Consider the following 56,215-nt stretch of genomic DNA (forward strand, 5'->3'; position numbering starts at 1 on the left):
TGCCGCGCACGCCCGAGGCCGAGTTGCCGGTGAGGTTCACGCCCGGCTGCCTGCGGATGATGTCCGACAGATCGTTGACCGGCGGCCGATGGTCGATATCGGTGGCGCTGATGATCGAAACGCCTGGCGCCTGCTTGAGCTGCTCATCTGCGGACAACACCAGCACCTCGTCCAGCGCGACGGCCTCGCCCGCCGGAAGCACGCTTTCGCCCTCTTCGATCTGCTCCTGCGCGACGGCGCCTTCCTGGGCAACGGCGTGGCCGACCGGCACGGAAAGGGCGACGAGCAGCCCGATGGCGGTACCGGAACGGAGGATGGCTCGGTTGGAAGGAGTGCGCGACAAGGTGGAATCTCCAAAGGCAGGCCGTTTCCCGGCTTTTGGGAGAAACCGGAAATCGGATGAGGAACTGGAATGGAAAACCGTGGCGCTGGCGGCGGCTACTGCCCGGACTTTCAGGTTCATCTTCATGTGACACAGGACTCCGAAACCGAAAAGTGGAATCGGCGAGTCAACTATTGCAACTCACAGTGAGTGATGCCAAAAGGCAACATTGTCGGTTGCGCATCGTTGGCCGGCAGGGGTTCGGACGGGATTGGAGGGCGTTGCAATGTTGCCCCACACGCAAGCCTATATCGACACCGCCTGGCGCGAGACGTCGCCCGGATGGCTTCTGGCGGTCGTCGCCATGCTTGGGTTCCGCCGCCCGGCCCCGGGGCCGATCGCCATTTGCGATCTCGCTTGCGGCACAGGCTATTCGGCTGCGCTGACGGCGGCATCGATGCCGTCGGCGCGTGTCGACGGCTTCGATGCCGATGCGGGCCATATCGCAGCGGCCGGACGCCTGGCGAAAAGCGCCGGCATCAACAATATCCGCTTCGAAACCGCCGATATCCGGGTGCTCGCGGCAGATCCGCCCCGGACCTACGATCTCGTCATCGTGCATGGCGTCTTGTCCTGGGTACGACCGGATGTCCGGGAGGCTATTTTCCGGTTCGCCGGTACGGCGCTCAAGGATGGGGGCATCGCCTATCTGCATTATGCCTGCCAGCCGGGCGCCTCCACCTTCTCTGTCCTCAATGCCGCCATGCGGGCCGCCGCGCCCGGTGGCACGCCGATGGAGCGCCTCGAAAAGGCCAGGCCGGTGCTGGAGCGCATGCGCCACGGAGCGGGCCTGTTCATCGCCCATCCGCAAGCCGGGACATCGTGGGACAGCCTGACGAAGCAGCCGGACGCCTATGTCGCGCACGAACTGGCGGGCGACACGTTCGAGCCGCTGTCGAGCGGCGACGTGATTGCGGCGATGGCGGCGCGCGGATGTACCTTCGCGGGCAGCGCCACAGCCATCGAGAACGTCGACCGCATGTCCCTGCCGGAGGATTGCGTCGCCGCACTGGACGGCGTCGACGAGCCCCACTTCCGTGAGGTGTTGAAAGACATCGCCCGGGACCAGGCTTTGCGCCGCGATATCTACGTGAAGAACGGCCGGCCCCTGACGCCGCAGGCGCATGTGGATGCGCTGCGCGGCCTGCGCTTCCGTCGCATGGCGGATGTCGCCGGCGGCGCCGTCACGATCCAGACCCGGATGGGGCCGGTGGAGGGCGCCGCCGCGATCTTCGCCCCGCTTCTCGACGCCTTTTCGGCAGGCGACCGCGCCTTCGACGAGCTGGAGAAAATCCCGCCATTTTCCGGCAGGCCCGGCCTTCTCAACCAATCGCTGGTGCTGCTGATGGAAGGAGGCCTGGTGCGGCCGGTCTGGACCGGCGCGGACAAGGCAGGCGCCGAAGCCTTCAACCGCGCCGTTTCCGGCTCCGCGACCGCTCCGGCAGAGGCCGATGCGGAACTGATGGGGCCACGCCCGCTTTAGAGCGCCGTGCGTCCGTTCGGACGCACAAAGGTCGCTCCAAAGCTTTTCGTCGGGCCTCCGGCGATCGGGTACGACTGGACCTTGGAGGGCCGCGTCGGTACCGCCCTTATGCAGGCCGGGCTTCCCGATCTAGCACCGGATCGTCGCCTACGAACCCTGTCGGGAGGTGAGCAAACGCGTGTCGGCATCGCTCGTCTCGTCATCGAGGCACCGGACCTCCTGCTTCTGGACGAGCCAGCGAACAATCTCGACGCTGCCGGTCGTGCCGCGATCCGATCCCTCGTGCGGGACTGGCGTGGCGGCGTTCTCCAGCACGTTGGGTTGCTGGATCCCGAGGGCAGCATTCTGGACAACATCCGCCGAATGCACCCGGATGCCAAGGATGAGGAAACCTATGCCCTTTATGCCAGGTTCGGCTTTCGCAACCGTGATGCGACGCGCGTCGTCGGCACGCTTTCCGGCGGCGAGCGCCTTAGAGCGGGTCGGATTCGATCGGGTCTTCGCGGTTTGATGCTCAGGCAGCGCGCGAGCGCCCCGTCGGGCTGTATCGATGGGCCATCTGGGAAAGGCCGTGCCAGTTGTGGCGCGATACGATGGACAGGACGATCGGCTCGAGCCAGCCTCGACGGGCGAATTCGCCCAGCAGCGCCGCCGGAAGGGCGTTCAATGCGCCCTCGTCGACTGCCAGGAGATCGTCGCGGAGCGCCTGTCCGGCATCTCCCACGCCCGGAGCAGTGCAAGGCGTCAGAACGCCCGCCTCGGCAAGCGCCTGCCCCAGCTCGGCGGAATCCGCAAGGCTCCGCTCCGCGAGCTGGCTGCGGATGACCGACGATTTTCCGAAGGATGACAATCCGCCGGATGGGTCGAAGATGGGGTCGATGTCCTCGTCCACGCCGGGCCGCATCTGGACGAGGCGTCCGCTGGAGAAGTCGGCGTAAAGCCGGATCTTGCCGTTATTCCCCGCCAACGCGGCCAAGGGGTATCGGCTGAGGCAAGCCGGCACATGATGGTCTCGCCGCCATCCGCCAAGCGCATCGACGAACAGGTTGCGCCCCTTTTCGAGCGCCAGGACCGCAACGGGCGCGGGATTATTACCCGTGGTGAAGCAGATGGGATAGCAGCGCATCGCCGCACCGAACTCGCCCAGAGCCAGTGGCGCCGTCGCAATGGTCGCGGCGAAGCGCAGATTGCCGCTCCGGCGCACGCCAAGGGTGGAATGCCGATCCAGGCTCAGAACCCGCGGCTCGGCGAACCATGCGGGCAATGTCGGCGCCCGGTCGGGAAATGACAGAAAATCCGCATATGCCATCGGCTCACCCCTTGCCCGGCGTTGCTCCGCCGTGGAAGGGCGGATCATATAAACGTCATCATGCAGAATTTTTCGTTTATGCGCCATTCCACCGAAAGACTCAAGCTTCGGCGTTACCGGCGGCAACACCATCCTGCCGCAGCCGGCTTGCCACAAGCTTGCTCATCGGCAATCCGGGTTGCTCCTCATAGGCCAGCCGGATCAGCTCGATGGTCCTCTCCTCGATCTCGTCCGTCAGGCGCGCCAGGAAGTCCGCGCGGTCCAGGCCCGGCTCGATGGGCGGTAGGAACTGTGCGCGGATGGTGCCCGGCCGGCGATAGAAGGCCTGGCGCGGCCAGAACAATCCGGAATTGAGCGCAACCGGCGTTACCGGGACATGCGTCGCATTGTAGAGGAAGTGGATGCCTGGCCGGTAGTTCGGCGCGGCGCCGGGGGCACTGCGCGTACCTTCCGGAAAGATGACGATCTGCCGCCCCGCGGCCATCGCCGCCCGTACATCCTCCAGCATGCTGGCCAGGACGGCGCCGCGACGGCTGCGGTCCACCGGGATCATGCCCATGCGCCGGCAATAGGCCCCGAAGACGGGAATGGCCATCAGTTCCTTCTTCAGGATGAAGGTCGGGCGGTCGAGCTGGGGGACCAGTGCAAAGGTTTCCCAAAAGGACTGGTGCTTGGAGGCGATGATGGTTGCGCCGGCCGGCAGATGCTCCTGCCCGGTGATCTCCGATCTCGTGCCGGCAACCCGGTGCAGAAGCCAGAGCGAGGACCGCGCCCAGTTCTTGACGATCCGCCAGCAGGTCCGCTCTGGCAGGAAGAAGAAGACCGGGGAGAAGAGCAGAAGCTGGCCGATCAGGTTGGCGTAGAACAGGAACTGGAACGCAAGGGAGCGCAGGGCGATCATCTATGTGGCAGTCCCGCTTGTATCTCGAATGGCCGGCGCTTCAACCGTGGCCGGAATGGGCCTGCGACGTCACGCGCTGCCCCAGCGTATCGACGATGTCGAACCCCGTTGCAAGACGCGCGCGCGCCGCAAGCACCTTGACGTATTCGCGCAGAAGCAGCCTGAAGCCCAGCCTGGTCGGGAAACCGTCGGCGCGCCACAACTTCTGCGGCGAGACGGGATAGGGTACGATCTCCGGCGCGCCGGAGACGCCGCCAAGTTCGGTCAACGCCCTCGGAATATGATAGTCGCTCGTCACCAGCGCGATCCGATCGATATCGTGCGACCTTGCCCATTCCACCGTCATTCGGGCGTTGCCGATCGTGTCGAGCGCGGCATAGTCGAGGTCGACGCAGCACTGGAACAACTCCTGGTCGCCGCCGGTGATGCGCGCGAGCGTCGACAGGCTGGTTCCCGGATTGACGCCGCTGATCAGCAACCGCTGGCCGCTGTCCTTCGTCAGGAGGTCCACCGCCTGCTGAAGCCGCATCTCGCCCCCGGTCAGCACAACGATGCCGCCGACATCGGCGATCGACGCCGGCGCCCGCAGGCTTGCCACGTCGTTGGCGAAGCGCAGGAAGCCGCCGGCCAGATAGGAGGCAAGGCCGAGGATCGCCAGCAGCAGAAGCAGGCCGAGGCGCATCCCGGGCCGTAAACCGCCCATGCGCCCTGCCCTGTCTCTTTCTGCCTGCATCTGCTTGCCTGCGTGCACTGTCCGATCCGTACATATGAGCAAGGAACTATGCCCGAGCCTTGCGGTTTCCAAGCCGCTTACGCCGTGCCGGCGGGTGACAATATGTCCATCTCCGAAAGTTGCGCACGCACGGTGAAGCGCGACGTGAGCGCCGTCAACAGCGCGGCGGCGAACGCCAGGAGCGCGATGGCGACGTAACCCCATGGCCCCAGGCTGAAGGTTCCGAACAGGGCTCGAAGCTGGTCGCCCTCGGCCGAGACCGAGCCCGGGGCCGCATACCAGCCTGCCAGCGCGAAGATGCCCAACGCCGTCAGCCCCCCGATGGCGCCCCCGATCAGTCCGAGCCGCAGGAAGTGACGCTGGAACTCGGCCGCGATGAAGCCATGCCGGGCTCCCACGAAATGCAGCACCTCTATGATGTGGCGGTTGCCGGCCATGGCCCCCCGCGTGGCGAACACCACCGTCAGGACGGCCGCGACGACGACCAGCGCCAGTATGGCGATGCCGGCCAGCACGGTGGCCTCCGCCATGGCGACGAGACGCGACATCCACATGCGATGATCGTCCAGCGTCGCCTGCGGCACCGCACGCTCCACCGCCTCGCGCAGCGCGTCGAAATCCGGCGGCGATGCGGGGTCTATTTCCACCGCGATCATGCGCGGCATGGGCAGGCCGGCCACGTCCAGTCCGCCCAGCCAGGGCCGCAGCATCGCCGCGGCCTCGTCCTCTCCGACAGGTATGGCGGCCGTCACGCCGGGCGTCGAGAGCGCCAGCAGCTGCAACTCGCCGATCGCGGCCTGCATGTCGAGGCCGGGCTCCGGCTCGATCTGGATCGTCGCCTCGCGCGCGATGTCGTCGCGCCATGCCCGCGCCGTGTCCGAGATCATCAGGACGCCGCCGAGCGTCAGGCTGGCAAGGAAGGTCATGATGGCGATGACGGCCATCAGCGCCGTGCTCGTCACGTTGCGCGCCGGTACGATCGGTACCGGGCGCCTTGCGGCCGATCGCCGCGCAAGTGCGGACAACCGCCGCGACAGCGTCCCGATGCCGAGCACGAGGCGTTCGCGCAGCTCAGTCATGGATGCTCATCCGTCCGTCCGCCAGCACCAGCCGACGGGCCGGCGCCTGCTCCATCAGGCTCACATCGTGCGTGGCGATGACGACCGAGGTACCCAGCCTGTGCATCTCCTGAAACAGGCGCAACAGCCGGCGCGCCAGCGGCGGATCGACATTGCCGGTCGGTTCGTCCGCCAACAGGAGGTCCGGCCGGTCGATCAGCGCGCGAGCGATCGCGGCCCGCTGCTTCTCGCCACCGGACAGGACGATGGGCGGTGCGTCCATGCGGTCGCCGAGGCCGACCCAGCGCAGTAGCTCCACGACGTCCTGCCGGTAGGAGGCCTCCTCCCGCCCGCGTACGCGCAGCGGAAGCGCCACGTTTTCGTAGGTGGTCAGATGGTCGAGAAGCCGGAAATCCTGGAAGACGATGCCGATCCGCCGCCGCAGCTCCGGCAACTCGTCGCGGCGCATGGTGGCCGCGTCGCGCCCCATCACCTTCACCATGCCGCGCGTCGGCCGCAGGGCCAGGAACAGCATGCGCATCAGGCTCGTCTTGCCGGCGCCGGATGGGCCGCACAGGAACTGGAACGACTGGGCGTCGATCCGGAAGCTGAGGTCGCGCAGAACCTCCGGCCCCATGTCGTATCTGAGCCCAACATTCTCGAACCTGATCAAGAGTCCTGTCCCTCCGCCGCCGATGCCGTGGTGACGGCCGGGCATGACGCTACCGGGAGTGTGACGTCAATTCCTTTACCGTTCATTAACCACACCTCGTCAACCTTTTGGCAATCGTCTTTTGAAGCCGGAGAGGGTCGATGGCACAGACGTCTCGCAGCAGCGCCACCCGCCTGCCGGAATGGCGCATCATCGAAGCCGAATCCTGGACCGTTCGCAGGCCCTCGGGGCCGGAACTTCGGCGCGCCGCGCCACTGAAACGTGGCTTTGCCGCGGCGTTCGGCGAAGCGGTCCGCAAGCTCGGCCTCCTCGGCAGGGGTTGAGCATGCGGGGGCTCGCATTCCATGGCCCGGCGATGTAGGCAGGCATCCTGTCAATCCAGGATGCAAACGGCTGTTCCATGATCGAAGTTCGCGGCAAGCAGATCGACACTCTCTATTCCGAAACCGAGGTCGCCTCGGCGGTGGAGCGCGTCGCAGGCGAGGTGGCCGCCAGCTTCGGCGACAATCTGCTCGTCGTTTCCGTGCTGAAAGGGTCTTTCGTCTTTGCGGCCGATCTCATCCGCGCCTTGCACAGGGCCGGTGTTGCACCGGAAGTCGAGTTCATAACCCTGTCCAGCTACGGTGCCGGCACCGTCGCCGGCGAGGTTCGCATCCTGCGCGACATCGACAGCGACGTGCGCGGTCGGCAGGTGTTGCTTGTCGACGATATCCTCGAATCCGGCCGCACGCTGAAATACGCCCGTGACCTTATGCTCGAGCGTGGTGCGGCACGCGCCGGGATCGCCGTCCTTCTGGACAAGCGCATGCGCCGGAAGGCCGACATCGAGGCAGACCATGTCGGCTTCGATTGCCCCGATTACTTCGTCGTCGGTTATGGCATGGATGTCGGCCACGCCTTCCGCGAGCTGCCTTTCGTCGGCCGCGTCGTGGAATAGGGCTCAATCCGAGGAAATATTTCGTCAGGGTTGCATTTGAGCAACGGCTGAAAGTTCTGGGAAAGAATTTTCTGCATAATGGGGGAACGGACCCGTTGGTCCGTGCGTCTTATGCAGTGCGGAATCTCTCATGTCGATCAATGGGATGAGGGCCGATTTGCCGGAGTGACCGATGGCCAGGATCCTGATCGCCGAAGATGAAGCGGGAATTCGCCTTCTCGTTGCGCGCGCCCTCAGCCTCGAAGGCCACGACGTGGTTACGGTCGAGGATGGCGAGGAAGCATTGGAAGTCATCGCGGGTGACAATGACGGGTTCGATGCCGTCCTGTCCGACATCCGCATGCCCGCCTTGACGGGAATCGAGCTTGCGCATGCCGTGAAGGCCGTATTCCCGGATATGCCGATCATGCTGATGACCGGCTATGCGGAACAGAAGGAAGCGGCCGAAAGCCTGACACGCATCGTTTTCGGCGTGGTCGAGAAGCCGTTCACCCTGACGCAGATCCGCCGCGCCATGGGCGACCTCTTCGCCGCGCATCCGCCTCGCACGCGCGCCGAGCCCATCCGCCGCGCCGGCTGAAAGCGCTCACTGCGCCCTCAGGAGCCTTTCGAGATAATCGCGCTCCTGCTGTGGTGACAGCCTGTCTCCCAGTTTCTCGCGGATCTGGTCCAGAATGCGCCTGGCGCGCTGGATGTCGATCTCGTCCGGTATATCCACGTCCTGTCCGAAATCCGGCCCTTGCGTCTGGCGTTGCCTGCCCAGCGGATCACGGCCGGAACGTTGCTCGCCGGGTGTCGCACCCTGCCCCATCGTGCCGCCCTGCTGCTGGCCCGCCTGGCCGGGCTGGCCAGGCTGTCCCTGCATGGCCTCCTGCATCTGCCGCATCATGTCCTGTGCGCCCTCGCGCAGCGCCTGCAGGGCCTCTCCCTGCCGATCCACAGCCTCGCCATCACTGCCTCGGCCCAGCGCGCCTTCCGCGTGCCCCATGGCCTCGCCGGCACGCCCCATGCCTTCGCCCGGCTCGAGCCCGAACTCCTCCATCTGCTGCCGGAGTGCTTCAAGCCTTTCCTGCAACTGGCCTTGCCGCCTCTGCAGGTCTTCCATCTGCTGGCGCAGCTCTTCGGCCGATGGCGGTTCGCCGCCCTCGGCCCGCTCGCCTCCGGGCGGCTGCGGCATTCCCTCCATGCCTTCCTGCATCTGCCGGCGGAGGTCTTCGCGTCCCAGTTCGAATGTCTGGTCCATCAACTGCTGCTGCTGCTGCAGCAACTCGCCCATCTCGTTCATCTGCTGCTGCATCGGGCTGTCGCCCTGCTGCTGCTGTCCCGGCTGTGCCATCTGCAGGTTGTTCATCATCTCCTGCAGCTCGGACAGAAGCTGCTGCGCCGCCTCGCGCGATCCCGAGCGGGCCAGATCTTCGATCCGGTCCATCATGCGTTGCAGGTCTTGCGGGCTGATCTCCTGCGCATTGTCCATCTGGCTTAGATTCTGCGGCGGCTGGTTGCGCATGGCCTCCGCCATGGCTTGCATGAATTCCTGCATCGCCTCTCGCAGTTCCTGCATCAACTCGGCGATCTCCTCTTCCGAGGCGCCGTTCTGCAAGGCTTCCGACAGGGCCTGCTGCGCATCGCGCAGGCGACGCTCCGCAAAGGACAGATTGCCGTCCTCGATGCCGAGCGCGATCTCCCACAGGAAATCGACCGCCGAGCGCAGGTCGTCGTCGCCGGCCGCATGGGCGATACGCTCGCGCGCCGCCCGCAGGGCCAGATAATCGGCCGTGCGGGGTATGAAACTGTCGGCATGCAGCGTCACGGCATCAAGAAGATCCACCACGCGCCTCGCCGCATTCGCGTCCAGCGCCAGTATACGACGCTGCTCCACGACGGCACGTGCCAGCGGGTTATTGAAGGGGCGTTCCGGCAGCGCGATCTCGAGCGGGTCGGAGCGGCCTTCCTGGCCGGCGTCGTCTCGGGCGGCCAAAGTCATGCGCACGATTGCCCCGGCATAGGGGCTGTCCATCAGGTTGGCCGACGTTCGCCCCTTGGCGACGCCCTTCGTGCGCCGCGGCATGGCGAGGTTGATGGATGGCGGCGCGATCAGCGGACGCGCGTCTGCAGCCACGTCCACAGGCTCGATCGTCGCCTGCCCCTGCGGCGCCCCATAATCGTCTTCCACGGTAAAGCCGATCTCCAGGGCGCCGTTGCGCGCCGAACGCGGCTCGCCGTCGAAGGCGATGACGGGCACGGTATCGGGAACCACGTCGAAGCTCCACGACCCGAGGGTCCGGAACCGGGTTTCCACCGCCACCGCACCGGAGCGATCCAGCGCAAGCTCGTACTCGGCCGGCCCGGAGGACGGCGCCGGCGGCGTTGCATCGCCATCCGCGCTCACGTCGACGGCGCGCGGGACGATCTCGGCTTGCGCGGCGTCGGCCGCCTGGAAACTCATGTCAACGCCGTCGCCATCGGATATGCGGACCGACAAAACGCTGCCCGCCGGCACGCCCAGCGGGCCGGAAGCCTGCGCCTCCGTCAGGAAGATCGGCGCTCGGCCCGTGTAGCCGGGCGGTGTCACCCAGGCATCGACGCGCGCCGCTGCCAGCACGGTGCCCTCCAGCGGCGTCGCCGCATCGGAGATACGGCCGCCGCCGGGCCCGAATGAGTAGGCGAAAGCCGTCGCGACACCGAGGGCCACGAGGACGCGCAGGCCATAGGGATCCAGCCGTTCCGTCCGCGTGTTGGGAAGCCCGCCGGTCAGCCCCGTCAGCCGCTCGGCCATGCGCCGCTGGTGGATCCGCCACAGCGCCATGGCGACCGGGTCGTCGCCCAGCGCGCGCTCTTCCTGGGCGCGCAGCGGCTGGTTGGCGAGGCGGCTTGCCTCTTCCACCCGCGCCGTCACGGCGCCTGCCCCGGGCAGACGAAGGCGACGGCAGCGCCATGCAACGCCGAGCGCGGCGATACACAGGGCAGCAAGGACGGCAACGCGCGCCGGCGCCGGCATGGCGGCGAAGGAGCCCGTCCAGGCCAGGATGAGGAACAGGCCGACAAGGCCGGACAGGCCGAGGACGAGCGGCCAGAACCGCTCGACCGCGATCGAGAACCATGCCGAGAGGCGGGCGGGCAGGAAGCCCGGTCGGCCGCCCTGTCCGCGGTTCTGGTCGTGGCTGTCGGCAGGTGCCATGGCGCGGGCCTTCGTTCCGGCGGCTGGATCGGGCGGCATGCCACCCTCCCGAAAGCTTACCAGCTTTTGCGGCGAAGGCGAGGCGCGCGCCGCACTTGCCTTCAAAGCCAGGGCGGAAGGCGGTCGAGTCCGATCAATTCTTCGAGCGTCTGTCGCGGCCGCACCGCGTGGAAGGCATCGTCCTTGACGAGAACCTCGGCGATCAGGGGCCGCGTATTGTACGTTCCGGACTGGACGGCCCCATAAGCGCCGGCCGTGGAGACATAGACGAGGTCGCCCTCCTTCAATTCCGGCAGGTCCCTGTCCCGCGCGAAGAAATCGCCGCTCTCGCATACCGGCCCGACGACATCCACCTGCTGCACGGGCGCCCCTGCGGCCGGTTCGACCACCGGGGCGATATCGTGCCAGGCGTCGTAGAGGGTGGGGCGGATCAGGTCGTTCATTGCGCCGTCGACGATCACGAAGGTGCGCCCGCTCTGGCGCTTCACGTAGATGACGCGCGCGACGAGAATGCCGGCATTGCCGGCGATCAGGCGTCCGGGCTCGAAAATCACGCGGGTACCGAGATCGCGGACATGGCGCTTGACGATTTCGGCATAGGCCGGCGGCTCCGGGGGCGGCATGTTGTCTCGGCGGTAGGGAACGCCAAGGCCGCCGCCCAGATCCACATGCGAAATCCGGTGGCCCAGCGCCCGCAGGCGGCCGACGAGCCCGGCCAGACGGCCGAACGCCTCGTCGAAGGGTTCCAGCTCGGTGATCTGGCTGCCAATGTGCATGTCGATGCCGGAGACTTCCAGGCCGGGCAGCCGCGCAGCGAGATCGTAGACCTCTTCCGCCCGGTCGAATGCGATGCCGAACTTGTCGGCCTTCTTGCCGGTGGATATCTTGGCGTGCGTGCGCGCATCGACATCCGGATTGATCCGGCACGAGATATGCGCGACACGCCCGGACGCAGAGGCCCGTCGCGAGATCGCCTCCAGCTCGGGCTCGGACTCCACATTGAAGCAGAATATCCCCGCATCGAGGGCGGCCTCGATTTCGGCTTCCGTCTTGCCGACCCCGGAGAACATGATCCGTTCGGCCGGTATGCCGGCCATCAGCGCGCGTTTCAGTTCGCCGCCGGAGACGACGTCGGCGCCGGCGCCCAGCGCCGCCAGCGTCTTCAGCACGGCCTGGTTGGAGTTGGCCTTCATCGCGTAGCAGACAAGCGCATCGATATCGGAAAAGGCCTCTGCGAAGACGCGGTAATGCCGTTCCAGCGTCGCCGTGGAGTAGCAATAGAAGGGCGTGCCGACGGATTCCGCGATCGTGCGGATATCGACATTCTCGGCGTGCAGGACGCCGTCGACATAATCAAAATGGTTCATGGTGCGTTTCTGGTAGCGATCGTCAGTTCAGGAGGCCGTCCAGCAGGAAGCGCCGCTCCGGCGCTCCGGGATTGCGTGTCACCTCCTTCGGAACCACCGACGTCTCGGACGAACGGTTGGTGATCTCGGGAGCCCGCGCCAGCCCGGCGGCGTCCGGCGCGACGACATAGGGCCGCGCCGGCTGCCCCTCGGGCGTCGGCGGCACCGGCAGGTTCTTTCGTCCGCAGGCGGCGAGGCCGAGCATCAGCGCCACGCTTACAAGGGTCATTACTCGCATCGCCCATTACTCCAGATCAGAACTCACTCGCCCGTGGACAGGCGTTGCTGCCAATAGGCGACCTGTTGGCGCACATTGTCGGGCGCCGTGCCGCCGAAGCTCTTGCGGCTGGCCACCGACGCATCGACCGACAGCACGTCGAAGACTTCGGGCCCGATGCGCCCGTCGATGTCCTGCAGGGCCTCCAGCGGCAGATCTTCCAGCGCGACCTTACGCGATTCCGCCAGAGCCACCACCCGGCCCGTCACGTGATGCGCCTCGCGGAACGGCAGGCCGGCGCCGCGCACCAGGAAGTCGGCAAGATCCGTCGCGGTGGAGAAGCCGGCTCCGGCGGCGGCCCGCATGCGCGCCACGTTCACTTCGAGGTCGCGCACCATGCCCGTCATGGCCGAAAGGGCCAGGGACAGCGAGTCGATGGCGTCGAACACCTGTTCCTTGTCTTCCTGCATATCCTTCGAATAGGACAGCGGCAGGCCCTTCATCACCGTCAGCAGCGCAACGAGACCGCCATTGATGCGGCCTGTCTTTGCGCGCACCAGTTCCGCGGCGTCGGGGTTCTTCTTCTGCGGCATGATGGAGGAGCCGGTCGAGAAGGCGTCCGACAAACGGACGAAATCGAACTGCGGAGTGGACCAGATAACGATCTCTTCCGCCAGGCGTGACAGGTGCATGGCCGTCATGGAGGCGATAGCCAGGAACTCGATGGCGAAATCGCGGTCGGAGACCGAATCCAGCGAGTTGCGGGTCGGCTCCCGGAAGCCGAGTTCATGCGCCGTGCGATGCCGGTCGATGGGGAAGCCGGTGCCGGCCAGTGCGGCCGCGCCGAGTGGCGATTCATCCATGCGGCGGAGCGCGTCCCGCACGCGTGAGCGGTCGCGGCCGGCCATTTCCACATAAGCCAGGCAGTGATGGCCGAAGGTGACGGGCTGCGCCGCCTGCAGATGGGTAAAGCCCGGCATCACGGTTGCCGCATGCTCCTGCGCGCGCGCCAGCAGCGCCGCCATATAGGCGCCAAGCCCCGCTTCCAGCTCCTGCAGGGCGCGCTTGACGTACAGACGGAAATCCACCGCCACCTGGTCGTTGCGCGAACGGGCCGTATGCAGGCGGCCGGCGGCGGGGCCGATCAACTCCGCAAGCCGGGCCTCGATATTCATGTGGATGTCCTCGCGCTCGCGCGAGAAGGGGAAACGCCCCTCCTCGATCTCGGCGCGGATACCGGTCAGGCCCTTGTGAATGGCGGCGGCATCCTCCGCCGAAATGATGCCGTTTTCGGCAAGCATGGCGGCATGGGCCATCGACCCTGCGATATCCTCGCGGTAAAGCCTCTTGTCGAAGTCGATGGAGGCGTTGATCGCCTCCATGATCGCGTCCGGCCCCTGTGCGAACCGGCCGCCCCACATTTCGTTGCCAGGCTTTCTGGTCATTCCGGTCTCCTGGCTCATGCGTCCTGAAGGTTTTCCATCATGCAGTCGTCGCCGCAGCCACCATCACCCGGCAAGGAGCCGCGCAAGCGCTCCCTTTTCAGCTTCGGCACATTGGCGCTTCTTGCCGGCGTCGCCGCCGGCGCCCTTGGCGTATACGTGATCGAAAGCCGCTCTGGCAACGAAGTTGCGGGCAATTGCCCGCTCGACGACGGGATGAAGGCGCGCATCGACGCGGCCGCGCGCGGCGAGGTGGCCGCCATGGTGGCCATGGACAGGCCCTTCGACGCCACGGCGCTGGCCTTCAAGGACGCGGACGGCGCACAGACCAGTATCGGCGCCATGGCCGGGCAGACCCTCCTGGTCAACCTTTGGGCAACGTGGTGCGTGCCCTGCCGGGTCGAAATGCCCGAACTCGACCGCCTCCAGGCGGAAGCGGGCAGTGATGCCTTCGCGGTGGTGCCGATCAACCTCGATCTCGGCGAAAGCGACAAGCCGCAGGCCTTCTACGACGAGATCGGGCTGACCCATCTGCCCATGTTTCGGGACGAGACGCTCAAGCTCTTCAACGACCTCAAGGGCGCCGGCATCGCCTTCGGCATGCCGGTCACCATGCTTGTCGACAAGACGGGCTGCGCCCGCGGCGTCATGAACGGGCCGGCCGAATGGGCAGGGGCGGATGCGCACGCCCTGATCGATGCCTTCATGGCTGACGGAAGCTGAAGCGCTTCGGCGCGTTTTCCGTTCCAGACGCCCTGAACGCAGAAAGGCCGGGTCGCCCCGGCCTTTCCGATCATGTGAAGGAAAAGCGCCGCCTCAGGCTGCGTCTTCCGCGTCCTTCTTGATTTCCTGGCCGGTGGCCTGGTCGACGACCTTCATCGACAGGCGGACCTTGCCGCGCTCGTCGAAGCCCATCAGCTTCACCCATACCTTGTCGCCTTCCTTGACGACGTCGGTCGTCTTGGCGACGCGGTCGGCGCCGAGCTGGCTGATATGGACGAGGCCATCGCGCGAACCGAAGAAGTTGACGAAGGCGCCGAACTCGACCGTCTTGACGACCGTACCTTCATAGACTTCGCCGACTTCCGGCTCCGCCACGATGGAATGGATCCATTTGCGGGCCGCCTCGATCTCCTTGCCGGAAGACGAAGCGATCTTCACCGTGCCGTCATCCTCGATATTGATCTTGGCGCCGGTCTTCTCGACGATCTCGCGGATCACCTTGCCGCCCGAGCCGATGACGTCGCGGATCTTGTCCGTCGGGATCTGCATGACCTCGATGCGCGGAGCGAACTCGCCCAGCTCGGAACGGCTCTGCGACAGGGCCTTGGCCATCTCGCCCAGGATGTGGATGCGTCCGCCGCGGGCCTGCTCGAGGGCGATCTTCATGATCTCCTCGGTGATGCCCTGGATCTTGATGTCCATCTGGAGCGAGGTGATGCCCGCATCCGTGCCGGCCACCTTGAAATCCATGTCGCCGAGGTGATCCTCGTCGCCCAGGATATCCGAAAGGACGGCGAAGCGCTCGTCTTCCTTGATGAGGCCCATGGCGATGCCCGCAACCGGACGGCCGAGCGGCACACCGGCATCCATCAGCGCCAGCGAGGTGCCGCACACCGTGGCCATCGACGAGGAGCCGTTGGATTCGGTGACTTCGGAAACGACGCGCAGCGTATAGGGGAAAGCTTCCTTGGCCGGCAGCATCGGCCGGATGGCCCGCCAGGCCAGCTTGCCGTGGCCGATCTCGCGGCGGCCGGGCGAGCCCATGCGGCCCGTCTCGCCCACGGAATAGGGCGGGAAGTTGTAGTGCAGCAGGAAGGTTTCCTTGTAGGTGCCCGTCAGCGAGTCGACATACTGCTCGTCTTCGCCGGTGCCGAGCGTCGCCACCACGAGGGCCTGCGTCTCACCGCGGGTGAACAGGGCCGAGCCGTGCGTACGCGGCAGAAGGCCGGCTTCCGCGACGATCGGACGGACCGTATCCAGGTTGCGGCCGTCGATGCGGCTCTTGGTGTCGAGGATGTTCCAGCGCACGATCTTGGCCTGGAGCTCCTTGAAGACCGAACCGATCTCTTCCTTGGTGAAGCGCGGCGCTTCCTCGCCCTCGGGCAGGAAATGCGCGGAGACCTTCGCCTTGACGGCGTCGACGGCGGCATAGCGCGCCTGCTTGTCGGTGATCTTGTAGGCGTCGCGCAGCTCGGTTTCGGCCAGCTTCAGCATCTCGCCCTCGAGGGCCGAGAAGTCCGGGGCGGCATGGTCGCGCGGCTCCTTGGCCGCATGCTCGGCCAGGCGGATGATCGCGTCAATCACCGGCTGGAAGCCGCGATGACCGAACATGACGGCGCCGAGCATCGTCTCTTCGTCGAGCTCCTGCGCTTCAGACTCGACCATCAGGACGGCGTCCTGCGTGCCGGCGACGACGAGGTCCAGCTTGGACTCGGCCATTTCGTCGACATGCGGGTTCAGCTTGAACTCACCGCCGATGAATCCCACGCGCGCAGCGCCGATGGGGCCCATGAAGGGTACGCCCGACAGCGTCAGCGCGGCGGAAGCCGCAACCATCGACACGATGTCCGGATCGTTCTCGAGGTCGTGCTGAAGAACGGTGATCACGACCTGCGTGTCGTTCTTGTAGCCCTCGGCGAAGAGCGGGCGGATTGGCCGGTCGATCAGGCGGGAGACGAGCGTCTCCTTCTCGGACGGACGGCCCTCGCGCTTGAAGTAACCACCGGGGATGCGACCGGCCGCAAAGGCCTTTTCCTGATAGTTGACGGTCAGCGGGAAGAAGTCGAAGCCGGGCTTGGGCGCCTTGGCGGAGACGACGGTGGCAAGGACCGTGGTTTCGCCGTAGGTGGCGAGGACGGCGCCGTCGGCTTGGCGGGCGATCTTGCCCGTCTCGAGCGTCAGCGGGCGACCGCCCCATTCGATTTCCACTTTATGGGTGTTGAACATCGTTGAATCGTTCTCTCTGGCTGCCGCGGCGCAAAAGGCGCCGCCGGCGTTCCGTTGGTTGGAAACGCACATGGGCAAGACGGCGGGAGGCTTTCGTCGCGCTGGGCGGCGCAAGCATCCGGCAATCCTGCCCCATGGGCGCTCGGGGCAGATATCGAAAGGGCGGGCTCCGTCAGGAAACCCGCCACTTTCAGTCTTTAGCGACGCAGGCCGAGGCGCGAGATCAGCGCCTGGTAGCGCTCTTCTTCGCGGCTCTTCAGGTAGTCGAGAAGGCGACGACGCTGCGAGACCATCTTGAGGAGGCCGCGACGCGAGTGATTGTCCTTCTTGTGGCCTTTGAAGTGCTCGGTCAGGTTGGCGATGCGCTCGGAAAGCAGGGCTACCTGCACTTCCGGCGAACCGGTGTCGCCTTCCTTGGTCGCGAATTCCTTCATAAGCTCGGCCTTGCGCTCAAGCGTAATCGACATCGTGTTTCCCTTTCGTATTCAGGAGGGTCGGGACACCCAAAGCCGGGATGTCGTCCAGCATGGGTCGTTATTCGCTCTGGCCCGCGGGCCGGCGATTGGCGGGATATAAGCCAAAACCATGCGAAACGCCAGCCCGCCCCATGCGGACTGCCGCGCGCCTGCGTCAGCGACCGCCGAAGACGCGACGCGGATGGAAGGATCCCTGCTCGATGGTGCCGATGGCGATCAGCCGCCCGAGGCCGGTGGCGAACGCCTCGTCGCAGAAGGCCGGCGCGTCGCGGCCGCGCAGCAGCACGGGGTTGCCGGACAGGACGCGCGCCGACTGCTCGTCGCTGAGGCTGACCTCGTACAACTCGCCGAGGGCCTCGGACGCGTCCAGGAGGTAATCGTCGAGCGGGGTGAAGTCCACGACACGCGGCCGCGCGCCGGCCGTCAGAGCCTCTTGGTCCAGCGCCTCGCGGCCCTCGTCGGCGGCGGCCTCCAGTTCCTCCAGCGTCACCATGTCGGCTTCGTCGAAGGCGCCGACGCTGAGCCGCCTGAGGTCGATCACATGGCCGAAGCATCCAAGGTCGCGGCCCATGTCGCGCGCCAGCGCGCGAACATAAGTGCCCTTGCCGCATTCCGCCTCGAATATCGTGGTCTCGGCGTCGGGCATCGACACGATGTCGAGCCGGTGGATGGTCACCCCGCGCGCGGCGATCTCGACGGCTTCACCGCCCCGGGCAAGATCGTAGGCCCGCTCGCCATCGATCTTGATGGCGGAATATTGGGGCGGCACCTGCGAGATTTCGCCGCGATAGGCCTGCATCACCTGCTCGATGGCGCCTTGCTGCGGGCGCTGCTCGCTTGTCCGCAGCACCGGGCCCTCGGTATCGTCGGTCGCGGTCTCCGCGCCCCACCGGACGGTGAAGCGATAGACCTTCTGACCGTCCATGACATAGGGCACGGTCTTGGTGGCGTCGCCGAAGGCGATGGGCAGCATTCCGGAAGCCAGCGGATCCAGGGTGCCCGCATGGCCCGCCTTTTGCGCGAAATACAGCCATTTCAGCTTGGAAACCGCATCGGTGGAGCCGAGGCCCTTCGGCTTGTCCAGGATGACCCAGCCCGAAATCGGACGCCCCTTGGGCTTGCCGCGGCGGGCCATCAGCGCCCCTCCCCGCCGGCATCGTCCTCGTCCGCGTCGTCGAGATCGCGGGAGACGGCGGGCGAGCGCAACAGGGCGTCGATGCGGGCGAAATTGTCGAAACTGTCGTCGGCGCGGAAGCGGATTTCGGGCATGTATTTCATCTGTCTGAGAGCGGGCGTGACGCGGCCGCGCAGGAATTTCCGGTTCTGGTTCAGCGCGGCGACGAAGGGTTCGGAATCCTCCTGGCCGAGCACCGTCACATAGGCGGTCGCCAGCTTCAGGTCGGGCGTCATGCGCACTTCGGTGACGGACACCACCGCACGCTCCAGCAATGGGTCGCGCAGTTCGCCGCGTTGCAGGGTTTCGGTCAGCGCGTGACGAACCTTTTCGCCGACGCTGAGCTGGCGCTGCGAGGGCGCCTTGGAAGGATTGGGGCTTCGAGCCATGTTACGTCGTTCAGCCTGGCATGATGGAAATCGATGAACACGCCCCGCCGACCATGCCGGTCCGGGGCGCGTCTGAGCGGTACACGGCAAGAGGCCCGGCGCATGACGCCGGGCCGAAAGCATTGCCGCCTGATACACCCCTAGAGCGAGCGAGCGATATGCTCCACGCGGAAGCACTCGATGACGTCGCCCTGGCGGATGGCGTCGTAACGCTCGAAGGCCATGCCGCACTCCTGGCCCGCCGGCACTTCGGCGACTTCGTCCTTGAAGCGCTTGAGCGTCGACAGCTTGCCCTCGTGGATGACGACGCCGTCGCGGATGAGGCGCACACCGGCCCCGCGCTCGACGCGGCCTTCGGTGACGCGGCAACCGGCAACCTTGCCCACCTTGGTGATGTGGAAGACCTCGAGGATCTCCGCATTGCCGAGGAACGTCTCGCGGCGCTCCGGCGACAGGAGGCCCGACATCGCCTGCTTAACGTCATCCACCAGATCGTAGATGATGTTGTAGTAGCGGATTTCGATGCCCTCGCGCTCGGCAGCCTGCCGGGCCTGTGCGTTGGCGCGGACGTTGAAGCCGATGATCGCCGCATTGGAGGCGGCGGCCAGCGCCACGTCCGACTCGGTGATCGCGCCGGCGCCGGAATGCACCAGGCGAGCCGCCACCTCGTCGGTGCTGATCTTCTCGAGCGCACCGGCGATGGCTTCGACCGAACCCTGCACGTCGCCCTTGATGACGAGCGGGAATTCCTTCAGGCCGGTCGCCTGGAGCTGGCTCATCATCTGCTCGAGCGAGCCGCGCTGCCCGGCCGACTTGGCGACGGCCTTCTCGCGGGCGACGCGCTGGCGATACTCGGCGATCTCGCGGGCCTGGGCTTCGTTCTGCACGACGGCGAAACGATCGCCCGCACCGGGCGTACCCTGCATGCCGAGAACCTCGACGGGCATCGAGGGCGCCGCCTCCTTCACCTGCCGGCCCTGATCGTCGATCAGCGCACGCACCTTGCCCCATTCGTTGCCGGCGACGATGATGTCGCCGGCGCGCAGCGTACCCGCCTGCACCAGAACCGTGGCCACGGGGCCGCGGCCGCGGTCCAACTGGGCCTCGATGACGACGCCTTCGGCCGTCCGGTCCGGATCGGCCTTCAGCTCGAGAACCTCGGACTGCAGCAGGATCGCATCGATCAGCTTGTCGAGGTTCGTACCGGCCTTGGCCGACACCTCGACGTCCAGCACCTCGCCGCCCATCGACTCGACGAACACCTCGTGCTGCAGCAGGCCGTTGCGCACCTTCGACGGATCGGCCGAAGGCTTGTCGATCTTGTTGATGGCAACGATGATCGGCACGTTCGCCGCCTTGGCGTGCTTGATGGACTCGATCGTCTGCGGCATGACGCTGTCGTCGGCCGCCACCACCAGTACGGCGATGTCGGTCGCCTGGGCGCCACGGGCACGCATGGCGGAGAACGCCTCGTGGCCGGGCGTATCGATGAAGGTCACCTTCTGCCCGTTATGCTCGATCTGATAGGCGCCGATGTGCTGCGTGATGCCACCGGCTTCCGCAGAAACGACGCTGGTCTTGCGGATCGCGTCCAGGAGCGAGGTCTTGCCGTGGTCGACGTGGCCCATGATGGTCACGACCGGCGCACGCTGCCGCATCTTGGCCGGGTCGTCGACGACGTTGAAGAAGCCCTCCTCGACGTCGGACTCCGCCACACGCTTGACCGTATGGCCGAATTCTCCGGCGATGAGCTCGGCAAGGTCGGCGTCGATGACGTCGCCCGGCTTCATCATCTGGCCTTGCTGCATCAGGTACTTGATCACGTCAACCGCACGTTCCGACATGCGGTTTGCCAGTTCCTGGATGGTGATCGTCTCTGGAATAATCACTTCTCTGGAAATCTTCTCTCGGCTCTGCGACTGCTGTGAACGCTTGAACTTCTCCTGGCGACGACGCATCGAGGAGAGGGAACGTCCGCGTGAATCCTCATCCGACAGGGCGCGGTCGAGGTTGACCCGTCCGGCCCGCCGGTCGTCCGCGCCGCGGGTGCGGGCGGGGCGTGCGGCATCCGCCGCTCCGGCGCCGGGGCCGGGAGTGCGGCGGCGCGCACCAGCACGGTTGGCGCTGTCGTCGTCCTCGGAGGCCCGGCGGCTTCCGCGCGACAGATCGCTGCGCGCTGCCGGCTTGAGGCCGAGCCCGTCATCGACGGGCGGCGGCCCCGGAATGACCGTCTCGGCGATGCCGCCGCCGCGCTTCTGCGGCTTGGCCTGGGCACGCCGTGCGGCGTCCTCCTCGGCTTTGCGGCGGGCTGCGGCTTCCATCTCGACGCGTGCCGCCTCTTCGGCCTGCCGCCGCTCGCTTTCCTCGAGTTCGGCGCGGCGGCGCTGGTCTTCCTCTATGCGGCGTGCTTCCGCCTCCTGGAAAAGGCGGCGGTCTTCGACCTCGCGCTGGCGCGCCAGTTCGAGGGCGCGCTTGCGTGCATCCATTTCCTTGGACGACAGATCCGACAGCACGGCTCCGCGCGGCTGCCGTCCGGCCGGAGCCGGTGCACCGCGGTTTCCGTCGCGCCCGCCCTGGCCACCCGGGCCGGAACGGCCGGGCGTCACCCCGCGGTTGCGGTAGGCCATGTTGCCGCCCCCGCGATCCTGCCGGGACGCATCCTGGCGCGGAGCGCCGGCGGACGAGGCCGGCGTCGCTGGCCGGGAAGCCGTCGGCGGCGTCGGACGGGCCGGTGCGGCCGGGGTCGTCGCAGCCGGGGCGGCGGTGGCCGGAGCGGGGCTTGCTGCGGCCGGAGCGGGCGTCGCCGCCGGCTGGCTCGCGGCAGGTGCGGGCGTGGGAACCGGCGCGGCCGGCTTCGGCGCTTCCGCGACCGGCTCCGCGGCCTTGGCGGCTGCGGCTTCAGCCTCGGCGGCGCGGCGTGTCGCCTCCGCTTCGGCGGCAGCGGCGCGGGCAGCGGCGGCTGCCTCAGCCTCGGCGGCCTGGCGGGCCTCTTCCTGCCTGGCAGCCTCTTCGGCTGCGGCGCGTGCCTTCGCCTCGTCCTCGGCCTGCGCGTTGGCAAGCGCCTGCGCCTGGGCGGGCGTCAGCCCGCGCCCTACCGCACCGTCGCCGGGACGCGCGTCCTCGGGCTTGGAGAACTTCCGCTTCTTCGTTTCGACCACGACATTCTTCGTGCGCCCATGCGAGAAGTTCTGCCGCACGGTGGATTGCTGGACCCCACCGGGCTTGATCGACAGAGTCTTCTTCGTGTTGACGCTCAGAGTCTTGTCGTCGCCGGATTTGGTATCGCTCATTTACGCTTCCGCTTCCTGCGTGGGTGTCGTCCCACGCCTATCGTCCGTGCCGCAGAGATAGCCGGGCTGCCCTGCATGTTCGTTCGAGACCGGGCCGCCCCGGGCGGTATCCCGCTCCGGCAACCCGCTCTCCTCGGAGCTCTGCTCCCTGAAATTCGCCAGCGCCCGAAGGCGCTTCAGGCAAGCCGTACCCGCGCTTCCGGCAAGAACGGCTGCATGTATCACATTATCGCCGCCGAGTGCCAAACCCATTTCGTCGCTCGAAAAGGATCTGAACACCGGCACCGGCTTCACCCCGCCTGCCGTCGCCGCCTTGACGGCGCCGTCGAGCTTGCGGATTCCGTCGGGCGCCCCGTCGAGCGCATGGATCAGCGCGACGGCCTTGCCGCCACGGATGGCGGAATCGACCTTGGACGCGCCCGTCACCACCTGGCCTGCCTTCCGGGCCATGCCGAGGGCGCCGAGCGCAGAGCGCGACAGCGCCGCGTCCACCGTATCGGCCAGGTCCACCCCGGCCTTCACGTCCTGCCGCAGCGCCCGTTTCAGCAGGCCCTTGCGGACGACCTCCTCAACAACCTTGCGCCGCGCCTCGACGTGGGCGCCGCGCCCGGGCAACCGCCGCCGCAGATCGGGGACGACCGTGCCGTCCGGCGCCGCGACAAGCCGTACAAGCGCATCCGGATGCATGGTCGCGCGGGAGAGGATGCACATGCGATCGTTCAACTGCACCTCCTCTTCCACCATTCGTACCCTCGTTCCCGTTCCTGCCTGCGACGTGAAAAGCCGATCAGGCTTCCTCGTCTTCGACCGTCTCTGCTTCCGCGACCGCGTCGGCGGAAATCCAGCCCGCCTTGATGCGCGCCTGCATGATCATGGCTTCGGCATCCGCGCGGCTGACGTCGAAGGCCGACAGGGCGCCGGTGAAACGCTTGGTTTCCCCGTCCTTGCGCTCGGTCCAGCCGACGAGATCGTCCGCCGCACACCCAGCGAAATCTTCGAGCGACTTCACATCGTCTTCGCCGAGGGCGACGAGCATGGGTGTCGTCAGCCCGTCGATCTCCCGCAGATCGTCTGAAACGCCGAGTTCGCGGCGACGTGCATCCAGCTCCGCCTCGCGCTGCTCGAGATACTCACGCGCCCGGGTCTGGATTTCCGAAGCCGTATCCTCGTCGAAACCTTCGATTGAGGACACCTCGTCCGAATCAACATAAGCTACTTCCTCTACCGAGGAAAAGCCTTCCGACGCCAAAAGCTGCCCGACCATCTCGTCGACGTTGAGCGCGTCCATGAACAGGGCCGAGCGCTCGACGAATTCCTTCTGGCGGCGCTCCGATTCTTCCTGCTCGGTCAGAATGTCGATATCCCAGCCGGTCAGTTGCGAGGCAAGACGCACGTTCTGTCCACGGCGTCCGATCGCCAGGGATAGCTGGTCATCCGGCACCACGACTTCAATACGTTCGGCATCCTCGTCCAGCACCACCTTGGCGACTTCGGCCGGCTGCAGGGCATTGACCAGGAAGGACGCCGCATCCGGCGACCAGGGGATGATGTCGATCTTCTCGCCCTGCAACTCACCGACGACCGCCTGCACGCGAGAGCCGCGCATGCCGACGCAGGCGCCGACCGGATCGATCGACGAGTCGCGCGAGATGACGGCGATTTTGGCACGCGAGCCCGGATCGCGGGCAACGGCCCTGATCTCGATGATGCCGTCGTAGATTTCCGGAACTTCCATGGTGAACAGTTTCGCCATGAACTGCGGATGCGTCCGCGACAGGAAGATCTGCGGGCCGCGCTGCTCGCGACGAACGTCGTAGACATAGGCGCGCACGCGGTCGCCATAGCTGAAGATCTCGCGCGGGATCTGCTCGTCGCGGCGGATGATGCCCTCGCCCTTGCCGAGGTCGACGATGACGTTGCCGTATTCGACCCGCTTGACCGTGCCGTTGACGATCTCGCCGACGCGGTCGCGGAATTCCTCGTACTGCTTGTCGCGCTCGGCCTCGCGCACCTTCTGCACGATCACCTGCTTGGCCGACTGGGCGGCGATGCGGCCGAATTCCATCGGCGGCAACTGCTCGGCGATGAAGTCGCCGGGCTCGGCGTCGGGATTCTTGTCGCGCGCCAGCTCCAGGTAGATCTGCGTCGCCGGATCGTCCACATCGTGGACGACTTCCAGGAGGCGCTGCAGCTTGATCTCGCCGGTCCGGGAGTTGATGTCCACGCGGATGTTGGTTTCCTGCCCGTACCGCGCCCGCGCCGCCTTCTGGATCGCGTCGGCCATGGCCGCGATCACGATCTCGCGGTCGATAGACTTCTCGCGCGCGACGGCGTCTGCGATCTGCAGAAGCTCAAGCCTGTTCGCACTGACTGCCATTGACGTCATCTCCTGTTCGCGGCCTTCCGGCCCGCCGGGCTGTCATGCCGGCCGCTTGGCGCACGCCATCGGCGGCGCTGTCCAACTGTGGGCGTCGGGGCCGGCCCTACTGGCTCGCCCCGATCTCCGCGTCGTCGTCGCCGTCGCCGGCCATACCCTTGCGCGCCATCTTCTCGTGGCGCAGCGATGCCTGGATCAGTTCGTCCGTCAGGATCAGGCGGGCCTCGGCGATGGCATCGAGGGGAACCGAAACGCTGGCCTCCTCGCCATAGGCGGGCTGATCGCGGTCGAGGCGGATCGAGTCGCCCTCGACGCCCGTGACCTTGCCGCGAAACCGCTTGCGGCCATCCAGCAACCGGTTCGTCTCCAGCTTCATCAGATGCCCGGCCCAGACCTCGAAATCGTGGCGGCGCACCAGCGGCCTGTCGATGCCCGGAGAGGAAACCTCGAGGTGGTAGGCCCGATCCAGCGGATCCTCCACATCGAGCACCGGGGAAATGCCGCGGCTGACCGCCTCGCAATCCTCGACCGTCATGGTGCCGTCCGGCCGCTCCGCCATGATCTGCAACGTCGTGCCGTTGAGGCCCGACAGGCGGATGCGGACGAGCCGATATCCCAGTTGCTCGATGACGGGCTCGACGATGGCGGCGATGCGCCCCTCGAGCCCTTCCTCGACGATGATGCGGTTGTCTACGTTCACGGATACTCCGGATAAGCGGTCGTGCCGGGATATCCCGGCGGGAATCATCGCTGCGAAGCCCTATCAACAAAAAAGAGCGGGACCGGTTGGACCCACTCTCACGAAGACATCGCAGAGAATTTGAAATGGCATATACCCACTCCGGCCCGTCTTTTCAAGCCGATCCGGAGACTTCGTGGCGCAGGAAGGTCAGATAGGCCGGCCGACGCCCCTCCCGGAAAGCCTTCGCTTCGTAGCGCGTGCCGGGCCACGCATCGTAGGGCGTGTGCCAGTCGGCGGCGCTGACGGCGGGCCAACCAAAGGCGGCATGCGCGTCGACCTGGGCGAGCGTCCAGTTGACATAGGTGTCGATGTCGGACGCAAAGCGGAACAGGCCGCCTGGCCGCAGCACACGGGCGAAGCGGTCGAGGTTGCGCGGATTGACGAAGCGCCGCTTGAAATGCCGCTTCTTCGGCCAGGGATCCGGATAGAAGAGGTCGATACCGGAAAGAGAGCCGTCCGGCAGCCAGTCCAGCAGCCGCGTCGCGTCGTCCGCATACAGGCGCAGGTTGGGCAGCGGATCGGCTTCCAGCGCGGCAAGCATCTTGGCCATGCCGTTGACGAAGGGCTCCACGCCGATGAAGCCGACATCGGGAAAGCGCGCCGCCTCGTGCCGCAGATGCTCGCCGCCGCCGAAACCGATCTCCAGCCTGACGGCCTCGACGGCACGGTCGAAGAGTGCTTCCGTCCGCGCCGGCGCCGGCTTGGACAGATCCACGGCCAGGCTCGGCAAAAGGCCGTCGATGAGGCCCTGCTGCCAGGCCGTCAGCGACTTGCCCTTGTGCCGGCCGAAAAAGGCCTCGCGCGAGCGGACCGGGTGCGAGGTCACGCCTTGGCCGCTGCCACAGCCGCCTTCAGCTTCGGGGCGAGGTCGGTCTTTTCCCACGAAAATGCGCCGTCGCGGCCCGGCTTGCGACCGAAGTGCCCATAGGCGGAGGTACGCGCATAGATCGGCCGGGCAAGCTGCAGATGCTCCCGGATGCCGCGCGGCGTCAGCTTCATGACCTCGCGGATCGCCTTTTCCACGACATCCTCGCCGACCTTGCCGGTGCCGTGAAGGTCGACATAGATGGAGACGGGCTCTGCTATGCCGATCGCATAGGAGATCTGGATGGTGCAGCGGTCGGCCAGCCTGGCCGCAACGACGTTCTTGGCAAGATAGCGCGCCGCATAGGCGGCGGACCTGTCCACCTTGGTCGGATCCTTGCCGGAGAAAGCGCCGCCGCCATGGGGCGCCGCGCCGCCATAGGTATCGACGATGATCTTGCGGCCGGTCAGCCCCGCGTCGCCGTCGGGACCGCCGATGACGAACTTGCCGGTGGGGTTGACGTGCCAGACGCAGTCCTCCGCGATGGGAAGGTCTGCCGTGGCTTCGCGCACGAAGGGTTCGACGATGCGGCGGATATCGTCCGAAGTGAGGGTCTCGTCGAAATGCTGGGTCGACAGCACGATCGAGCTGATCGCCGACGGGACGCCGTCCTTGTAGTGGACGGTTACCTGCGTCTTGGCATCGGGACCGAGCTTGCCGGCCTCGCCCTCGCCTGCCTTGCGGGCTTGCGTCAGGCGCTCCAGGATCTTGTGCGAATAATAGATCGGCGCCGGCATCAGGTCGGCGGTTTCCCTGCAGGCGTAACCGAACATGATGCCCTGGTCGCCCGCGCCCTCGCTGGCCTTGTTGCCCGCGTCGACGCCCTGCGCGATATCGGCCGACTGCGCATGCAGCAGAACGTCGATCTTGACCTTCTTCCAGTGGAAGCCGTCCTGCTCGTAGCCGATCGCCTTGATGGCGCGGCGAGCCGCGGCCCGCACCTTGGAGCGGATCTGCCGCTCGTCCAGCGAGCATCGCACTTCACCGGCGATGATGACCCGGTTGGTGGTTGCCAGCGTCTCGCAGGCGACACGAACCTGACCGGCGTCCATGCCGATCTTCTTCGCCTCGCGGAAGAAAAGGTCCACGACTTCGTCGGATATGCGGTCGCAGATCTTGTCCGGATGGCCTTCCGACACACTCTCGGACGTAAAGAAGAACTCGTTGCGCTGCATGAATGCCAAACCTTGCCGCCGGAGCGGGATGACGCGGGCCGTTGGCCCTGGACAGCCGGGAAGACCGGCCGATCGACGGGAGAACGACAGGCCGGGTGGCAGTGCCGTTCATCGCAAGGGGTTTGGCGAGACGCGGCTTCCGCGTCAAGGGGGAAGATGCGAACGGGCGCCTGAACGCCCGTTCAGTCCTTTTGGGCCCTTACTGCCGGAAACCGCGCTGCGGCTTGCGGTTGGTCGCGGCCAGCGTATCGGCGAGCTCCAATACCATGCGCCGGACGTTCGGATCGCTGATATCGCGGAAACGCTCCAGCAGCCGGGCCTCTTCGGCGGAGAGGCTGTCGCCGCCGATCCAGCCGCTACCCTCGCCTTCGGCCATGCCGCCGCGGGCCGATGCCACGGCGGGCACCCCCTCGAAGAAGCGCATCAGCGGCACTTCCAGCACGCGTGCGATGTCGCAGAGACGGCCGACCGTAATGCGGTTCGTGGCGTTCTCGTACTTCTGCACCTGCTGGAAGGTGATCCCGAGTCGATCTCCGAGCCATTCGCGGCTGACGCGGGCGCGCATCCGGATCGCCTGGATCTGACGGCCAACGATGACGTCGGCCTCGTCAGGCTTCTTCTTGTTGACCCGGCCTTCGGGCAATTGATTTTGCTGCACTGTCAAATCCATGGGCTTTAATACCTCTGCCTCTGCCAATTTCCTTGTAACCATATTTTTCCAACAATATCCATCTTACTCTATAGGATTATGTTTATCGCGCAGAAACGTTCAACCGTCAATGGCGATCAGGAATGGCTGCGGCGGATCGCAGGCACGGTCAGCAGCACGACTGCCGACAGAAGCCAGAATACGAGGCTTCCATGCTTCGAGAACATCGTCTCGGCGCCCGGCGCCGGCAATGCGGCGGCGATGGTTCCGCGCTCTCCGAGGTCCATGCGCGCCACCTCCCGGCCGACCGAGTCGGTGACGACCGAAATACCCGAATTGGCCGCCCGCACGAGCGGCAGGCCCAGCGCGACGGCCGTCAGCCGGGCATGGGCGAGATGCTGGTAGGGGCCGGGCGTGTCGCCGTACCACGCATCGTTGGTCACGTTCAGCACGAACGCGTCCCCGGCCTCGCGCCGGATCTCGTTGGGAAAGATCACTTCGTAGCAGATCAGCGGCAGGAAGGGGGGCACGCCCTCCACCACACCCGACCGCCGCTCGTCGGCTGCCGAGAAACCACCCGGCAACTGCGTCAGCTGCATGATGCCGAGCCGCTCCAGGATCGACTGGAACGGCAGGTACTCACCGAAGGGAACGAGGTGCAGCTTGTCGAAACGGCCGTCCACCGCCCCGTCGGGCCGGATCGCAAGGATGGAATTGTAGTAGGCCGGCTCGGCGCCGTCGCGCTCTGTCATTCGGGCGGCGCCGGCCAGCAGCCGGCCGTCCGGGCCGAGGCTTTGCGCGACAGCCTCGACCACCGGCGACACGTCCGAGATCAGGTACGGAAAGGACGATTCCGGCCATATGACGATCTCGCCCGGCCGGCTGTCGCTCCCGGGAGCCGTCATGTCCATCAGCAGCCGCAGGATCTCGCTCGCTTCGGCCGGATCCCACTTGCTGCCTTGATCGATCGCCGGCTGGACGATGCGGACATGGGCCTGCTCCGGCGCGGGCGCAGACGCGGCCGCCGACAGGCGATACGCGCCGTAGGCAATGTGGAACGCCAGCAGGGACAGGCCGATAGCTGCCACCGCCGACCGCCCCCCCTGCCTGCGGAGGGCCAGCACGGGCAGCGAGAAAAGGATGACGCACAGCAACGTCAGCCCATGCGTCCCCCAGATCGCGGCCGTCTGCATGAAGAGCGGCCAGGGCGCCGCCATCATGCCGATCTCATTCCAGGGGAAGCCGGTCAGCAGGCGGGCACGCAGGAATTCGGCCAGCGCGAAGGCCAGCGCCAACACGAGGATGCGTTCGGCGCCCGTCGACCAGAAGCGCCTTGCGATGGCGACGGCGATGCCGAAATACACGGCCAGCACGGCCGGCAGGCCGAGGACGGCCAGCGGAAGCGCCCACCAGAAGGCGGCGGCATCCACGAGCATGGCCGCGCCGAGCCACCAAAGACCTGCGACGAAGTAGCCGAAACCGAACCACCAGCCGAGACGGAAGGCGGGGCGCAAACCTTCGCCGCGGGCGACCAGACCGTCGAGGGCCAGGACCAGAAGGGGAAACGCGATGAAGCCGGCGGGTACGAAATGATAAGGCGCAAGGCCCAGGGTCGCGATGGCGCCGGCAAGGGCGACCATCGCGGCGCGGCGCCAGCCGGCCGTACCGAACGACCGTTCAACGACGGCCGCAGGCACCCCGGCCGGCAACGTCAAGCGTGCAACGCCACGGGGCCGGTGGCCCCACCGGCATTGCGCATGATGCGAACCTTGCGGACGCGGCGGCTGTCCGCCTCGAGGACTTCGAGCCGATATCCGTTGATGGCGTCGATGACTGCCCCTTCGGGCGGTATGTCGCCATATTCCAGCACGACGAGCCCTCCGATCGTATCGGCCTCGTCCGCATAGGGTGCGATGTCGAAATCGACCCCGACGCGGTCGCGGACGTCGTCGAGGTCGGCGCGCGCATCGACCAGGAACACGCCGTCGGTTTCGGGCTCGATCAGCTTGTCCTCGTCGTCATGCTCGTCCTCGATGTCGCCGACGACGATCTCCAGCAGGTCTTCCATGGAAACCAGCCCGTCCGTACCGCCATATTCGTCGATGACGAGGGCGATCTGGATATGGCTGACCTTCATGCGGCTCATCAGTTCCAGCGCGGGCATGGAAGGCGGGACGAACAGAACCTTGCGAATCAGGGCCAGTTCGGAAAGCGGCCTGTCCAGGCGCACGGCGGCCAGGTTCAGCGCCGGCTCCCCCGCACCCTCGGCACCGAGGGCGCACTCGGTGATATGGTCGACGAGGTCGCGGATGTGCACCATGCCGCGCGGGTCGTCCAGGCCATCGCCATAGACCGGCAGGCGGGAGTGGCCGCATTCGCGGAACTTGACGAGCAGTTCGCCCATCGTCGCGTTGATATCGACGGCCTCGATTTCAGAGCGGGGCACCATCGCGTCCTCGACGCGAACTTCGTGGAGCCCGAGAATATTGGTGAGCATGACCTGCTCTTCGCCGGTCAGGCCGGATCCCTCCTCGGCATTCAGAAGCGCCTCGGTGATCTTTTCTCTCAGGGGCAGAGGTACCTTCGGCTTGAGCAGCGAGAGAAACTGCTCGAAAAAGCCGGGTTCCGACGATTTGCGCTCGTCGGGGCGCGGACTTCGGTCTTCGTTGGCGGCGTCGCCTTCGCTGAAGGCGGCCTCGACCGAGTCGTGCGCGTCGCCGGCAGATGGGCTGCCGTTCGCGGTCCTGTTCATCCCTTTATCCATCGTATGTTCAACATCTCACTCGGCCGGGTCCACACCGGCCACCCCGCCAGAATCGGCGTAAGGATCGGCAATTGCAAGCGTCGAAAGCACAAGTACCTCCAGGCGCTCCATCTCTTCGGCCTCTTCGGCCTCTTCATGGTCGTATCCCAGAAGATGCAGCATGCCATGAACGATCAGATGACGGAAATGGTCCTCAAGGGTTTTTCCGTCGCGCAGGGCCTCCCGCTCGAGCGTCTGGCGCGCCAGCACCATGTCTCCCGCCATCGGGCCGGGCACGTCGCCGGGCGCCAGTTGCACGATGGGAAACGACAGAATGTTGGTCGGCTTGTCCTTGCCGCGCCACTGGGCATTCAAACCGCGAAGCGCCTCGTCGTCGGCCAGCGTGACACCCACTTCCGTGGCGAGGCCGGCCGTCATCCCGGCTGCAGCCAGCGCCGCGCCCGCCGCCTCGGCGACGAGGCGCTCGGCATCGGGCAGGACGGTGTCCCAGGCCGCATCCTCCACTGAGAGGATCAGCTCGACCGCCGGAAAGCCGGCCGCGTGCAACGGCTCGTCGTTCATGCCGGCGATGCGGCCCCCGCCTGAACCGCTTCCCGCTGGCGCGTCGCATCGCCTTCATAGGCCTCGACGATAGCCTGCACCAGCTTGTGCCGCACCACGTCGGCGGACTGGAAGCGCACGGTCACGATATTGGACACGCCGGACAGCACCCGAAGCGCTTCCACCAGGCCGGATTTCTGGCCGGGCGGCAGATCGATCTGGGAAGGATCGCCCGTCACCACCATGCGGGCGTTTTCGCCGAGGCGGGTCAGGAACATCTTCATCTGCATGGTGGTCGTGTTCTGCGCTTCGTCCAGGATCACGGCGGCGTTGGCAAGCGTGCGGCCGCGCATGAAGGCAAGCGGCGCGATCTCGATGGCGCCGGCCGCAATGGCCCGCTCCACCTTTTCGGCGGGCATCATGTCGTAGAGCGCGTCGTAGAGGGGGCGCAGATAGGGATCGACCTTCTCCTTCATGTCGCCCGGCAGGAAGCCCAGCCGCTCGCCGGCTTCCACCGCCGGACGCGACAGGATGATGCGCTCCACCTGCCCCCGCTCCAGCAACTCGGCGGCATAGGCGACCGCAAGATAGGTCTTGCCGGTGCCGGCCGGGCCGACGCCGAAGACGAGTTCGGCCCGCTCCATCGCCCGCATGTAGGCATCCTGCGTCGGCGTGCGGGCATGGATGGTCTTCTTGCGGGTGGATATCTGGGCCAGCGCCATCCGACCCTTCTTTTCGAGCGTCGGAAGGACGAGCTGATCGTCCTGCGCCACGGCCATGCGAATGGCCCCTTCGACGTCGGAGGGCTGGATATCGTGCCCCGCCTGCAGGCGGGCATACAGCGTATCGAGTGTCCGGCGGGCCTGCTCGCAGGCCATGGGCTCGCCGCGAAGGTCGAGCTGGTTGCCGCGCGCGCGCGCGTCGACATGCAATTTCTGCTCCAGAAGGGCGAGATTTTCGTCGAACTTGCCGAATAGCGCCCCGGCAAGACGATTATCGTCGAAAGTCAGCACGATATGGGCCATGTCCGAAGCACCGGAAACCGGTGACATGCCGCGCGCTGGGGTCATGCGCTCTCCCTCAGGTCGTGTTGGGTGAAGTCTCCGGCAGTGCCGGCACGGACGCCTTGGGCCCCGGGCTCGGCGCCCTCTGCCATCAGCGAATTGGGCAAGGAGGATGCGATCCGCACCGATACGATATCGCCGACGGCGCCGGCGCCGTCCGGCACGACCACGGGCAGCAGGAAGGGCGAGCGCCCCACCATCTGCCCCGGGTGCCGCCCGGTCTTCTCGATGAGAACCTCGGTGGTGCGGCCGACGAAGCTTTCCTGGAAGGCCACCTGCTGCTGCCTCAACAGGGCCTGCAGCCGTTCGAGGCGCTCGGATTTCACGGCCTCGGCGACATGGCCGTCCATCGTGGCGCCCGGCGTGCCGGGGCGCGGCGAATATTTGAACGAATAGGCCTGCGCATAGCCGATCTCGCGCACGATCTGCATGGTCGCCTCGAAATCGGCGTCCGTTTCGCCGGGGAAGCCCACGATGAAATCGCCCGACAAGGCGAGGTCGGGCCGCGCCGCCCGGATGCGCGCGACCAGCCGCAGGTAATCGGCCGCCTTGTGACGACGGTTCATCGCCTTCAGGATCGCATCGGAACCGGATTGTACCGGCAGGTGCAGATACGGCATGAGTTGCGGCAGGTCGCGATGCGCAGCGATCAGCGCATCGTCCATGTCGCGCGGGTGGGACGTCGTGTAGCGCAGGCGCGCGATGCCCGGCACCTCGGCAAGCGCATGAAGCAGGGCGGCGAAATCGCCCGCGGCTCCGCTCCAGGCATTGACGTTCTGGCCGAGCAGCGTCAACTCGCGCACGCCGGCATCGGCAAGGCGCCTCGCCTCTTCGATGACGTCCGCCATCGGCCGCGACACTTCCGCGCCGCGCGTATAGGGCACCACGCAGAAGGTGCAGAACTTGTCGCAGCCCTCCTGCACGGTCAGGAAGGCTGTGACGCCGCGATTGGCGATCTGCTTCCGGTTCTGGCCCGGCAGATGGCGGAACTTGTCTTCCACCGCATAATCGGTATCGACGACGCGCTCGCCGCGGGCCACGCGGCCCAGCGCCTCGGGCAGGCGATGATAGGTCTGGGGACCGACGACGAGATCCACCACCGGCGCGCGCGCCATGATCTCGGCGCCCTCGGCCTGCGCCACGCAGCCCGTGACGCCGATCGTCATGGCCTCGCCGCGTTCGGCGCGCTCGGCTTTCAGCTCGCGGATGCGGCCGAGTTCGGAGTAGATCTTCTCGGCCGCCTTTTCGCGGATGTGGCACGTATTGATGAGGACAAGGTCGGCGCTCTCGATCGTGTCCGTGGGCTCGTACCCGTCGCGCGACAGGGCGTCGCCCATGCGCTGGCTGTCGTAGACGTTCATCTGGCAGCCATAGGTCCGGATGAAGACCTTGCGGCTGTTGCTGCCCGACTTACCTTCGTTCGCTGTTTCGGTCATCGATCCTTCCGGGATGCCGGCAAGCCGGCCCACGTCCTTCAATATCGGCCCGATGAGGCGGCTGCGCAAGCGCCCTCAGGTTCCGTCCCCATGCTTTGCGATGCTTTCCTGCCCGCGCCGGCCGTAGAGGCTGGCCTCCAGCATGGCGCGGACGCCGGCCTCGCACCGCCGCGCCACGACCTTGCGGTCCGAGCCTTGGGAGAATTCGACCGGAGCCCCGAACGAAACCTCCACGTCCACCGCGCCGCAACGCAGGAACGCCAGGAGATGCGGCATCAGCGCGACATGCCCCGGCCAGGCCGCAAGCGGACGCCCATGGAAACCCAGCGGCAGCCCGTGCGCGTGCGTATAGGCCACCGACACGGGTTGAATCAACACACGATCCTGGCCGGCGCCCGGCAAGGCGGCCTGGGCCGCGCCGAACAGCGCCGTCTTGAAGGGCAGCACCCGGTTGCCGTCCGAGGTGGTCCCTTCGGCAAACAGCACCATGACGTCGCCCGTGCGGAGCCGCTCGGCGATGGACGCTGCCTGCCGGCCGGTCTGCCGCCGCTCGCCCCGCGTGACGAAGACCGTGCGCTGCAGCCGGGCGAGAACGGAGAATACGGGCCAGGTGCCGACTTCGGACTTGGCGATGAAGCTGAGCGGCATGACGCTGCCCAACGCCACGATGTCCGCCCAGGACTGATGGTTGGCCGCGATCAGCAGCGGGCGTCCGGCCGCGGGCCGACCGCGAACATGCACGCGCATGCCGCACAGGCGGGCGGCGATTCGGTGCCACAGGAAAGGCAATCGCCTCGCCAGCGGCCACTCGAACCGCATGGCCAGAAGCTGCAGGGGCGCAAGGACGGCCGTCAACCCGGCAAGACCGAGCGCGACGACAGCGATTCGCAAACGCCCCGGCAAAGCGCCCTCAGCCGCGCAGGGAGCGCTTCATGATCAGCGCACTGGTGCGCTGGCCATCCGGACCCGGATAGTAGGCAGGGCGGCGGCCCACCTCCTCGAAACGCAACCGGCGATAGAGCGCCAGCGCGGGGGCATTGGTTTCGTCGACTTCGAGAAACAGGGCCAGCGCGCGTTCGGCATGAAGATGCTGCAGGACCATGTCCATCAGCAGGCGCCCGACGCCCTTGCCCCGCGCGCTTCGGTCGACTGCGATGGTCAGGATTTCAGCTTCGTCCACGACAAGGCGCGCCAGGACAAGTCCCTCCGGCGCGCGATGGCCGGGCCGGCGCGCGACGAACCCGAACGTGCCGGGCTGGGCGATCAGCGCCGCGAACTCCTCTTCCTCCCAGGCATGGGCGAAGGCGCCGCCATGCACCGCCGCCACGGCGGCCAGATCCTGCTCCGTGTCGAGCCCGGTCGCGACATAGGAACCACCCTGCCCCATGAGCCCCTCCCAGAATGCCAGTGTCCAGTGCCAGGGAAGATGCCAAACCATGCGCGCCCCTCGGGAAAACCCCTTCGGTCATCCTGTAGAAGCGGTTTCAGGCGGATGGAAGACCCAATCGGACGATTCCGGCGACAGGGGCCTGCGGCTTCGCATCAGCCCCGCGCAGGTAGAGCGGACGCACCGCCTCGCCCGGCTGCCGGGTCGCCGCGATGGCGCCGATCGCGGCCATTTGCGGAAGGCCTTCGTAATCGTGAAGCTGCGCAAATCCGCCGGCGATCAGAGGCGCGAGGAGTTCCGCCCCGGAGCCGGCGACATGCAGCAGCCGGCCGTCACGCGGCGCAAGGGCGGCCGCCGCTGCCGGCGACAGTGCCGATGCGGGCGCCAGCTCATCGCCATCGGCGTCGTACAGCGCCGCGAAGACTTCGCCACGCCGCGCATCCTGCACGGCCAATACCGGCCCACCCTGCCGCAACCAGGGAAAAGCGAGAGCCTCCAGCGTCCCCACTCCGACGACTGCGATATCGAGCGCCAGCGCCAGGCCCCGCGCCGCCGAGATGCCGACGCGGAGCCCCGTGAACGAACCCGGGCCGACGGTGACGCCGATCCGGGACAGGTCCTGCATGACGATCCCGGCGCCGGCCAGCGCTTCTGCCACCTGGTCGAGCAGCAGTTCCGCATGCCCCTTGCCGACGAGGCTGTCGACACTGGACACGATCTGCATGGCCTGCATGTCGTAGATGGCCGCCGCGCAGCGCGCCGCGGCGGTATCGACGAGCAGGCAGTGGCGATTGTCGGACGATGGGTCGCGGTTCATTGCAGCCATTCCGGCCGGAACTTGCGGTCAGGCCGCGACGGCCTCGACCGCCTCGACCTCGGGCACGAAGTGACGCAGCAGATTTTCGATTCCGTGCTTCAGAGTCGCCGTGGAGGACGGACAGCCGGCGCAGGCTCCGCGCATGTTCAGGAACACGGTCCCCTCGCGGAAACCCTTGAAGGTGATATCGCCGCCGTCCTGCGCGACGGCAGGGCGCACGCGGGTCTCTATCAGTTCCTTGATGGTGGCCACGATCGACTCGTCGCCCGGCTCGTAGAACTCATCGCCGGCGTCCGAGCCGGACGGCACCTGGCCGGCATCGTCCGCCATGACGGACTGGTTCGACATGAAATGCTCCATGATGCCGGCCAGGATCGCCGGCTTCAGGTGCTGCCATGCGGTATCGCCGCGCGTGACGGTGATGAAGTCGAAGCCGAAGAACACGCCGGTGACGCCGTCGATGCCCATCAGGCGAGCGGCGAGCGGCGAGCGGCGGGCCGCGTCTTCGGCGTCGAGAAACTCGGCGGTGCCCTGTTCCAGCACCACGCGACCTGGCAGGAACTTCAGCGTCTGCGGGTTCGGCGTCGTCTCGGTCTGGATGAACATGGCTTAAGGGCCCTTGCGCGTCGGATGTGGTCAAGCGACATGTAGGCTCGGCCGCGACGGCGCGCAACCGCCGCGGTCAGGACAGGCTTTCGATCTCTTCGTCGGTCAGGGCGCCCGGCACGATCGTAACCGGGATGGCGAAGCCACCCGACCGTCCGGCAACGGCGGAGACGAGCGGACCCGGCCCCTCGTTCCCCTGGCTGGTCGCCAGCACCAGGATGGCGATCTCCCGGTCGGCTTCGATCAGCTTGTGGATCTCTTCTTCCTTCTTGCCTTCGCGCACGACGAGTTCCGGCTCGATGCCGACATCCGCGCGCAGGGTTTCGGCAATGCGCGACAGGCGCGAATCCGCTTCGGCCTGCGCCTCCGCCCGCATGATCTTCTCGACGCCGGCCCAGTGCTGGAACTCGTCCTGCTCGATGACGTAGAGGAAAACCGCGCCGCCGCCACTGGCCTTGGCGCGCCGCGCGGCGTAGGAGGCCGCCCTGGTGCACTCGGGCGTTTCGTCGATGACGGCCAGAAATTTTCGTTTGCCGCCTTCATGGCGGCCGATGCGTTTTGAAACCATGGCGGCAAAATGGCAGTCGCGGCGGCCGCCCGCAAGCGGGCAGCCGCCGTCTTCATGTCAATTGTCGATCAGCCCCATCAGCGCCTTCGTCTCGGCGATCGTTGCGGTCGCGATCTCGCGCGCCCGGCCGGCTCCGTCCCGCAAAGTCGCGTCGATACCGGCCGGATCTGCCAGAAGTTCGCGCATGCGCCCGGAGATCGGCGAGAGGACGTCCACCGCAAGCTCGGCCAGCACCGGCTTGAACTCCGAAAACTGACGTCCGCCGAACTCGGTCAGCACGTCCTGCCGGCTCTTGCCGGCCAGCGCCGCATAGATGCCCACGAGGTTGTCGGCTTCGGGCCGACCCGCCAGCCCGGCAATTTCGGAGGGCAGTCCATCCGGATCGGTCTTGGCCTTGCGGATCTTGCGCGAGATCTGCTCCGCATCGTCGGTCAGGTTGATGCGCGACAAATCCGAAGGGTCGGATTTCGACATCTTCTTGGTGCCGTCGCGCAGGCTCATCACGCGTGTCGCCGGGCCATCGATCAACGGCTCCGTCAGCGGAAACCAGGCATTCACCGTTTCATCGCCGATCGTCGTCGGCACGCCGACGCCGCGCTCGGCGATGCGTTCGGCGTAATCATGGTTGAATTTGGCGGCGATGTCGCGCGTCAGTTCCAGGTGCTGCTTCTGGTCTTCGCCCACCGGGACGTGCGTGGCGCGATAGGCAAGGATGTCGGCCGCCATCAGCGACGGATAGACGTAGAGCCCGGCCGAAGCCGCCTCCCTGTCCTTGCCCGCCTTGTCCTTGAACTGCGTCATGCGGTTCAGCCAGCCCAGGCGCACGACGCAGTTGAACAGCCATGCCAGCTCGGCGTGCTCCGGAACGCGGCTCTGGTTGAAGACGATATGCTTCTTCGCGTCGATCCCGGCGGCGATATAGGCGGCTGCAACCTCGCGGGTGGCGTGCTCCAGGGCCTTCGGTTCCTGGTAGACGGTGATCGCATGCAGGTCGACGACGCAGAAGATACACGGATACCGGTCCTGCAACTCGACCCAGCGCCGGACGGCGCCCAGATAGTTGCCCAGATGCAGGTTGCCGCTCGGCTGGACGCCTGAAAATACCCGCTGCGTGAATTCCGCCATGACGCTTCGTCCTTTCGTGACGGGCGTCTTATGGATCGCCGCGCCGCCGCGATCAAGCGCCGCGCGGTGGCCGCTTGAGACGCAGCAGCCGACCCACCATCTGTCGGTCCGCGCCCCCGGTCACGAGGCACAGCGCGAAATAGGCGGCCATCGCCATCAGTACCAGCACGCCGATGCCGGCAAGCTGCCGGTGCAGCCCAGCCGACGCGACGATCCAGCCGTCCAGAAGGGGCATGGAGAAGACCAGCAGTCCGCCCATGGCCAGGGCGGAGACCAGCAGCATCAGGCAACGGCGCAGAAGCGGCCGGTCGACGGCCCAGAGTCCGCGCGCATAGAGGCCATGAAACAGCAGAAGCGCGTTCAGCCAGCCCGCCAGCGTAGTGGCGAGCGCTATGCCCTTCTCTTCCATGACGAAGAAAAGGCCGACGGACAGAACGGTGTTGGCGACGGCGGACGCCACCGTGACCAGCATCGGCCGGCGCGTATCCTCCCGCGCGAAATAGCCGGGCGTGAACACGCGGATCATCACGAAGGCAGGCAGGCCCAGGGCATAGATGCCGAGGACGGCGGCCACCGCCGCCGTCGTGTCCGGGCCGAAGGCGCCGCGTTCATAGATGACGCGCACGATCGGCTCGGGAATGATGAACAGGGCGACGGCTGCCGGAAGGGTCAGGAACAGCGCAAACTCCAGGCTGCGGTTCTGCGTGTGCTGGGCTTCCGCCAGGCGCCCCCCCTTCAGGGCGCGCGACAGCTCCGGCAAGAGAACGACGCCGATGGCGACGCCGACCATGCCGAGCGGCAGCTGGTAGGGGCGGTCGGCATAGGTGAGGATGGACACCGCGCCCGGCTTGAACGAGGCGACAGCCTGCCCGACGAAGAGGTTGATCTGCGTGATGCCGCCGATCAGCGCCGCCGGGCCCGCCAGCGCCAGCAGCCGTTTCAGACCCGGCGTCCAGCGCGGACGCCGCAGCGCGATCGAGAAACCGGCCATGCGCATGGCGACGGCCACCATGACGAATTGCGCGACGCCCGCCGCAAGGACGCCCCAGCTCATCGCGAAGCCGAGCGTACGCGTGGTCTGGCCGGTCCAGAGCGCCCAGCCGAGGACGGCGATCAGGAAGACGTTCAGCAGCGCCGGCGCGGCCGCCGCCGCGAAGAACCGGCGATAGGCGTTCAGGATGCCGCTCACCATGGCCACCAGCGACATGGAGGCGAGATAGGGAAACATGATGCGCGAGAAGGCGACGGTTATGTCGAACCGGTCGGCGCAGCTAAGCGCCTGCGCGGCCGCCGCATCGTCGATGCACAGGTTGAGGCCGGGCGCGATGACGGTACGCACCAGGAACGGCATGAAGACGATGGCCGGAACGGTGAGCGTGAACAGCACCAGCGTCAGCGAAGAGAATATCTCGGTGGCGAAGCGCCGCGCACCCGCCTCGCCCTCTTCCTCGAGCGCGCGCGAGAACAGCGGCACGAAGGCGGCGTTCAGCGCGCCTTCCGCGAAGAAGCGGCGAAACAGATTGGGAAAGCGGAACGCCAGGTTGAAGGCATCCGCCACCGGCCCGATGCCGAGAGCGGACGCCATCATCATCTCGCGCGCAAAGCCGAAGATGCGCGATACGAGCGTCGCGCCGCCCACCGTCGCGAATTTGGATACGAGGCTCACGCGCTTGCCAGTCCGGACATCAACGGGTTTCGATTTGCCGTCCCCGAGCTCAACTCTCCCTCGGCGCTCTCTAGCACGGAGGCCAGCCGCCGCTCGATCCGCTCGAGGCGGTTTTCCCCGGTGATCTTCAACCCGATCAGATCGGTGACGTAGAAGACGTCCACCGCCTTCTCGCCATAGGTCGAGATATGGGCCGAGCGGATGTCGAGGTTGAGATCGGAGATCGCGCCCGTCAGGTCGCTGAGCAATCCGGGCCGGTCCAGCCCCTCCACCTCGATGACCGTGAGCGCGTTGGACAGGGCGTTGTCGATCCGCACCTGCGGCGCCACGGCAAACGTGGACAGGTCGCGCGTGCGGCGGCGCGCCAGCATCGTGGGCATGGCTTCCTTGCCGCCGAGAAGATCCCTGATATTGCGCACCACGCGTTCGGCGCGGCGCAACTCGTCCTCGTCGTCGGGGAAGGCGCGGCTGATGGTGACGATGTCCAGGGCGCGCCCGTCCACCATGGTGAACACCTGCGCGTCCGCGATATTGGCTCCGGCGGCGGCGCAGCCGCCCGCGATGATGGACAGAAGACGCGGATGGTCCGGCGCGATGACCGTGATCTCCGTCATGCCGCGGAAGCGGTCGGTCCGGATGTCGGTGGCCAGCGAAGCGCTTTCGGTGCCGTGGATGAACTCGGCCAGCCGCACCTGGTCGTCCAGCGGCACCGTCAGGAAGTAATTGTCGTAATGGCTTTCGAGCGCCGCCTTGCGGTCCGCCTCCGGCCATCCGGCAAGCCGGCCCTCCAGTTCGCCCCGCGCCAGCGCCACGCGGTTGGACCGCGACATCTGCGTGAAGCCGCCCGTCAGCACCGGCTCCGTCTCCCAGTAGAGCGTTCGGATCAACTGGCCCTTCCAGCCGTTCCACACACCCGGCCCCACGGCGCGAATGTCGCATACCGTCAGGATGGTCAACAGGCGAAGGCGGTCCAGCGACTGCACCTTCTCGGCGAAATCGAGGATGGTCTTACGGTCGTTGAGGTCGCGCTGCTGGGCCACCATGGACATGGTCAGATGCTCCTGCACCAGCCATTCGACCAGCTCGGTCTCGCGCTCGTCGAGCCCGAAGCGCGGGCACAGGCGGCGCGCGATCGCGGCTCCGGCGATGGAATGGTCCTGCGGGCGCCCCTTGGCGATATCGTGCAGCAACAGCGCCACGTAGAGTGCCGTGCGATCCTTGATCGTGCCGATGATGCCGGCGATCAGCGGCAACTCGTCGTGATACAGGCCCCGCTCGATGCGCGACAGGATGTCGATGGAGCGCAACAGGTGCTCGTCCACCGTATAGTGGTGATACATGTTGAACTGCATCATCGCGACGATGCGGCCGAAATCGGGGATGAAGCGACCCAGCACGCCTGCTTCGCTCATGCGGCGCAAGTGCAACTCGGGGTTGATGCGATCGGTCAGCACATCGACGAAGAGGCTGTTGGCCTCGGCGTTCTCGCGCAGGTCCGCATCGATCAGCCGCAGCGAGCGGCGCACCAGCTTCAAGGCGTCGGGGTGGTATTCCAGTTCATGCCGCGCCGCCAGGCGGAACATGCGGATCAGGTTGACCGGATCGTCGGAGAAGACCGTCCGCGACGCGACGTTGATGCGTCCATTGTCGATCTGGAAGGCCAGCGTCCCGGGGATCGACCGGGAGCGGCTGCGCAAGCTGCCCAGCAGGCGGACCATGCCCGAGGGCGGCTTGGCGTTTTCCTCTTCGAGCGCCGCGCAGAGGATGCCGGTCAGGTCGCCGACATCCTTGGCGATGAGGAAGTAGTGCTTCATGAACCGCTCCACCTCGCGCAGGCCGGGGTGGGTGCTGTAGCCGAGGCGGTCGGCGATCTCGGGCTGGATATCGAAGGACAGCCGCTCTTCGGCCTTTCCCGTCAGGAAGTGCATGTGGCAGCGGACGGCCCAGAGGAAATCCTCGGCCTTGTCGAATATGCGGCCCTCCCGCCGCGACAGGACGCCGGCCGTCACCAGCTCGCCCGGCGTGCCGACGCCGTAATGATACTTGGCGATCCAGAACAGCGTGTTCAGGTCGCGCAGGCCCCCCTTGCCTTCCTTGACATTGGGCTCGACCAGATAGCGCGTATCGCCCGAGCGCGCGTGGCGGGCATCGCGCTCGGCCAGCTTGGCGGCGATGAATTCGGCGCTGGTGCCGGCGACGATCTCCTTGTCGTAGCGCTGCGACAATTCGTCGAAAAGCGCCGCGTTGCCGACGATCAGTCGTCGATCCAGGATCGCCGTCCGAATGGTGAAGTCGCTTTGCGACAGCCGGATGCATTCCTCGACCGACCGGGTGGCATGACCGACCTTGAAGCCGAGATCCCACAACAGATAGAGCAGGTATTCGGCGCACTGCTCTCCCAGCGCCGTCTGCTTGTAGGGCAGCAGGAACAGAAGATCGATGTCGGAACCCGGCGCCAGCGTGCCGCGCCCGTAGCCGCCAACCGCCAGCACGCCCACGCGTTCCGCGGCGGACAGGTTCTGCGCCTCGAAGACATGGTCCAGTGCGAATTCGCTGATGACGCGGATCAGGATGTCCTGGAGCAGGCTGATGCGCCGTGCGCACAAAAGGCCGCTGCCATCCTCGAACAGCATGCGCTCGGCCGCGGCGCGCCCATCGTCCTTCGCCTGGCGCAGACGCTGCAGCAAAGCGGGGCGGCTGTCCCCCCGCGCCGCGCCGATCGCGGCAAGGTCCGCGGTCAGTCTGTCGACGTCGACGATCTCGGCGATCCGAAGCTGGTCCGGAGCATGCGATCCGTCGAGGCGGGGTCGGGCATCGTGGGAGGCCATGGATATCCTTTGTGCGTCCGAACGGCCGCACGGCGCTCTATAGCCCCTTTCGCCCCTGGGGCAAAGCCGCCGAGCCTTCCAGCCGCTTCAACTCGTACAGGGCATCCATCGCCTGGCGTGGCGTCATCGCGTCCGGATCCAGCGCCTTCAGCGCCTCCAGCACCGGCTCGGTCCTTGCCGACGCCGCTGCGGGAGCGGGCTTCGCCAGCATGGAAAACAGGGGCAGGTCGTCCACGAAGGCAGTCCGCTTCTCGCCTTGCTCGCCCTTCTCCAGTTCCGAAAGCACATGGCGCGCACGCTCGACCACGGCGGCCGGAAGGCCCGCCAGCCGCGCCACCTGGATGCCGTAGGAGCGGTCGGCGACGCCCGGCTTCACCTCATGCAGGAAGATCACTTCCCCTTCCCACTCCTTCACGCGCATCGTCGCGTTGCTAAGACGGCCGAGGCGCGCGGCAAGCGCCGTCAGCTCGTGGAAATGCGTGGCGAACAGCGCGCGGCAGCGATTGGCCTCGTGCAGGTGCTCGACGGCGGCGAAGGCGATGGACAACCCGTCATAAGTTGCCGTACCGCGCCCGATCTCGTCCAGGATCACCAGCGTACGCGGACCGGCCTGGTTCAGGATCGCGGCGGTCTCGACCATCTCCACCATGAAGGTGGAACGGCCCTCTGCAAGGTCGTCGGACGCCCCGACGCGGGAGAAGAGGCGGTCGACGATGCCGATGCGCGCCTTGGTGGCCGGCACGAAAGCACCCATCTGGGCCAGAACCGCCATCAGCGCGTTCTGCCGCAGGAAGGTGGACTTGCCGCCCATGTTGGGGCCCGTCAAAAGCCAGATCGCGCCGCCCTTGCCTCCGGACCCGGCCGGTGGCGACAGGTCGCAGTCATTGGCGACGAAGCCCTCCCCGCCGGCGGCCTTGAGGGCCGCCTCCACCACCGGATGGCGGCCGCATTCGATGCAGAAGGACAGGGTATCGTCCACCTCCGGCCGGACCCACGCGTTGCTGCGCGCCAGATCGGCGAGGGCGGACGACACATCCAGCACCGCCACGCCGTCGGCCGCGGCCCGCAGCGCCGGCATGTCGGCCAGCACCGCCGCGCGCAGGTGGTCGAACGCCTCCAGCTCCAGCTTGAGCGCAGTGGACCCGGCCTCCACGATGCGGGCTTCCAGATCGGCCAGCTCCACCGTGGCGAAGCGCATTGCGTTCGCCATGGTCTGGCGGTGCGTGAAGCCCGCATATGAGCCCAGCAGCGACTTGCCCTGCGCCTCCGGCACCTCGATGAAATAGCCGAGCACGTTGTTGTGCTTGACCTTCAGGCTTTTGACGCCGGTTTCCTCGATATAGCGCGCCTGCAGCGCCGCGATATACTGGCGCGACTCGTCGCGCAGGGCGCGGGCGTCGTCCAGCGGGCCGATCGCCCCGCTTGCGATGAAGCCGCCGTCGCGCTTCTGCAACGGCAGTTCGTCGGCCAGCATGGCTGAGAGCAGTCGCTCCAGCGCGGCCGGTACGGCGGCGATGGCGCCAAGGGCGGCGGCAAGTTCGGCGGGCATGTCGGCCCCTGCCATCAGGCCCTGCAACTGGCGGAACCGGTCGAGAGCCTCGCGCACGGCGCCGAGGTCGCGGGGGCCGGCCCGGTCCAGCGACAGGCGGGACAGCGCGCGCTCCAGATCGGGCGCGCCCTTGACGGTCAGCCTGAGGGCCGTGGAGATGGCCGGCTCGCGACAGAAGAACCCGACCGAGTCGTGCCGCTCGCGGATGGCGGCGGGGTCGGTCAGCGGCTGTGCCAGACGCGCCGCCAGAAGCCTTGCGCCCGCCCCCGTCCGCGTCCTGTCGATCGTGGCGAGCAGGGAGCCCTGCCTGCGGCCCGACAGGGTGCGCGTCAACTCCAGGCTGGCGCGGGTCGCCGGGTCGATCAGCATGGTCGAGCCCGGGGCGACCTTGCGCGGCCGCTCCAGCGCCGGCCGCGCCGAAAACTGCGTCTTGCCGAGATAGGACACCAGCGCAGCAGCGGCCGAAAGCTCGGCCCGCGAGAACGCGCCGAATCCGGCCAGGGTCGAGACGCCGAAGAAGCGACAAAGCCGCTCGCCGGCCGTCGCACCGTCGAACAGGACCGACGGTTCGGCCCGGGCCGCGCGTTGCAGGCGGCGCACCAGCGGCGCGATCTCGGCCTCGTTGGCAAGCTGGTCGGGATAGATGAGCTCGCTCGGCTCGAGCGCCGATAAATCGGTGGCCAGCCTGTCGCGGTCGGTTCCGGCGATGCGGAAATGGCCGGTCGAGAGATCCGTCCAGGCTATGGCGTACTCGGCGCCGGGCCCGCTGCCGCCCAGCCGCGCGACGGCTGCAAGGTAATTGGGGCGGCCCGGCTCCAGCAGGGTTTCCTCGGTGATCGTGCCCGGCGTCACCAGCCGGACGACCTCTCTGGCGACGACCGATTTCGAGCCGCGCTTCTTCGCCTCCGCCGGATCTTCGGTCTGCTCGCAGACCGCGACGCGGAAGCCTTCGCCGATCAGGCGCTGAAGATAATCCTCGGATGAAACGACCGGAACGCCGGCCATCGGGATATCCTCGCCGCGATGCTTGCCGCGCTTCGTCAGGGCAATTCCGAGCGCCGCGGCCGCCTTGACCGCGTCATCGAAGAACAGCTCGTAGAAATCGCCCATCCTGTAGAACAGGAGACAGTCCGGATTGGCCTCCTTGATGGCCAGATACTGTGCCATCATGGGCGTCGGGGCGGTGTCCGCTTCGCTCATCGCAAGGTCCGGGGTAAGAATGCGCTCTGCCTCATGCCGGACTTCTATCCGCCGAGCTCCGGCGTGGGAAGCGGCGGCGGCGCCTCGTCCACATCAACGGACGGGTTCTTGCAGCCGGGCGCAAACGCACGATATGAGCAGGCGGCGTTCATGCCGCGTTCAGCGGCGGATGCTAGTTTCGGGTCGGTTCGAAGGGATGGTTGGAATGGTGCGCAAACTCGGCTTCGCTCTGGTCGCCCTCTGTTGCCTGACGGGCGCCTCCCTGGCGCAGGATTCCGCCCCGTCGATCTACGACTACGCCCTCCAGCACCCGACGGAAGATGCCCGGCTTCCCTCGCCTCCGTCCATCGGCGCCTCGGTGCCGCAATCGGTGGAGGTGCATCAGGCCGAAGGCGGCAACGGGGTCTACGGCTACTTCTATTACGAAGGCCGGCCCGTCGTCGTGGACATGACCACGCGTTCCATCGTTCGCGTCGGTTAGCGCCTAGGCCGCGAAGCGCCCCGCATCCTCTCCGTAATGGCTGACATAGCGCGCGCTGATCCGTGAAACGGGCAGGATGACGAGGACGTCCGTCGTACCGAACTGCGCATCCACCACCGCGCCATCCCCGATATAGCCGCCCAGCCTGAGATAACCCTTCAGGAGCGGCGGAAGCCCTCCGAGGGCGCGGCGCGGGTCCAGGCAGCGGCTGGCGCCCATGGCGACGTGGCGATGCGGAAGGGCGCTGACCTGCCATTCGTCGGGGGCGGACGCGGTCTCGCGCAGGAAGGACAGGGACGTCTCCAGGATGGCGGGGTCCGTTCCGGCCAGGGATGCGCAGCCGAACAGGACATCGATCCGGTGCCGCAGCACATAGGCCCAGATACCCTGCCAGAGCAGTTCCACTGTCCGCTTGCCGCGATAGTTCTTCAGGACGCATGAGCGGCCGAGTTCCAGGAATCGCTTGTGCGGGTGGCGCCTGACGAGCGACCCGATCTCGAATTCCTGCTCGGTGTAGAAGCGCCCGCCGACAGGCAACCTCTCCTGCCGGAGCAGGCGATACGTGCCCACGATCTGCTGCGCGGTGCTGCCGGGCAGACTTTTGTCCAGCACGATCAGATGGTCGCAGACCCGGTCGAACCCGTCCTTGTCGAGGCGCGTCACCCGTTGAAGGGCTGAGGGCTTCGCCCCGCCCTGATTGTAGAAGACTTCGTAACGCAATGCCTGCGCGGCCCGCACCTCCAACCGGGATGCCGCGACGCGGACCTCCAGGTCGCCGATCCGGCCGAGCGCCGGCTCGGCATGCGGCGGGCCCGGCCGGCGCAGCCTGTTCGGCAGGAGTCGAAGGACCGGGAACCCCCGGCGGGTTCCTCCGTCCGCACGATAGACGCTCATGATCCGTATCCCCCAGTCATTCGCGCCAGGACGCGGGCGAATGCGGATCCTCGTCTAGCGATGGATCGCAAAACTTTGATGACCGCGCCCCAAGCCGTGTTTTCGGCAGAGCTTACTCTCGCTCGCCGTCCCCGGCAATCGCGCGCTTGCGCCGTGCATTGCGGGGTTGCAGCACGAATTCGTCGAGGATGATCAGCGCCGCACCCACGGTTATGAACGTGTCGGCGAGGTTGAACACCGCGAAGGACCAGACCGGGGTATGGAAATAGAGATAGTCGGTGACATAGCCGAGCGTCACCCGGTCGATCAGGTTGCCGACGGCGCCGCCGAAGATCATCGCGAAGGCCACATGCGTCAGCATGCGGTTGCGGGGCGTATTCCACCACAGCCACAGGACGAACAGCAGCACCACGCCCGAGGCGGCGGCCAGCGTCCAGCCGCTGAGGCTGGAGAACATCGAGAAGGCGATTCCCTCGTTGCGCGCGTGAAGGAGCGCGAAGAAGGGCAGTATGGGGATGGCCGATCCGAGCGGCATGGTCGCGACCACGACCAGCTTGACGAACTGGTCGAGGAAGATGGCCATGACGACCAGGAACACGTTGCCGAGAACGAACTTCACGTCATCATCCATCCGAACCGAGTGTCAGGAGAGGCCGCCGCGCCTCGAAGATCATCAGGCCGGTCGCGATGGCGAGGTTGAGGCTGTCCGCCTTGCCGACCTGCGGTATCCGCACGAGGACGTCGCAGGCGGCGGCCAGCGCATCCGACAGCCCCGCCTGCTCGTTGCCCATCATGAGGACGCTCGGCCGCGCGGCGTAGTCCGGCTTGCGGTAATCGACCGTGCCGGCCATGTGCGTGCCGGCGACCAGGCCCTTGAAGCCGGCGCGCCATTTCAGGAAGGCGGCCTCGCCCATGCGGACCACAGGCACCGAGAAGATGGAGCCCATCGTGGCGCGTACCGCCTCCAGCGAGAACGGATCGACCGTCTCGCCGATCAGGACGACGCCCTTCACGCCCGCCGCATCGGCGGTGCGCAGGATGGTGCCGAGGTTGCCGGGGTCGCGCACCCTGTCCAGCGCGACGACGAGTCCGTCCCTGCCGAGTTCCAGCGACGGCAGGTCGGCCAGATGCTGGCGGAACACGCCGATGGCCGCTTGCGGATTGTCGCGGCGCGAAATCGCGGCCAGGACCTTGTCGGATGCCTCCAGCACGTCGGCGCCGGCGGCGACCGTCCGTGCGGCGGCCCGCGTCAGTTGCGGGCTGCCGGCCAACTGGTTGCGCGACACGATCAGCGTATCGATCTTCCAGCCGGCCTCGAGCGCGTCGAAGACAAGCTTCAGCCCCTCGGCCATGAACAGGCCCGTTTCGTCGCGGGTCTTGCGCATGGCAAGGTTGCGGATTCCCTTGACGATGGGGTTGGAGACGCTGGTGACCTCCTTGACCCGGCCCGGCGCGGAAAGCGGACGCCCGCGCGGCTCTGTCCTGCCATCGTTCATTCTGCGGCCACCCATCTGGAGTAAAGGGACGTGGACAGGAGGCGCGGCTCTTCGCCCGCCTCCCTTATGACGAGTTCCCCGGATTCGATCCGCCCGCCGAGGCCCCGGCAATGATCGGCCATCAAGGCGGCGAGGGAATAAAAGGAGGCCCTGATGGAATAGGCCGTCAGCACCAGGGCCAGCGGATCGTCCGACATCAGCGCGCGCATCAGCGACAGGAGATAGGGCAGGTCCTCGAAGAGCTGCCAGACCTCGCCCTTCGGGCCACGGCCGAACTTGGGCGGATCGAGCAGGATGACATCGTAGGTCGAGCCGCGGCGCGCCTCGCGCTCGGCATAACGCACGGCGTCCTCGCAGATCCAGCGGATCGGCCTGTCGTCCAGACCGGCGCGGGCCTGGTTTTCGCGGGCCCAGCCGATGGCCTTGCGGGAGGCATCGACATGCGTCACCTCCGCCCCTGCGCGCGCCGCCAGCAGCGAGGCGACACCCGTATAGCCGAACAGGTTCAACAGCCTTACGGGGCGGCCGGCACGGGCGATCGCATCGGTTGCGAAGCGCCAGTGCGCCGCCTGCTCGGGAAAGACCCCGACATGTCGAAACGAGGTGAAGCGGCCCCAATAGGGCAGCCCATCCTGCGTCATCGGCCATCTCTCCCCCGGGTCTTCCGACGCGAAGCGCCAGCGGCCCATGCCCTCCTCGTCCATGTCGCCGGTGAAGACGGCATCGGCGCCGTCCCACGCCCTCGACCCGAGGCGCGGTCGCCAGATGGCCTGATTTTCCGGCCGACGCAGCGTCAGCGGTCCGTAGCGCTCGAGCTTCTCGCCATTGCCGGAATCGATCAGCGCGTATTCTTCGGTCGGCTCCACCGTCAGTATGACCGGCATGGACAGTGTCGGCAAAGGCCCTTCCGGATAGCGCAGCGGCGGCCGCGCGGCGCGGGCTTCCTCGCCTTTCTCGGCGGCGCTCGGGCGCGGGCCCGCCTCCGGCTCGGGCGGGCGGGGCTGGCGCGCCTGGACGCGCGGCGGCGCGCCCTGCGGCCTCGTCCTGCCCTCGTGCCGCTCGGCCTTGCGGCCGGGTGAGCCGCCGGCCCGTCTGTCGCGTGATTTCTTCATGGTGAGGTGCTGTAGAGCATTTTTGCCCGCAGCGGAATTCCCCGGGGCTCTTGCTTGAAGCGCCATCCCGCCATCCCTATCAAGGGGACGCCGATGTCGTGGAGCGTATGCGATGAAGATCGAGGGTGAGGTATGGTTGCCGCTGGAGCGGCAGCGCGTCTGGCAGGGCCTCAACGACCCTGCCGTCCTCAAGGACTGCATCCACGCCTGCGAACGCCTGGAATGGGTCGGGCCGGATCTTCTGGAGGCCACCGTGGCCGTGAAGCTGTCGATCGCCAAGGTCCGCTTCCACGGCACGATCCGCCTGTCGGACGTCGTGCCGGCCGAGCAATACGTCCTGAACGGAGAAGGCCGCGGCATCGCCGGCGCGGCATCCGGGCTTGCACATGTGCGCCTGTCCGACGCCGATGGCGGAACGCGGCTCGCCTATCGGGCCGAAGCCGCGGCCGGCGGCAAGCTGGCGGATTTCGGCCATGCATGGATCGACAAGGCGGGCCGCAAGCTGGTGGAGCGCTTCTTCCAGCGTTTCCAGGCGCGTATCGAAGAGGGCAGCGTCTGACCGTCGGTCAGCGCTGCGAAGCCGCAATGGCGGGCTGGCCGGCCGGGGCGGCAAGCGCCGGCCCTGCGGAAAGCTCCCGGTCGCGCTCTTCGCGAAGCCGGCGCAGACGCTCCTGGGATACCTCGACCTCGTGCCTGAGGCCCTCGATCTCGCGACGGCGGCGGGCCGACTTGGCGCGATAATGCGATTGGGTGAGCCAGGTGCCGACGCCGCCGAGCAGCAGTCCGATGATGACGCACAAGAGCAGCAGCACGAACAGCGGCAGCGTCAGCGACAAGGACGGGGTCGTCCCGAAAATGTCGAGGCTGATCGTCGTCGGCTGGCGATTGACCACGCAAAAGACGATGAGCAGCGCAGCTAGCGGCAGCCCGATGAGAAATGTCAGAAGCTTGGACAACATGCCTGTCTTGGTCCCCTGGATCGATCCGCCGGCCGGGCGCATACCCGCGCTGCCCTGGGCCGGAAGGTAACGCCCGTCATGCCGACGTCAATCCGCCGCCGGAGGCTCACTCGCCGTTGAGCCGCTCGCGCAGTTCCTTGCCGGCCTTGAAGAACGGCACCCACTTTTCCTCGACGTCGACAGCCTCTCCGGTGCGCGGGTTGCGGCCGGCGCGCGGAGGACGATTCTTGACCGAGAATGCCCCGAAACCGCGTAGTTCGACCCGGTTGGACTGGCACAGCGCATCGGTGATCTCGTCGAAGATCGCATTGACGATCGTTTCCACGTCCCGCTGGTAGAGATGCGGGTTCCGGCTTGCGATGATCTGCACGAGTTCGGATTTGATCACGAAACTTCAATCCTCGTTGGAACCGGCCCGGAGGGCCAACCGATCGGCACGGGGCACCGTACGACCCATCCCCGCGATGGTCAGCCCGTGGGAGGCTGCCAGAGCGACAGGAGACCGTCAAGGCGAGCGCCCGTTCCGAAGAGCGCGTCCTGAAGGCTGGAGGCCGCCGGGTCAAGCCCCAGGAGCGAAAAGGTCGCACTGCGCAGGAAGCCGTAGCGGTTCTTGCGTTGCGGCTCGTGCTCGACGATCTCCAGGCCCGGCTCTATCCCCTTCTCCTGCTCCAGCCAGCGGCGCGATTCCGCCTCGCCGCCCAGCGCATCGACAAGTCCGTTCTGCAGACCCTGCAGACCGGTGAAGATCGATCCGTCGGCCAGGCGGCGCACGGTCGCCTCGTCCAGCGGCCGCCTTTCGACGACCAGGCCGACGAACCAGTCGAAGCTCGAGGCCACAAGCCGCCGGATCATGTCTATGGCCTCCGGCGGGGCGGGTGCGAAAGGCGAAGGCTCGGCCTTCAGCGGCGCGGAGCGCACGGCATCGACGCGCAGCCCGATGGTGTCCAGGAGGCGCGATGCGTCCGCGTACTGGAAGATCACGCCGATGGAGCCAACGATGGACGAATCGTGGGCCACGATCCGGTCGGCCCCCAGCGACACCATGTAGGCGGCCGAGGCACCCAGCGTGCCGATCTCGGCCACGACCGGCTTGGCTTCGGCCAGCCGGCGCACGGCATGATAGAGCGTCTCGCCGCCGACGGTCGTTCCGCCGGGCGAATTCACCTTCAGGATCACGGCGCGCACGCGTGGATTGTCGGCGAGGTCCTCCAGCAGGGCCAGCCGCTCGTCATCCTCGGTGATGACGCCGGAGACCTCGACGGAGGCGATCTGGGGACCGCGCAGGGCATCGGCGCCGCCGGCCGCCAGGAAGGGAACGGCCAGCAGTCCCGCGACGAGCAGCAGGATGGCCGCGACGCGCCAGAAGCCGAGCTTGCGGCGCAGGCGGCGCCTGTCTATCCAGTCCTGTGCGCTCATGGCCACTCACCCCGACTTGTTGATGGCAGGCGGGATAGCGCTTCGCAGGGAGATTGCCAAGCCGTCCAAAAACCCGTGCGACACCTTTCAATTATCACTCAAAAGCCGCATATGCATCGTAACGCGCCGATGCAGGCAGACACAGTGCGTGATTGCCGGGTTTCACGATCGGAACATAGACGATGGAAGGCAAGAGGCCGCAGCGAGCCGCCGACGACACGATCGCCCTTGGCGCGGGCGCGCGCTCGGCTGCCGATTTCCGCCGCGCCCATCGCCACGCGCGCCGTGTCCGCATGCTGCGCCTGATCCTGCCGATCGTCGCGGTGGGCATCGTGGCCGCGGGCCTGTTCGCCACATGGCTGGCGCGCTCCGTACCCGTCGACATCGCCGTCGCGGCAACCTCCATCCAGGACGGGCGCCTGGTGATGGAAGATCCGCGCATGTCCGGCAAGGACAAGAACGACCGTCCCTTCACCGTCGTGGCGCGCCGCGCCATGCAGGCGCTGGACCGCACCGGATCCGTGGACCTCGAGGGCATCAACGCCAACCTGACGCTCGATCCGGAGACGACGGCCGACATCGTCGCGGCCAGCGGCAGATACGACCCGAAGGCCGAGACGCTGCGCCTTTACGACGATATCAGCGTCCGTACGTCCAACGACGTCACCATCCGGCTGACGAGCGCCGACATCGTCCTCAACGACGGTCGGCTCGAAGGACGCGGACCGGTCATTATCCAAACGCCCAATCAGACCTTGCAGTCTGGCAACGTCACAATCCAGAATAGTGGAAACAGGTTGACCTTCGGGGACAGGGTGAAGTTGACGCTGCACCCGGCGACGGACGGCGATCAACGGGCAGCCAACGGCGAGTAGATTTGATGAATAACCTTGTTCGAGCCTGCCTGACGGGCGCGCTTCTTCTTGCTCCCTCCCTCGCGGCGGCCCAGCAGGCCGGTGGGTTCGGCAACAGCTTCGGTGGCCTGCAGGTGCAGGGAGACCAGCCGATAACGATCGAATCGAACCAGCTCGACGTCGACGATGCGCAATCCGTGGCCACCTTCTCGGGGGATGTCGAAGTCGTCCAGGGAGAAACGCTTCTGCGTACGGCGCGGCTGATCGTCCATTATGTGCGCAACGCCGAGGGCCAGGAGGGCGCCCAGCCGGCTGCGGCAGGCAACATGCCGGGCAACTCCAGCGACATCGACCGCCTTCAGGCGGAAGGCAATGTCTACGTCAAGTCCGCCGACCAGGTCGCCACGTCCAACCGCGCCGATTTCGACATGAAGACGCAGATCGTCGTGATGACCGGCGATGTCGTTTTGACGCAAGGCCCCAATGTCGCCACGGGTTGCCGGTTGACGATCAACATGGAAACCAGCGTGGCGCAATTGCAGAGCCAGGATTGCGGCGGCGCGGCCCCGGCCTCGGGTGGCGGCCGCGTGCGCATGCTGCTGTCGCCCGGGAGCCAGCCGAACGGATGACCATGTCGACGGATGAGGCGGCGGCACGGACGGCCACCGCTCGCGATGCCTACCCCGCCGGCACCCTCGTGGCGCGCGGCATCACCAAGACCTATCGTGGACGCCGCGTCGTGGACGGCGTGGAGGTGGGCGTACGGCGCGGCGAGGCGGTCGGCCTGCTCGGCCCCAACGGCGCCGGCAAGACGACCTGCTTCTACATGATCACGGGCCTCGTGCCGGTGGACAGCGGGCGCATCGAACTCGACGGCCACGACATAACGCGCGTTCCGATGTACCGGCGGGCGCGCCTCGGCATAGGTTACCTGCCTCAGGAAGCCTCGATCTTCCGGGGCCTGACGGTCGAGGAAAACGTCCGCGCCGTGCTCGAAGTGGTCGAGCCCGACCGCAAGGAGCGAGAGCGGCAGTTGACCGCGCTCCTGGAAGAGTTCGGCATCGCCCACCTGCGCAAGCAGCCTTCGACCGCCCTGTCGGGCGGCGAGCGGCGACGCTGCGAGATCGCGCGGGCACTCGCATCCCGGCCGAGCTTCATGCTGCTCGACGAGCCGTTCGCCGGCGTCGACCCCATAGCCGTCTCCGATATCCAGGAATTGGTGCGCCATCTGACCCGGCGCGGGATCGGCGTGCTGATCACAGATCACAATGTCCGCGAGACGCTGGGGCTCATCGACCGCGCCTATATCATGCATGCCGGCGCGGTGCTGACCCACGGCCGGCCGGACGAGATCGTCGCGAATTCCGACGTCCGGCGCATCTATCTGGGCGAGCAATTCACCTACTGATAGTAGCCGCGCGGCTGTGACACGCGCGGATGAGCTTGACATGCAAGATGCGGACCAGTTTCTTCTAATCGTCCATCATCCTGCGGCGATCGATAGCGCATGAACCTGTCCATGAAGCTCCAGGTCCGCCAGAGCCAATCTCTGGTTATGACCCCCCAGCTGCTCCAGTCGATCCGGCTGCTGCAGTTCGGGGCGCTCGAGCTGCAGGGCTTCATCGAGCGCGAGATCGAGCAGAACCCCCTTCTGGAACTGGCCCCTTCGGCAGACCGGACGGCATCCGTGCTGCCGCAGGCGCCCGATGGCCCATCGACGATCCCGTCCGGAGAGCTGACTGGCAGCGAGGACGGCCGGCTGGCCTTTTCCGACGGCGCCGCGCCCGAGCTGCGCGATGGCGACGCCGGCGGATCGCGGCGGGGGCACGGTCCGGAATCCGCGGCGGGCGGACTGCCGACGATGGACGACATCGCCGACGACAGGCCGGGCCTGCTCGGGCATGTCGTCGCCGAACTAGGCGATATACTGCCGCCCGGCGAGCGGGCGATCGGCGAGACGCTCGCCATGCATCTCGACGAGGCGGGCTACATGCGCACGCCGGCCGAGGATATCGCAGCGTCCCTTTCCTGCCCTGTTCCTCAGGTCGTCGATTGTCTCGACCGCATTCGCAAGGCGATCGAACCGGCCGGCCTGTTTGCCGGCAGCCTTGCCGAGTGCCTGTCGATCCAGCTTTCGCGACGGGGCCGGATGGATCCGGTGATGGCGGGCATCCTGTCCCGCCTCGATCTTCTGGCCAAGCGCGATTTTGCCACCCTGCGCCGCCTGACGGGCGAGGACGAGGACGGCCTGGTGGAAGCGCTGGCGGAAATCCGCCGCCTGAACCCGAAGCCCGGCCTGCAGTTCGGCGACCGGACGATCGACAGCGTCGTGCCCGATGTCTTTGTGTCGTCCGATGGCGGCTCCGGATGGCGCGTACGTCTGAACAGCCGCGCCCTGCCGCGGCTGATCGTCCACAATGATTACAGCGACATCGTCTCGCGGGCAGCGTCCACAGGCGAACGGGAGTATCTGGCGCAGTGCCAGAATTCGGCCGGCTGGCTGATCCGCTCGCTGGACCAGCGCGCCCGCACGATCCTCAAGGTAACGGCGGAGATCGTCCGTCGGCAGGAAGAGTTCCTGAAGCGTGGCGTGCAGGGCCTGCGTCCGATGACGCTGGCATCGGTGGCCGAGGCGGTTTCGCTGCATGAATCCACCGTCAGCCGGGTAACCGCCAACAAATTCATGGCGACCCCGCGCGGCACCTTCGAGTTGAAGTTCTTTTTCACGGTCGCGATCCCGGCCACCGATGGCGGCGATGCGCATTCGGCCGAAAGCGTGAAACTGCGCATCCAGCGGATGATCGAGGCCGAGACGGCCGGCAATGTCCTGTCGGACGACGATATCGCGCTGAAACTCAAGGAAGACGGCATCGACCTGGCGCGGCGAACCGTGGCCAAGTATCGCGAGGCGCTGGGCCTCTCGTCGTCCATCCAGCGGCGCCGCGAGTTGAACGCCAGGCGCCTCGCTTCCTGACGTCCCCATCACTTTCGATTGTGGCTCGGCGCCGCAACGCCGCCGCATCGTCATGCGTTGCTGAAGCGGCGGTCCCGCAGGCGCGCCAAGTTTTGCTTGCTCCTGCCTGCGACAGGATTACGCTCCTGTGCTGCGGGCCTGCTTCGACGGCGTCGGGGTACGCCCCGCGTCATACTAGGGAAGGGAAAAGGAATGACAATTCGCGTATCGGGCCGGCACATGGATGTCGGTGAATCGTTTCGGACCCGGATCGAAGACCGGCTGAAGGAACAGGTCGCGAAATATTTCGACGGCAACTATTCCGGTTCCGTCGTCCTGTCCAAGGAGTCGTCACGCTACAACACCGATTGCTCCCTGCGCCTCGACACGGGCGTAACCTTCCAGGCCGCCGGAATGGCGCATGATCCAGAAAACAGTTTCCAGGAGGCGTGCGAGCGCATCGAAAAACGCCTGCGTCGCTACAAGCGGCGCCTGAAGGACCACAAGGCGGGACTGAACGGCAAGAGTTCGGAGGTGGCCTATTCCGTCTTCGCACCGCTCCCGGACGAAGACGACGACATTCCCGAGGACTACGCCCCGGCCATCGTGGCCGAGACGTCCTTCCCCGTCGGCATCTTCTCGGTCGCCGGCGCAGTGATGGAGCTCGATCGGCGAGACAGCCCCGTGGTGATCTT

Annotated in this window: 54 protein-coding genes and 1 pseudogene (2 of these 55 cut by a window edge); 13 read left to right on the plus strand and 42 right to left on the minus strand. The window is 66.8% G+C overall.

Going from position 1 to position 56,215, the window contains the following annotated elements:
- A protein-coding gene (locus NDN16_RS01085; protein WP_251111774.1) for a FepA family TonB-dependent siderophore receptor crosses the window boundary here: on the minus strand, positions 1–343 show its 5' end (the start). Its footprint begins 1,922 nt before the window's first position; the window shows 343 of its 2,265 coding nt (coding positions 1–343); it begins with the start codon at positions 341–343; the stop codon falls past the left edge of the window.
- A gap of 265 nt (positions 344–608) precedes the next feature.
- Here NDN16_RS01085 and NDN16_RS01090 point away from each other — a divergent pair, with 265 nt between their 5' ends.
- Both NDN16_RS01090 and NDN16_RS21015 read left to right on the plus strand, forming a co-directional pair.
- Positions 609–1,865, plus strand: coding sequence for a class I SAM-dependent methyltransferase (locus tag NDN16_RS01090; protein WP_251111775.1), 1,257 nt, complete (start codon positions 609–611; stop codon positions 1,863–1,865).
- A gap of 6 nt (positions 1,866–1,871) precedes the next feature.
- A pseudogene (locus tag NDN16_RS21015) lies at positions 1,872–2,096 on the plus strand (ATP-binding cassette domain-containing protein); the annotation flags it as partial.
- A gap of 283 nt (positions 2,097–2,379) precedes the next feature.
- Here NDN16_RS21015 and NDN16_RS01100 read toward each other — a convergent pair.
- The 5 genes from NDN16_RS01100 to ftsE all read right to left on the minus strand — a co-directional run bounded on the left by NDN16_RS01100 (position 2,380) and on the right by ftsE (position 6,539).
- Positions 2,380–3,174: a SapC family protein gene (locus NDN16_RS01100; RefSeq protein ID WP_251111776.1), complete on the minus strand. Its 795-nt coding sequence runs from the start codon at positions 3,172–3,174 to the stop codon at positions 2,380–2,382.
- A 100-nt stretch (positions 3,175–3,274) separates the two neighbouring features.
- A complete protein-coding gene (locus tag NDN16_RS01105) occupies positions 3,275–4,075 on the minus strand; it encodes a lysophospholipid acyltransferase family protein (protein WP_251111777.1) in 801 nt (266 codons plus the stop codon).
- A 40-nt stretch (positions 4,076–4,115) separates the two neighbouring features.
- Positions 4,116–4,808 (minus strand): YdcF family protein, encoded by a 693-nt coding sequence (locus NDN16_RS01110; RefSeq protein WP_251111778.1) that lies wholly within the window; start codon positions 4,806–4,808, stop codon positions 4,116–4,118.
- A gap of 77 nt (positions 4,809–4,885) precedes the next feature.
- Positions 4,886–5,887 (minus strand): cell division protein FtsX, encoded by a 1,002-nt coding sequence (locus tag NDN16_RS01115; protein WP_251111779.1) that lies wholly within the window; start codon positions 5,885–5,887, stop codon positions 4,886–4,888.
- The gene (gene ftsE, locus NDN16_RS01120) at positions 5,880–6,539 is read right to left on the minus strand and encodes a cell division ATP-binding protein FtsE (protein WP_251111780.1); all 660 of its coding nucleotides are present in this window, start codon (positions 6,537–6,539) and stop codon (positions 5,880–5,882) included. The genes NDN16_RS01115 and ftsE overlap by 8 nt, the downstream gene beginning before the upstream one ends.
- 140 nt (positions 6,540–6,679) lie before the next feature.
- Between ftsE and NDN16_RS01125 the strand changes: the two genes are divergently transcribed.
- From NDN16_RS01125 to NDN16_RS01135, 3 genes are all read left to right on the plus strand, one after another.
- The gene (locus NDN16_RS01125; RefSeq protein ID WP_251111781.1) at positions 6,680–6,862 is read left to right on the plus strand and encodes a hypothetical protein; all 183 of its coding nucleotides are present in this window, start codon (positions 6,680–6,682) and stop codon (positions 6,860–6,862) included.
- Positions 6,863–6,939: 77 nt separating this feature from the next.
- Positions 6,940–7,476: a hypoxanthine phosphoribosyltransferase gene (gene hpt / locus NDN16_RS01130; RefSeq protein ID WP_251111782.1), complete on the plus strand. Its 537-nt coding sequence runs from the start codon at positions 6,940–6,942 to the stop codon at positions 7,474–7,476.
- Between the two features lie 172 nt (positions 7,477–7,648).
- On the plus strand, positions 7,649–8,056 hold the full coding sequence (locus NDN16_RS01135; RefSeq protein WP_251111783.1) for a response regulator: 408 nt from the start codon (positions 7,649–7,651) through the stop codon (positions 8,054–8,056).
- A 6-nt stretch (positions 8,057–8,062) separates the two neighbouring features.
- On the opposite strand, the gene NDN16_RS01140 is transcribed toward NDN16_RS01135, so the two are convergent.
- The 4 genes from NDN16_RS01140 to argH all read right to left on the minus strand — a co-directional run bounded on the left by NDN16_RS01140 (position 8,063) and on the right by argH (position 13,722).
- Complete coding sequence (locus NDN16_RS01140) at positions 8,063–10,693, minus strand: TIGR02302 family protein (protein WP_251111784.1); 2,631 nt, start codon at positions 10,691–10,693, stop codon at positions 8,063–8,065.
- 62 nt (positions 10,694–10,755) lie between these two features.
- Positions 10,756–12,021: a diaminopimelate decarboxylase gene (gene lysA / locus NDN16_RS01145; RefSeq protein ID WP_251111785.1), complete on the minus strand. Its 1,266-nt coding sequence runs from the start codon at positions 12,019–12,021 to the stop codon at positions 10,756–10,758.
- A gap of 22 nt (positions 12,022–12,043) precedes the next feature.
- A complete protein-coding gene (locus NDN16_RS01150; protein ID WP_285292280.1) occupies positions 12,044–12,289 on the minus strand; it encodes a hypothetical protein in 246 nt (81 codons plus the stop codon).
- A gap of 32 nt (positions 12,290–12,321) precedes the next feature.
- Entirely contained in the window at positions 12,322–13,722 is a 1,401-nt protein-coding gene (argH, locus tag NDN16_RS01155; RefSeq protein WP_435301027.1) for an argininosuccinate lyase, read from the minus strand.
- A gap of 39 nt (positions 13,723–13,761) precedes the next feature.
- Between argH and tlpA the strand changes: the two genes are divergently transcribed.
- Positions 13,762–14,442 carry a thiol:disulfide interchange protein TlpA gene (gene tlpA / locus NDN16_RS01160; RefSeq protein ID WP_251111788.1) on the plus strand — a complete coding sequence of 227 codons (681 nt, stop codon included), beginning with the start codon at positions 13,762–13,764 and terminating at the stop codon, positions 14,440–14,442.
- 93 nt (positions 14,443–14,535) lie between these two features.
- On the opposite strand, the gene pnp is transcribed toward tlpA, so the two are convergent.
- From pnp to mutS, 25 genes are all read right to left on the minus strand, one after another.
- Positions 14,536–16,668, minus strand: coding sequence for a polyribonucleotide nucleotidyltransferase (pnp, locus tag NDN16_RS01165; RefSeq protein WP_251111789.1), 2,133 nt, complete (start codon positions 16,666–16,668; stop codon positions 14,536–14,538).
- A 197-nt stretch (positions 16,669–16,865) separates the two neighbouring features.
- Positions 16,866–17,135 carry a 30S ribosomal protein S15 gene (gene rpsO, locus NDN16_RS01170; protein WP_039188381.1) on the minus strand — a complete coding sequence of 90 codons (270 nt, stop codon included), beginning with the start codon at positions 17,133–17,135 and terminating at the stop codon, positions 16,866–16,868.
- Positions 17,136–17,298: 163 nt separating this feature from the next.
- Positions 17,299–18,279: a tRNA pseudouridine(55) synthase TruB gene (gene truB / locus NDN16_RS01175; RefSeq protein WP_251111790.1), complete on the minus strand. Its 981-nt coding sequence runs from the start codon at positions 18,277–18,279 to the stop codon at positions 17,299–17,301.
- Positions 18,279–18,707 (minus strand): 30S ribosome-binding factor RbfA, encoded by a 429-nt coding sequence (gene rbfA, locus NDN16_RS01180; RefSeq protein ID WP_251111791.1) that lies wholly within the window; start codon positions 18,705–18,707, stop codon positions 18,279–18,281. The genes truB and rbfA overlap by 1 nt, the downstream gene beginning before the upstream one ends.
- Before the next feature lie 140 nt (positions 18,708–18,847).
- Positions 18,848–21,997: a translation initiation factor IF-2 gene (gene infB, locus NDN16_RS01185; protein WP_251111792.1), complete on the minus strand. Its 3,150-nt coding sequence runs from the start codon at positions 21,995–21,997 to the stop codon at positions 18,848–18,850.
- Positions 21,998–22,741, minus strand: a complete 744-nt coding sequence (locus NDN16_RS01190; RefSeq protein ID WP_251111793.1) for an RNA-binding protein — start codon at positions 22,739–22,741, stop codon at positions 21,998–22,000. It abuts the gene before it with no gap.
- A gap of 43 nt (positions 22,742–22,784) precedes the next feature.
- The gene (nusA, locus tag NDN16_RS01195; protein ID WP_251111794.1) at positions 22,785–24,374 is read right to left on the minus strand and encodes a transcription termination factor NusA; all 1,590 of its coding nucleotides are present in this window, start codon (positions 24,372–24,374) and stop codon (positions 22,785–22,787) included.
- 106 nt (positions 24,375–24,480) lie between these two features.
- On the minus strand, positions 24,481–25,074 hold the full coding sequence (gene rimP, locus NDN16_RS01200; RefSeq protein WP_435301028.1) for a ribosome maturation factor RimP: 594 nt from the start codon (positions 25,072–25,074) through the stop codon (positions 24,481–24,483).
- A gap of 154 nt (positions 25,075–25,228) precedes the next feature.
- Positions 25,229–25,942 (minus strand): tRNA (guanine(46)-N(7))-methyltransferase TrmB, encoded by a 714-nt coding sequence (gene trmB, locus NDN16_RS01205; RefSeq protein WP_251111796.1) that lies wholly within the window; start codon positions 25,940–25,942, stop codon positions 25,229–25,231.
- Entirely contained in the window at positions 25,939–27,156 is a 1,218-nt protein-coding gene (gene metK, locus NDN16_RS01210; protein ID WP_251111797.1) for a methionine adenosyltransferase, read from the minus strand. Before metK ends, trmB begins: the two co-directional genes overlap by 4 nt.
- Positions 27,157–27,355: 199 nt before the next feature.
- Positions 27,356–27,826: a helix-turn-helix domain-containing protein gene (locus tag NDN16_RS01215; RefSeq protein WP_052194492.1), complete on the minus strand. Its 471-nt coding sequence runs from the start codon at positions 27,824–27,826 to the stop codon at positions 27,356–27,358.
- Between the two features lie 116 nt (positions 27,827–27,942).
- On the minus strand, positions 27,943–29,520 hold the full coding sequence (gene lnt, locus NDN16_RS01220; protein ID WP_251111798.1) for an apolipoprotein N-acyltransferase: 1,578 nt from the start codon (positions 29,518–29,520) through the stop codon (positions 27,943–27,945).
- Positions 29,517–30,557 (minus strand): hemolysin family protein, encoded by a 1,041-nt coding sequence (locus NDN16_RS01225; RefSeq protein WP_251111799.1) that lies wholly within the window; start codon positions 30,555–30,557, stop codon positions 29,517–29,519. The genes lnt and NDN16_RS01225 overlap by 4 nt, the downstream gene beginning before the upstream one ends.
- Before the next feature lie 27 nt (positions 30,558–30,584).
- The gene (gene ybeY / locus NDN16_RS01230; RefSeq protein WP_251111800.1) at positions 30,585–31,130 is read right to left on the minus strand and encodes an rRNA maturation RNase YbeY; all 546 of its coding nucleotides are present in this window, start codon (positions 31,128–31,130) and stop codon (positions 30,585–30,587) included.
- Positions 31,127–32,179: a PhoH family protein gene (locus NDN16_RS01235; protein ID WP_251111801.1), complete on the minus strand. Its 1,053-nt coding sequence runs from the start codon at positions 32,177–32,179 to the stop codon at positions 31,127–31,129. Before NDN16_RS01235 ends, ybeY begins: the two co-directional genes overlap by 4 nt.
- Complete coding sequence (gene miaB, locus NDN16_RS01240) at positions 32,176–33,609, minus strand: tRNA (N6-isopentenyl adenosine(37)-C2)-methylthiotransferase MiaB (RefSeq protein WP_251111802.1); 1,434 nt, start codon at positions 33,607–33,609, stop codon at positions 32,176–32,178. The genes NDN16_RS01235 and miaB overlap by 4 nt, the downstream gene beginning before the upstream one ends.
- Before the next feature lie 75 nt (positions 33,610–33,684).
- Complete coding sequence (locus tag NDN16_RS01245; protein WP_251111803.1) at positions 33,685–34,512, minus strand: lysophospholipid acyltransferase family protein; 828 nt, start codon at positions 34,510–34,512, stop codon at positions 33,685–33,687.
- Positions 34,513–34,519: 7 nt separating this feature from the next.
- Complete coding sequence (locus NDN16_RS01250) at positions 34,520–35,047, minus strand: GNAT family N-acetyltransferase (RefSeq protein ID WP_251111804.1); 528 nt, start codon at positions 35,045–35,047, stop codon at positions 34,520–34,522.
- 46 nt (positions 35,048–35,093) lie between these two features.
- Positions 35,094–35,813 carry a tRNA (adenosine(37)-N6)-threonylcarbamoyltransferase complex dimerization subunit type 1 TsaB gene (tsaB, locus tag NDN16_RS01255; protein ID WP_251111805.1) on the minus strand — a complete coding sequence of 240 codons (720 nt, stop codon included), beginning with the start codon at positions 35,811–35,813 and terminating at the stop codon, positions 35,094–35,096.
- A 27-nt stretch (positions 35,814–35,840) separates the two neighbouring features.
- Positions 35,841–36,419, minus strand: a complete 579-nt coding sequence (locus NDN16_RS01260) for a NifU family protein (RefSeq protein ID WP_251111806.1) — start codon at positions 36,417–36,419, stop codon at positions 35,841–35,843.
- Positions 36,420–36,495: 76 nt separating this feature from the next.
- Positions 36,496–36,987 carry a universal stress protein gene (locus NDN16_RS01265; RefSeq protein WP_251111807.1) on the minus strand — a complete coding sequence of 164 codons (492 nt, stop codon included), beginning with the start codon at positions 36,985–36,987 and terminating at the stop codon, positions 36,496–36,498.
- A gap of 57 nt (positions 36,988–37,044) precedes the next feature.
- Entirely contained in the window at positions 37,045–38,112 is a 1,068-nt protein-coding gene (gene trpS / locus NDN16_RS01270; RefSeq protein WP_251111808.1) for a tryptophan--tRNA ligase, read from the minus strand.
- 52 nt (positions 38,113–38,164) lie between these two features.
- A complete protein-coding gene (gene murJ, locus NDN16_RS01275; RefSeq protein WP_251111809.1) occupies positions 38,165–39,778 on the minus strand; it encodes a murein biosynthesis integral membrane protein MurJ in 1,614 nt (537 codons plus the stop codon).
- Positions 39,775–42,606 carry a [protein-PII] uridylyltransferase gene (locus NDN16_RS01280; RefSeq protein WP_251111810.1) on the minus strand — a complete coding sequence of 944 codons (2,832 nt, stop codon included), beginning with the start codon at positions 42,604–42,606 and terminating at the stop codon, positions 39,775–39,777. The genes murJ and NDN16_RS01280 overlap by 4 nt, the downstream gene beginning before the upstream one ends.
- A 37-nt stretch (positions 42,607–42,643) precedes the next feature.
- Positions 42,644–45,355, minus strand: coding sequence for a DNA mismatch repair protein MutS (gene mutS / locus NDN16_RS01285; RefSeq protein ID WP_251111811.1), 2,712 nt, complete (start codon positions 45,353–45,355; stop codon positions 42,644–42,646).
- A gap of 205 nt (positions 45,356–45,560) precedes the next feature.
- Between mutS and NDN16_RS01290 the strand changes: the two genes are divergently transcribed.
- Positions 45,561–45,836, plus strand: a complete 276-nt coding sequence (locus NDN16_RS01290; protein WP_251111812.1) for a DUF1236 domain-containing protein — start codon at positions 45,561–45,563, stop codon at positions 45,834–45,836.
- A gap of 3 nt (positions 45,837–45,839) precedes the next feature.
- Here NDN16_RS01290 and NDN16_RS01295 read toward each other — a convergent pair whose 3' ends face one another.
- From NDN16_RS01295 to NDN16_RS01310, 4 genes are all read right to left on the minus strand, one after another.
- Positions 45,840–46,730, minus strand: a complete 891-nt coding sequence (locus tag NDN16_RS01295; protein WP_251111813.1) for a GNAT family N-acetyltransferase — start codon at positions 46,728–46,730, stop codon at positions 45,840–45,842.
- 112 nt (positions 46,731–46,842) lie between these two features.
- On the minus strand, positions 46,843–47,349 hold the full coding sequence (gene lspA, locus NDN16_RS01300) for a signal peptidase II (RefSeq protein WP_353050179.1): 507 nt from the start codon (positions 47,347–47,349) through the stop codon (positions 46,843–46,845).
- 4 nt (positions 47,350–47,353) lie between these two features.
- Complete coding sequence (locus tag NDN16_RS01305; protein WP_251111814.1) at positions 47,354–48,226, minus strand: TrmH family RNA methyltransferase; 873 nt, start codon at positions 48,224–48,226, stop codon at positions 47,354–47,356.
- Entirely contained in the window at positions 48,223–49,338 is a 1,116-nt protein-coding gene (locus NDN16_RS01310) for a class I SAM-dependent methyltransferase (protein ID WP_251111815.1), read from the minus strand. Before NDN16_RS01310 ends, NDN16_RS01305 begins: the two co-directional genes overlap by 4 nt.
- 112 nt (positions 49,339–49,450) lie before the next feature.
- Between NDN16_RS01310 and NDN16_RS01315 the strand changes: the two genes are divergently transcribed.
- Complete coding sequence (locus NDN16_RS01315) at positions 49,451–49,897, plus strand: CoxG family protein (protein ID WP_251111816.1); 447 nt, start codon at positions 49,451–49,453, stop codon at positions 49,895–49,897.
- Positions 49,898–49,904: 7 nt separating this feature from the next.
- On the opposite strand, the gene NDN16_RS01320 is transcribed toward NDN16_RS01315, so the two are convergent.
- The 3 genes from NDN16_RS01320 to sppA all read right to left on the minus strand — a co-directional run bounded on the left by NDN16_RS01320 (position 49,905) and on the right by sppA (position 51,713).
- Positions 49,905–50,297 carry a lipopolysaccharide assembly protein LapA domain-containing protein gene (locus NDN16_RS01320; protein ID WP_251111817.1) on the minus strand — a complete coding sequence of 131 codons (393 nt, stop codon included), beginning with the start codon at positions 50,295–50,297 and terminating at the stop codon, positions 49,905–49,907.
- Between the two features lie 106 nt (positions 50,298–50,403).
- Positions 50,404–50,685, minus strand: a complete 282-nt coding sequence (locus NDN16_RS01325; RefSeq protein WP_039188343.1) for an integration host factor subunit beta — start codon at positions 50,683–50,685, stop codon at positions 50,404–50,406.
- 80 nt (positions 50,686–50,765) lie between these two features.
- Positions 50,766–51,713: a signal peptide peptidase SppA gene (gene sppA, locus NDN16_RS01330; RefSeq protein ID WP_251111818.1), complete on the minus strand. Its 948-nt coding sequence runs from the start codon at positions 51,711–51,713 to the stop codon at positions 50,766–50,768.
- 182 nt (positions 51,714–51,895) lie between these two features.
- Between sppA and lptC the strand changes: the two genes are divergently transcribed.
- The 5 genes from lptC to hpf form a co-directional block, all read left to right on the plus strand.
- Positions 51,896–52,588, plus strand: a complete 693-nt coding sequence (gene lptC, locus NDN16_RS01335) for an LPS export ABC transporter periplasmic protein LptC (protein WP_251111819.1) — start codon at positions 51,896–51,898, stop codon at positions 52,586–52,588.
- A 5-nt stretch (positions 52,589–52,593) separates the two neighbouring features.
- A complete protein-coding gene (locus tag NDN16_RS01340) occupies positions 52,594–53,196 on the plus strand; it encodes an LptA/OstA family protein (protein ID WP_251111820.1) in 603 nt (200 codons plus the stop codon).
- A gap of 2 nt (positions 53,197–53,198) precedes the next feature.
- Positions 53,199–53,975 (plus strand): LPS export ABC transporter ATP-binding protein, encoded by a 777-nt coding sequence (gene lptB / locus NDN16_RS01345; protein ID WP_251112075.1) that lies wholly within the window; start codon positions 53,199–53,201, stop codon positions 53,973–53,975.
- Positions 53,976–54,086: 111 nt separating this feature from the next.
- Positions 54,087–55,541, plus strand: coding sequence for an RNA polymerase factor sigma-54 (gene rpoN / locus NDN16_RS01350; protein WP_251111821.1), 1,455 nt, complete (start codon positions 54,087–54,089; stop codon positions 55,539–55,541).
- A 192-nt stretch (positions 55,542–55,733) separates the two neighbouring features.
- Positions 55,734–56,215: the 5' portion of a ribosome hibernation-promoting factor, HPF/YfiA family gene (gene hpf, locus NDN16_RS01355; protein WP_251111822.1), read on the plus strand. 97 nt of this gene lie beyond the right edge of the window; the window shows 482 of its 579 coding nt (coding positions 1–482); it begins with the start codon at positions 55,734–55,736; its stop codon lies off the right edge, out of view.

The sequence above is a fragment of the Aureimonas altamirensis genome, assembly GCF_023702225.1.
Taxonomy (GTDB): domain Bacteria; phylum Pseudomonadota; class Alphaproteobacteria; order Rhizobiales; family Rhizobiaceae; genus Aureimonas; species Aureimonas altamirensis_B.

Coding starts and splice junctions, on each gene's coding strand:
- NDN16_RS01090 (WP_251111775.1), top strand. CDS start 609: ATGTTGCCCCACACGCAAGCCTATATCGACACCGCCTGGCGCGAGACG.
- NDN16_RS01100 (WP_251111776.1), bottom strand. CDS start 3,174: ATGGCATATGCGGATTTTCTGTCATTTCCCGACCGGGCGCCGACATTG.
- NDN16_RS01105 (WP_251111777.1), bottom strand. CDS start 4,075: ATGATCGCCCTGCGCTCCCTTGCGTTCCAGTTCCTGTTCTACGCCAAC.
- NDN16_RS01110 (WP_251111778.1), bottom strand. CDS start 4,808: ATGCAGGCAGAAAGAGACAGGGCAGGGCGCATGGGCGGTTTACGGCCC.
- NDN16_RS01115 (WP_251111779.1), bottom strand. CDS start 5,887: ATGACTGAGCTGCGCGAACGCCTCGTGCTCGGCATCGGGACGCTGTCG.
- NDN16_RS01125 (WP_251111781.1), top strand. CDS start 6,680: ATGGCACAGACGTCTCGCAGCAGCGCCACCCGCCTGCCGGAATGGCGC.
- hpt (WP_251111782.1), top strand. CDS start 6,940: ATGATCGAAGTTCGCGGCAAGCAGATCGACACTCTCTATTCCGAAACC.
- NDN16_RS01135 (WP_251111783.1), top strand. CDS start 7,649: ATGGCCAGGATCCTGATCGCCGAAGATGAAGCGGGAATTCGCCTTCTC.
- NDN16_RS01140 (WP_251111784.1), bottom strand. CDS start 10,693: ATGCCGCCCGATCCAGCCGCCGGAACGAAGGCCCGCGCCATGGCACCT.
- lysA (WP_251111785.1), bottom strand. CDS start 12,021: ATGAACCATTTTGATTATGTCGACGGCGTCCTGCACGCCGAGAATGTC.
- NDN16_RS01150 (WP_285292280.1), bottom strand. CDS start 12,289: ATGACCCTTGTAAGCGTGGCGCTGATGCTCGGCCTCGCCGCCTGCGGA.
- argH (WP_435301027.1), bottom strand. CDS start 13,722: ATGACCAGAAAGCCTGGCAACGAAATGTGGGGCGGCCGGTTCGCACAG.
- tlpA (WP_251111788.1), top strand. CDS start 13,762: ATGCAGTCGTCGCCGCAGCCACCATCACCCGGCAAGGAGCCGCGCAAG.
- pnp (WP_251111789.1), bottom strand. CDS start 16,668: ATGTTCAACACCCATAAAGTGGAAATCGAATGGGGCGGTCGCCCGCTG.
- rpsO (WP_039188381.1), bottom strand. CDS start 17,135: ATGTCGATTACGCTTGAGCGCAAGGCCGAGCTTATGAAGGAATTCGCG.
- truB (WP_251111790.1), bottom strand. CDS start 18,279: ATGGCCCGCCGCGGCAAGCCCAAGGGGCGTCCGATTTCGGGCTGGGTC.
- rbfA (WP_251111791.1), bottom strand. CDS start 18,707: ATGGCTCGAAGCCCCAATCCTTCCAAGGCGCCCTCGCAGCGCCAGCTC.
- infB (WP_251111792.1), bottom strand. CDS start 21,997: ATGAGCGATACCAAATCCGGCGACGACAAGACTCTGAGCGTCAACACG.
- NDN16_RS01190 (WP_251111793.1), bottom strand. CDS start 22,741: ATGGTGGAAGAGGAGGTGCAGTTGAACGATCGCATGTGCATCCTCTCC.
- nusA (WP_251111794.1), bottom strand. CDS start 24,374: ATGGCAGTCAGTGCGAACAGGCTTGAGCTTCTGCAGATCGCAGACGCC.
- metK (WP_251111797.1), bottom strand. CDS start 27,156: ATGCAGCGCAACGAGTTCTTCTTTACGTCCGAGAGTGTGTCGGAAGGC.
- NDN16_RS01215 (WP_052194492.1), bottom strand. CDS start 27,826: ATGGATTTGACAGTGCAGCAAAATCAATTGCCCGAAGGCCGGGTCAAC.
- NDN16_RS01225 (WP_251111799.1), bottom strand. CDS start 30,557: ATGAACAGGACCGCGAACGGCAGCCCATCTGCCGGCGACGCGCACGAC.
- ybeY (WP_251111800.1), bottom strand. CDS start 31,130: ATGAACGACGAGCCGTTGCACGCGGCCGGCTTTCCGGCGGTCGAGCTG.
- NDN16_RS01235 (WP_251111801.1), bottom strand. CDS start 32,179: ATGACCCCAGCGCGCGGCATGTCACCGGTTTCCGGTGCTTCGGACATG.
- miaB (WP_251111802.1), bottom strand. CDS start 33,609: ATGACCGAAACAGCGAACGAAGGTAAGTCGGGCAGCAACAGCCGCAAG.
- NDN16_RS01250 (WP_251111804.1), bottom strand. CDS start 35,047: ATGGTTTGGCATCTTCCCTGGCACTGGACACTGGCATTCTGGGAGGGG.
- tsaB (WP_251111805.1), bottom strand. CDS start 35,813: ATGAACCGCGACCCATCGTCCGACAATCGCCACTGCCTGCTCGTCGAT.
- NDN16_RS01260 (WP_251111806.1), bottom strand. CDS start 36,419: ATGTTCATCCAGACCGAGACGACGCCGAACCCGCAGACGCTGAAGTTC.
- NDN16_RS01265 (WP_251111807.1), bottom strand. CDS start 36,987: ATGGTTTCAAAACGCATCGGCCGCCATGAAGGCGGCAAACGAAAATTT.
- trpS (WP_251111808.1), bottom strand. CDS start 38,112: ATGGCGGAATTCACGCAGCGGGTATTTTCAGGCGTCCAGCCGAGCGGC.
- NDN16_RS01280 (WP_251111810.1), bottom strand. CDS start 42,606: ATGGCCTCCCACGATGCCCGACCCCGCCTCGACGGATCGCATGCTCCG.
- mutS (WP_251111811.1), bottom strand. CDS start 45,355: ATGAGCGAAGCGGACACCGCCCCGACGCCCATGATGGCACAGTATCTG.
- NDN16_RS01290 (WP_251111812.1), top strand. CDS start 45,561: ATGGTGCGCAAACTCGGCTTCGCTCTGGTCGCCCTCTGTTGCCTGACG.
- NDN16_RS01295 (WP_251111813.1), bottom strand. CDS start 46,730: ATGAGCGTCTATCGTGCGGACGGAGGAACCCGCCGGGGGTTCCCGGTC.
- NDN16_RS01305 (WP_251111814.1), bottom strand. CDS start 48,226: ATGAACGATGGCAGGACAGAGCCGCGCGGGCGTCCGCTTTCCGCGCCG.
- NDN16_RS01310 (WP_251111815.1), bottom strand. CDS start 49,338: ATGAAGAAATCACGCGACAGACGGGCCGGCGGCTCACCCGGCCGCAAG.
- NDN16_RS01315 (WP_251111816.1), top strand. CDS start 49,451: ATGAAGATCGAGGGTGAGGTATGGTTGCCGCTGGAGCGGCAGCGCGTC.
- NDN16_RS01320 (WP_251111817.1), bottom strand. CDS start 50,297: ATGTTGTCCAAGCTTCTGACATTTCTCATCGGGCTGCCGCTAGCTGCG.
- sppA (WP_251111818.1), bottom strand. CDS start 51,713: ATGAGCGCACAGGACTGGATAGACAGGCGCCGCCTGCGCCGCAAGCTC.
- lptC (WP_251111819.1), top strand. CDS start 51,896: ATGGAAGGCAAGAGGCCGCAGCGAGCCGCCGACGACACGATCGCCCTT.
- NDN16_RS01340 (WP_251111820.1), top strand. CDS start 52,594: ATGAATAACCTTGTTCGAGCCTGCCTGACGGGCGCGCTTCTTCTTGCT.
- lptB (WP_251112075.1), top strand. CDS start 53,199: ATGTCGACGGATGAGGCGGCGGCACGGACGGCCACCGCTCGCGATGCC.
- rpoN (WP_251111821.1), top strand. CDS start 54,087: ATGAAGCTCCAGGTCCGCCAGAGCCAATCTCTGGTTATGACCCCCCAG.